This window comes from Micromonospora sicca (genome assembly GCF_003172935.1).
Classification (GTDB): Bacteria; Actinomycetota; Actinomycetes; order Mycobacteriales; family Micromonosporaceae; genus Micromonospora; species Micromonospora sicca.
Map to the genome: position 1 here is coordinate 1 of NZ_QGKS01000235.1, position 57671 is coordinate 57671.

Below are 57671 nucleotides of genomic sequence, written 5' to 3' on the forward strand. Positions count from 1 at the left end.
CCTAGGCCGCTCTAGAGGATGTGCGGGTGGGGCCGGCGGCGCGGGAGGGGGCGTGCGCGCTTCCGGAAGATCCTGCGCTAAGCTGAACCGGCTGTCGCGGGGGAAACCGCGCGGGGGCATCGGGACGTGGCGCAGCTTGGTAGCGCACTTGACTGGGGGTCAAGGGGTCGTCGGTTCGAATCCGGCCGTCCCGACAGAGAAGAAGCCCTGACCAGCGGAAACGCTGGTCAGGGCTTTAAGTTTGTCTATGGGGTTTTGAACCGCCCCCCGAAAACCCCCCATTTAACGGGGTCGTCAACCAGGTTTGTCATCCATGCGCGTCGTTAGGCGCCGCGGGTGCGGGACGTTGCCGCCTACCGCGGTCGGCGCCGAGTCGCTCGAGGATGTCCGAGACGTCCGGGGCTTGGGCGGGCTTGGCGATGTAGTACGTGGCGGTGACCTCCTCGCTGGAGTGCCCAAGCTGCGCTGCGGCGCTCTTCGTGTCGGTCTCTTCCTTGATGAGGGTGGCCACGGTCTTGCGGAAGGTGTGAGGGGTGACCCAGGCGAGGTCGGTGTCGGCGCGAGCCTCACGCCACTGACGGCGGACGTTGTTCGGCGACAGCCAGGTGCCGCGTCGGGAGGCGAAGATCGCGTCGTGGGAATTGTCGGCGGCGATGAGCTTGCGGGCCAGGATCATGCCGACGGCGAACCGGGGCAGGACGACCATCCGCCAGCCGGCGTCGCTCTTGGTCCAGGGTTGGCGGAAGAAGCCCTGGCCTTTGACGAAGACGAGCGTGCCGCAGATCGTCAGGGTGGGGCGTTCGGCGGCGAGGTCGAGGTCTTCCCAGCGCAGGGCGAGGATCTCGCCGATGCGGGCGCCGGTGGCGAGCATCAGGTCGACGATGTCCGCCAGATCGCCGCTGTGCCGTGGTCCGGGCTTGCCGGGGATGGGTCGCTGCCAGTCGCGGATTGCCGTACGGACGGCCTGGAGATTCTCGTCGGTGAGGGCGACGACGGTGCGGCGGGTTTGCGTAGCCGACCGGTGTCGCGTACGGGGTTGGTGGGGACCGCGTCGTGGCGCACGGCCAGAGCGAACATCTGGCTCAGGACGACTTTCGCGCCTTTGGCTGCCGAGGGACGGTCCTTGGCGATGTCACGCAGGAACCGATCCAGGCGGGGACGCTGGCTTCCCGGATCCGGAGGTTGCCCAGGGCAGGCAGGATCGCGTTGCGCGCGCTGGTCTCGTATCGCTGGATGGTCTGTGGTGCGATCCGTTCCTCGGTGGTGATCTCTTCGATCCACAGGTCGGCGAGTTTGCTGACGCGGGTCTCCCGGGTGATCTCGTCGTCGTTGGGGGTGGTGCGGTCACGTAGCTTGACCTTCAGCGCCCGTTCGGCGGCCGGGCCGGTGGTGTCGGTGGCCTCAATCTCGCGGGTCTTACCGTCGTAGTCGCGGAACCGCGCTCGTGCGCGGAACCGATTGGGTCCCAGCTTCTGAGTGCGGATCTTGCCCCAGGTGCCGAGGGGCAGTTCAGGACGGGCCATGGATCAACGCTCCGCATCGGTGTGGTCGTCGAGCCAGCGCTCGACCTCGCTGCGCCGGTAGCGCAGGGTGTTGCCGACGCGGATGGCGCGCGGTCCCTTGCCTCGGCTGTGCCAGGCGTAGAGGGTGTTCTTGGGCTTGCCCAGCCAGGCGGCGACGTCGTCGATGGTCAGTAGGGGGTCTGGCCGCCATTCGGTGGCGGCTGAGCCGTTCATCGCCGGCCTAACGTATTGGCCGAACCGGGCTGCCGGCGGCGTGTGGCGGGGCCGGCAGCTTGCCGCCGGCCGGTGGCATTCGATGATAGGGACGCGGAATTGGGGCGGGGATAGGGCGGGCATGGATCGGGTGTCCTTTCGGGATTCCAGCCTGGCAGGGGCCGGGAATCGACAGCGCTGCCGCTGCGATGCACGGTCGCGGGATGTGTTGGCCGTGGACGTCTATCGACCCGTTGCGGCCCTGAGACGTCAAGCCTGTCGCTGATCTTTGCAACGGTGGGACTCTGTGGAATCTGCCCTCCGTGTGAACAGGCATCCTTGCCTTGACCGCTCAGGGAGCAGGCCGGCGGATAGGAGACGCCTATGGGGCGTCCGCCTGGCGATTGGGAGATGTCGCGTGAATTCGTGCGGTTCTCGGGCGCACGGGGGCGTGTTGAAAAGGCTGGAATGCTCATCTTCTTGGTCCAATCGAGATCGACGAAGGTAGGAAAACTTGAAATCGTGGGCATAGTGGTTCCCTTTCAAGGAAGTTGGTTTACGCGAGGGGTCGGGATGTGCGATGTGCGAGAGCTCCGTGGTTCTGTGGACGGAGCTGTTTTAGGGGGTCTTGAAGCCGACGTGCTGGCCGGACCTGCCAGGGCGGGTAGGCAGGTCCGGCCAGCACGTCGGTCCGTGTTGTCGTGTGTCAGGCAGCGGGCAGGGCGTCTGGCTCAGCTGCGAACTAGGGGAATCTGGTCCACTGGGGCGAATGCCGTCCACCTTGGCCGTCCATGCGGAAGCGTCAGCCGAGATTGGGTTGGCCAAAGCGCAACGTAGATGACTTGATTCGCGTTCCCGGAATGTCGAGCGCCACGCGTTAGCAGCGGTGGATATTGAGTGGCCGCTGGGCGAGGTAAACCGACCACGTGGGCTTGAGGAAACCCGGTGCGGATTTCGCCGTCGGAGGCTGAACCGCCCCGGGCTTCAGGAGCGGCCCGAGCGTGAGTTATCTGGGAGAGCGCGCGGATGGGTCGCAGAGGCGCGGTCGAAGTGCGGGTCGGCGAGTGCAGCGATCAGCGCCCGTTCTCGCACGCTCGAAATCGGCACGGTGGTGGCAATATGACAAGTGGCTCGACGACGAATCCTCGAATCGAGCTGCCGTGTCCGGAGCGTCAGCCGCCTTGCCGCGATTTTCAGGAGCTGCCCGGCGATAGAAGCAGGACGCGATCTGGGGGTGCTTGCTCGCCTGCCACGTCCGGCTATTCAGCTGCCGGAGCGATCGACGAGGCGGTGCAGTGCTGCTCCTACGTCTGGGAGGGCGAGTCGCAGGGTGTGGGCGGTGAGTCGGAGTCCCCACCAGGTGAGTGCGATGAGGTAGCCGATGATCAGGGCGCTGTTGGTGTCGGAGGTGAAGACGAGGGCGTAGCCGATGGCCAGACCGGGTGTGGTGATGGTGCGGATTGTGCGGCTGCGGCTGATGGTCAGGGCGGTGGCCACTCCGACGAGGGCTGCGCCGAGGCTGCCGGCGAGGCCGGGCATTCCGGTCAGGTCGACGGGGACGGTGAGGGTGAGCGACGCGCGCATGAGGAAGATGCCGGCGGTGGCGATGATCGCGTGCGTCATGGCGGGGCGGCTCAGGGCGAGCCAGGTCGGCAGCGCGTCGGCGGGGATGCGGGGTGCGGCGGCGGCGGTGAGGGCGGCGCAGGCGGCGAGCGGCAGGGCCGCGCCGAGGGTCCATTTCAGGTAGGGGGTGTAGTCGAACTCGACGGCGGTGCCGGTGGCGAGTCCGTAGAGGGCGGCGGCGATGGCGCCGCCGACGGCGGCGGCGAGGTAGCCCCGCCGGATGAGGCTGCCCGTGGTGGGTTCGGTTGTTGACGCGGCGGGTGTTCCGGCGAGCCAGGTGGTGGGGGCGAGGTGCGCTACGGCGAAGGCGGTGAGCATGGCGAGCGCGCCGGCGGTGCCGAGCTGTGGGAGGGAGGTGCGGGCTCCGACGACGTAGGTGAGGACGGTGGTGACGTCGGCGGTGAGGACGGCTTGCAGGAGCAGGGTCAGGGAGCAGGCGCCGATGAGGAGGGTGCCGGTGAGGTCGCTGACGCGCAGCCGGACACGGGGTAGCCGTGCGGCGGCGGCACGGGGCCCGGGTTGGTGGCCGGTGGTGAGGGTCAGGGCGCCGTCAGCGAGGGCGTGCGGGTGGTCGACGAGTGCGGGAGTGGCGCCGGTGGCTTGCGCGAGCCGGTCGGTCAGCGCGGGCAGGGCGTGAGCTGGTCTCAGGATGACAGCGGCGAGGTGCTCCTTGTCGACGTCAGCCGCGTCGAGAAGTCCGTCGACTGCACCAGGGACCTGATCGAGGAGGGGCTGCGCGGCGATCGTGACGTCCTCGCGGGTGATGACCGCAGGCTGTCGGGGCGCGGGCAGCAGGATCGGTGCGCGGTCCTGTGCCGCGAGCAGATTCCTGGCGGTGCGGACGGACTCCAGCAGGGCGAGACGACCCTCCGCATTGACATCCGAGGGTTGGTTGATCGCTGCTCGGAGTGGGTCATCATCGGCGGTTGCCGTGTGAACGACCCGCCGGGTGATGAGGTGGTCGAGGTCGGGTGTGCCGTCGAGCTGCTGTGTTGCCAACTCGCGGTAGCCATCGCCGACGGCCTGTAGGACGGTGAGGGTTGCCGGATGGCGGTCCGCTTGACAGACGAGTACGCAGGAGCCCTCGGGCAGGGTGAGGCCGAGCGTCGTGGCGTAGGCGGCGAGGGCGGCGGGTGCGGTGACCAGGGCGGGGGACGGTAGTCCCGCTCGGCCTGCCGCCTCGCCCACTTGTCCGCGGCGGCGTGGTCCCCAACTCGGTGGGACCGTCACGGTGAGCTCAGTGATCGGCTGGCCGACCTGGTTGGCGGCATAGTGAGCGACATGCCGCAGGACGGCAGCGAGCAGATCCACGGGGTCGGGTTGTGCCGCACCGGACGCGTGGGCGGGCTTGCCGAGTAGGTCGGCTGGATCGTCGATGAACCGGTGGTCCGCCGGGAGGGACCTCGCGGCGGTGGTGTCGAGGCCGGCGTAGAGCTGACCGGCGGGGCCGATGGCGACGCCCGGTGGCACGACGAGGCGACCGTCGATGAGGATCGGGACCCGAGCGCCCTGCCGGCTGACGGTGGCGGCGATGGCCGAGGAACTGAGATCGATCGACGCCCTGGCGCCCCCGCTTGGCATGAGGGGCAGTCTCACCCGTGAGGGCGAGGCAACGTCAACCGTGATCCTCTCCGCGTGATCCTTTGTGTGCGGATGGTGAGAATCCTTCTCCGTGCGATAGCCGGAAACACTCATCCTCGTGTATCCGGGGAGATTGACGACCAGCCGCAGGGGGAGGGACAGGTGCCGCAGATGTCCCCGGACAGCGCCGACAGACTGGCCGAGTACGGTCCACGAGCCACGGTCCATCATCCCCACGACCCGCCCCCGCGCCGGCGATCCCTGTCCCGTTCCCTGGCCAGCACCGCTCGCGCAGTCATCGGCGCCAGCATCTTTCTGGCTGCGGTGCCGACGCTGCTGTGGCTCGCCGGCGGCGACCCCGTGCGACGCCTGCCGGCCTGGTCGCAGATCCCGGACTGGTTCGAACGCTCCACCGGACGATTCACCCCCGACGTCCTCATCGGCGCGGCGCTGTGGGCGATGTGGCTGCTGTGGGGCGTGTTCACGCTGCTCCTGCTCGCCGAGATCGTCGCGGCGCTGACCCGGCGGCGCATCCCCGTGCTCAGACTCCCGGCCCCGCTGCACCGGCTCGTCTTCGGCTTGGCGGGCACCGCCGCGCTCGCCGTCACCTCCGCCGGCTCGCTCGACCGCGCGACGAACCCGGACCAGCCGACTACGCCCGTCGCCGCCACCGAGCGCGCCGACATTCCTCGGCAGGCCGCCGCCCGCGGGCCCGCCATCATCCAGGTCGCCGACCAGCGCTACCTCTACACGGTCGAGCGACACGACACCCTGTCCAAGGTTGCCAAGGAGTGGCTCGGCGACGCGGACCGATGGCCGGAAATCTGCCACCTGAACAAGCACCGCCACTTCCCTGGCGTCGGCGGCACTCTGCGCGACTGCGACCTCATCTACCCCGGCTGGGAACTCCAACTACCCGCCGCCGCGCACCCGCCGAAGGCTGCTACACCCGCTAGGCCAGCCAAGCCACCTCCGGCGGCGACGCCCCGGCCGGTGCCGCCGCCCGCATCGCCGGGCGCCACCGCAAAGCCGCCAGGTCCCACCGTGCAGCCACCCGCGACCGCCAAGGAACCCGCCGCCATCCCGAGCACAACGCCATCGGCGGCCGCTAGCGCGTCCGCATCGACGCCTGCCTCCTCTAGCCCCGCCGTACCGCCGCCGGCCTCACCGACCGCCACCGACACACACAACCCGACCACCGCAGTGGACGACCATGGCGTGCAGCTAGCGCCCTTCGACTGGCTGCCGTGGTCAATCGCTGCCGCGATCAGCGCTGCCGCCGCATCGGTTTGGCTGCAGCGCCGCCGCCGCTATTCCGGCGAACCGGACGACGACCCGCCGACCGAACTTCCACCACCGGTGGTCGCGCTACGCCGTGCCGTGGCCCGCAATCCCGAACTCCCGCCCCCTGCCGCCGACGACGCCGAGCCACCCGCGCTGATGGCCGACCTCGCGCCGCTGCCGCCGGGTGGAACCGGCATCGTCGGCGACGGCGCGCCCGCTGCCGCCCGCGCCACGCTCGTCGCCGTGCTGGCCTCCGGCGGCCCGCACCACCCCGACGCACGCGGCGAGGTCGTCATCGACGCCGCCACCCTGGCCACGCTGCTCGGCCCGGACGTGGTGACCCTCGGCCCAATACCGCGCCTGCACGTGAGTACGAACATCGACGACGCGCTCACCGTGATCGAGTCCCGCCTGTTGCACCGCAGCCGCATCCTCGATGAACACGCCCTCACCGACCTGGACGAGCTGCGGCGGACAGTACCCGACGAGGAAGCGCAGCCGCAGGTCATGCTCATCACCGAGACCCCGCCCGCCGGTGCCCGCATGCGCGCCAAAACCGCCCTCGCACTGGGCGGGGGTCTGCACGTGTCCGCGCTCCTGCTCGGCGAATGGGCACACGGCGCCACCGTCGAGGTCGCCCCGGACGGACACACCACGCTCATCTCCGGGCAGCCGGCCGAACCGGTGCCGCCGCGCCTGCCCGTGCTGGAAGCGTCTACGGCGATCCAGATTCTGACCACGTTGCGGGAGGCGCAGACCGGCGAGCCGACCGCTGCCTCCTCACCAACGGTGCCCGTCACGATCGTGCCCCTGCACGCCAGCCGCACCGAGACCACGCCCACCGCCACGGATCCGCCTACCCCGATCACCGTCAAGCCCACCGTCGACATCGCGTCGGGACGGGCGCGGCTGCGCGTACTTGGCACGCCGCGCATCGAAGGCATGACCGCGGAAGGCCGGCCTCTACGAGCCAAGGCCCTGGAACTGGCGGTGTACCTCGCCGTGCATCCAGACGGCGCTGCTACCCGCGAGATCGGCGAATTCCTCGAACCCGACGCCCGCATCAGCCAGGCCGACCAACGCGTGCACACCAACGCCTCGAACCTGCGGCACGTACTCGGCCGCGCCGGCACCGCCGAGACGAAGAACGCCTACGTCATCAGATCCGCCGGACGGTACCGGCTCGACCCCGCGACCGTGGACGTCGACGTGTGGACCCTCCGCGACCTGATGCGCAACGCCACCATCGCCACCGAGCCCCGCCGCCGCGAACTGCTCACCGCCGCCTGCGACCTCTACACCGCGCCCCTCGCACACGGCCAGGACTACGAGTGGCTGCAGCCCCACCGCGAAACGGTCCGCCGATGGGGCACCGAAGCCCACCTACTGCTGGCCGACGACCTACTCGACACCAACCCGCAGGCCGCGTCCGACCTGCTCGACAAGGCCATCGGACTCGACCGCTACAACGAGGCCCTCTACACCAAGGCGATGCACGCCCGCCACGCCCTCGGCGACGCCGACGGCATCCGCACCCTGCTGCGCGCCCTGACCAAAGCCCTCGCCGACCTCGACGCCGAACCGCAGGAAGACACGATCACGCTGGCCACCCAGTTCCGCACCAGCCTGGATGAGAAGTGACCACCACCGCCGCGGCGCCCCGCGCACGCCTGCTACCCCTGCTGGCCATCGTGCCTGTACTACGCTGGGCCATCGCCGCGCACAGCGTGCCCCGCGACCAGCCATGGCGAGCCGCCTGCTCGTGCGGGCAACCGCTGTGGGCAAGCGCCATCCGCCCGTCCGGTCGCTGCACCGGCGGCATGCTGCGGATCGGCGCGCTCCCTTAACGGCGAGGGCCTGAGCCTTCTGCTCGTGGAGCAGAACGCCAAGCTCACCTTCGAGGCCACCGGAACCCGCCTGGTGGTCGAGAACGGCGAGGTGGCGATGACCGGCACGTCCGCACAACTGCGCCAGGACCCGCGGGTACGCCGCATCTACCTCGGCCTGTGACATACCGCGCCGGGCTGCCCGATGCCGGCCATGGGTATGGTATTGCTCTTGTACCCATCGTCGACGACTGATGGAGGACAACGTGCGGTGGCGTCCTTCGCCGGTCACCAGCGTCACGGTGGCGGCAGCCTTCGCGCTGGTGGCGAACCTGGCGACCGGGACCGTACGGGTCGAGGCCGTCTGGTGGCCGCCCGTGTTGTGGACCCTCGCCGGGCTGCTGTTGGTGGCCTCAGTGGTCACGGAGGTGTTCGGCCGGCGGAGCGAAGCCGGCCGCCAGGCGTTCTCGTCCGCCGCCGATCCGCTCGCCGCGGCCGCCGACCAACTGGCGACGGCCGTCGAACGGCAGTGGCAGGATGAGGCGGAACGTCGGCGCATCAACGACCAGAACGTGTTCCCGGTGCCCTGGCAGCCCGCAACCGCGTCGCTGGTCGAGCAGTGGTCCGATGTGGTCGATGCGGCGGTCGATTGGTCCAACCGGGACGGCTGGGCCGCGGCACCCGCCGATCTCGCGGCGTCGGGCGGGCACCTCGGTGCGACGCTGCGGCGGGTACCCAGCGGGCGGCTGATCGTGCTCGGCGGCCCCGGGTCGGGCAAGACGGCGCTGCTGATTCGCCTGGTGCTCGATCTGCTCGTCCACAGGCGAGCGGCGGCGCGCGAGCCGGTGCCGGTGCTAGTGCCGCTCGCCTCGTGGCATCCGGCAGAACAGGACCTGCGCACCTGGCTGTTGCGACGGCTGGCGATCGACCATCCCGCACTGGCCGCGCCGGCTCCGTTCGCGCTCGGGGGACTCGGCCTGGGTGAGGCGTTGCTGACCCAGCGCCTGCTGCTGCCGATCCTGGACGGGCTGGACGAGATGCCCACGGAGCAGCGCCGGCACGCGTTGGTCGGTATCAACGACGCTCTGTGTGCCGGCGACCAGCTGGTCGTCGCCTGCCGAACCGACGACTATCGGGAGGTTGTCGATCCGCCCGCCGGCATGCCGGTGAAGCTGCGGGGCGCGGCGGGCATCGTGCTGAGCGCGCCCGGCGCCGAGGCGGTGCGGAGCTACCTGCGCCGTGAAGCGGGCGGTTCGCCGGCGGCGGCCGAACGCTGGGCGCCGGTGCTGGCCGTCCTCGACGGCGGTTCGACGGTCGGCGTGGCCCTGCTCAGCCCGCTGCTGGTCAGCATGGCCAGCACCATCTACAACCCCCGTCCTGGCGAGGATGCCGGATCGCTGCCGGACCCGGCGCAACTGTGTGACGCCGGGCGGTTCCGCACCATCGAGCAGATCGAAGACCACCTGTTCGGGGCGTTCATCCCGGCCGCGTACCGGCGTAGCCGCCGGTGGGCGGCCGGTCCGGCCGAGCGCTACCTCGCTTTCCTGGCCCGGCATCTGCGGGACGATTGCGGCGGAACCACTGAACTCGCATGGTGGCAACTGCGCCGCTCTGCACCTCGCCGGCTGTTCCTCTTCCTGGCCACCGGCCTGTGGATCGTCGTGGTGGGCGTGGCTGCGCTGATCGCCGGGCTGCACGGGGTGGCTCTGGCCACGGCGCTGGCATTGGCGTTGGGCATCGGGCTGATGTTCGGTGACGCCATCGAGCGCCAGGCCCGGTCGGGACTCGGAAGCTATTCGCCTCGGCACGGATTGCGCTGGTCACTTGGCCGCCTTCGGCTCGGGTTGATCGCGGGAATACTCGCCGCCTTCGGCTGGGGGCTGCCGATCGGGCACGTCGCCGGCGCCTACCCCGGTTTGGGCGTGGGTCTTCTGTTCGGCTCGATAGCCTTGCTCTACTTCGGCGTCGAAGCCGTCGAGGGCGCACCGGCGAACCTCGCCCGTACGGCGGACCCGGACGCCGTACTCGCCGCCGACCGCCGCACCGGCCTGCTGCTCGCGGGGGGGTGGTGGCTGCTGATCCTCGTCCTGTCGATCCTGACCAGCCTGCCGGCCGGCGCGATGCGCGGGGGGCTCGGCTTTGGTCTGGCCATGGGGTTCGTGGCCGCTCATTTCGACGTCTCGGATTCGGCGTGGCCGGTGTACGCAGTGACCCGATGCTGGTTGGCGCTGCGGCACCACGCTCCCTGGCGGTTCGCCGGTTTCCTTGCCGACGCGCACCACCGCGGCGTCCTACGCCAGAGCGGCGCCGTCTACGAGTTCAGCCACGCACAACTGCAACAACGCCTCGCCGCCCGCTGAACTCCCTCTTTCACGACGTCACTACCAGTCGACGATTCGGCGGATCGCCGCGACCTGGTTGAGCCAGCTGCCCGACTTGATGATCTTCACTACGTCGCCTGTTTTCGGGGCCTGGATGATGAGCCCCTGGCCGAGGTACATGCCGACGTGCCGCGGGTTGGACATCGTGCCCTCGCTGCCGGGGATGAGGATGAGGTCGCCGGGCAGCAGCATCGCCGGGTCGGTGATGGCCTTCCCGGCGTTGACCTGGTCGGTGGTGACGCGTGGGATGGAGACCCCGGCGGCCCGGTACGCCGACTGCATCAGCGAGGAGCAGTCGCACTGCTGGTCGGGGTTGCCGGAATGTGGATCGGTGCACGACCCGCCGAAGTGGTACGGGGTGCCGAGCTGCCCGACTGCCCAGAAGATCGCGGTCATCACCTGCGGCGGGGTGTTGACCGGCAGGGTGAACCCGTCCGGCAGGGCGGCGAGCGCGTCGGTGGCGCAGTCGGCCAGGGTGTTGGTCAGCTGCTCGACGAGGTTGAGCGCGTCGTCGGACCACTTCGCGTAGGCGTCGGGGAAGGCCGAGATCTGGACCGCCTGGGCGGCCCGGGTCAGCGGCATCGTCTCCCACCCGCTAACGGTCAGGAGCTTGTCGAAGAATTTCCCAGCCTGGTAGTCCGGTTTGGCCAGTTGCTCGACGGTGCCCCAGCCCTGGCTGGGCCGCTGCTGGAACACCCCGATCGAGTCGCGGTCGTTGCGGTCGCCGAGAAAGGGCAGGTTGCGCAGCCCGGACTCCTGCAGGGCGGTCGCGATGCCGACGACCCAGCCCCAGCGGGGCACGTCTTTGGCGACGCCGACGTCGATGATGGTCGCGGCGATTTCGAGCTGTTCGGTGTCCCAGGTGCCGATGCCGGGCGGCTGGCCGGAGGGGCGCAGGGCGGGCGCGGCGGCGATGCCGCACCCGCCGGGGCCGCCGCCCATCACGGAGGACAGCAGCAGCATCGGTAGGCCGAAGCAGCCGACGATGACGACGGTAGCGATGCCGATGATGGCTTTGGTCATGGCGAACGCCTTTCGGTGAAAACAAAAAAGGGGGTCTTCGCGCGGGTGCGCGGCCGGCGGGGTCGAGACGGAACGAGGGCTGCGGGCGGGTGGATCAGCGGCAGTAGCCCCTCGTGGGTCTCGCGGAGGAAATCGGCGATCAGGTCGCCTGCGTCGAACAGCGGATGGCCGACGTCGACCGGGGTGGGGTAGCGCCAGTCCCAGTGGCCCGGTTGCAGGCCGGGCACGTGCCACAGCGTGCCGTGGTAGTTGAGGAACAGCGCCCCGCCGATCTGCGGGGCGAGCAGGGTCATGGGCTGGCTGGCGCAGTTGGCCAGACAGTGGCAGCCGGGGTCGTTGTAGATCGAGCGCGGCTGGCCCCGTGGGCTGGGCAGTTGCAGTCGCAGGCGCGTTCGTAGGAGCTGCGGTAGGTGCGGCGCCATAGCTGTCTGTCTGGTGTGGGTGGTGAAACACGAAAAGGCCGTGGGCCGCCCTCGCGGGGCGGCCCAACAGGCCCATGGATGTGGTGCGGGTTTCAGCGGCTACGCCGTGCGGCGCGGCTCGTGGGGGTTTTGCAGGATGGTGACGGTCTGACGCAGTTGCCGCTCGATGATCAGGCTGGCGTCGTAGAAGTCGTGGTGCTCGTGGATGTGGTCGGCGTTGGGCCAGTCCCACTGGCCGCCGGGGAGCCGGTTGACGAACCACAGGTCTGCGCCGTTGTCGAGGAACAGGGCGCAGTTCCAGTGCTCGGTGATCAGGGTGGTCGGCTGGGTGGCGCAGGTGATCGCGCACGCGCAGCCCTCGTCGTTGTAGGTCGTGCGGTGGTAGCCGTGGTGTTGCGGGCAGCGGCAGTCACAGAGCCGCTGCCACGGCGGCATATAGGCCATGCGGGTTTTCCCGGAAGGTGACATGGGTACGCCTCGGGGCCGCCGGCGTGGGCGGCTTGCCGAGGCGTACGAGGGTGGGTAGGTACGGCCGCGGTCAGTGCGGCGGGTTGAGCCAGGTCCGGTCGGGGCCGAGGCGCACGTCGCGGCGGACCTGGCGGGTCTCCGCGACGGTGAGCACGTGGGCGGGCAGCCGGGGCACGCCCTCGCGCCAGGCCCGGTAGAGCCGGTGGGTGCCGTCGATGAGCAGCGGGCCGGGCGGCTGGCCGGGGATGGGCAGCTGGGCGACGATGACCGGCGTGGCCAGGTCGGTGGACATGGCGTAGGCACGGTCGAAGCCGTCGCTGGCCGGACGATGACGCCGATCGTGTGCGACGACGGTTCGTCGAGGCTGGTCAGGCCGTACGCCTGCGCCCACGTGGCGACATCGAGGCGCCGGGTGGGGCGGGGTGCGGCGGCGATCAGCGCGATAGCCGCGTGGATGGAGAACACCCACGGGCCGAAGTGGAACCACTGGTGTGTCGGCTCGGTCACGTGCCCTCGCCGGAGGTGAGCCGGGTGTAGATCGCGACGCAGCGCAGGTTCAGCTCGTGCGACGGCAGGGTCAGCAGGCGCTGCCGGTGGTGGTCTTTGAGCCGGTCCCAGATGGTGATGGTGACGCCGGCCGACCACAGGTCGACCAGCACTCCGTCGATCTTGGCGTGCTGGCGTTCGGCGACGATGCGCCGCAGCGAGTCGATGAGCGTGGCGTCGCCGATCGGGTGCTGGTAGTCGTCGGGTCGGGCCGCGTCGGGCAGCAGGGTCAGGCAGTCCTCGCAGCTGTAGTCCGGGCGGGGCGGGTCCTCGGTCTCCCACCGGGTGACGTCGACGGCGGGCACGCCGCATACGGCTTGCCGTTCGTCGCGGGGATGGCGGATGTGGCCGATCATCGTGGCCTCCGATCTGACCGGCGCTCGGTGTTGTGGGTCATGGGATGGCTGGGTCCGTTCGTGACGGGCCGGGACGGCTGTCGCGGGTGACCGCCGCCCCGGCGAAGGGGCAGGGGCGGTCAGACCTTCAGCAGGTCGAAGGCGGCGATCTTGATGTCGGCGACGTTGCCGGTCAGGACCCGGTTGGCGCGGGTCCTGGCATCCTTGGCCTGCTGGTAGTGGTCGAGGTATTCGGTGATGGCCTGGTATCCGGCCCACCGGCTGCCCGCGATGGCCTTCTGCGTGTCGGCCTCGGTGATCAGGTACTTGAGGGTGCCCAGCCGCTCCTTGGCGTTGGCCTTTGTCTTGTCGGAGGCGTTGTCCTTGACCGGCCACACCTGAGCGACGATCCGCTCGAACTCGCGCGTGGTCAGCGCGGTCTGCAGCATCCGCTCGGCGGCCTTCTCGAACGCGCCCATGTAGCGCCACATCAGGCCCAGCGCCTCGCGGGCCTGGGCGATCTGCTGGCCGACGTTGGAGGTGTGCCGGAACGTGTAGTGCCCCACGGCGTGGGCGAAGGCCGCGCGCTGGGTGTTGGCGCAGACCACGCGGATGGGGCTGGCGTCCACGCGCAGCGCGGCGGTGCCGTCGTGGGAGGTGGTGCCGATCAGATAGAGGTCCATCCGGTCGATGCCGGCGATTTCCATCGCGGTCGGCAGCTTCATCGTGACGAACACGGACTTGCCGTTACGCAGGCTGCCCGCCGTCTCGAAGTGGGCGCCGCCGACCTGGTCCACGAGCTGGTCGAGCATGTCGGCGCACTGCTCGTTCTGGATGACCTCGTAGTCCGTCCCGACGATGCCCAGATACTGGGTGGCACCGGTCACCGGGTTGCGGCGTACGGTCATGCGCTTGTCGTCGGCCGGGATCTGAAGGCCACTCATGGGATCCAGGCCGAACACCTGGATGGTGCGGACGCCCCAGTTGCCGAGCAGGGCGGCGCCCATGATCTCGGTGGCGCTCATCGTGTTCTGGGTGACGGTGCCCAGCTGGTGCCAGGCCGACACACGGGCCGACGCGAAGGCCGTGCTTCCGTCAGCGAAGGTCTCAAGTTCGTGCGGCATAAGGGGGCTCTCCTTCTCGAACTGCCGCGGGGGCCGAGCCGGACGGCTCGGCCCCCGAAGGGATGGGTTGGGGCTACTGCGGTCCGGCGTCGCTGTCGGCTCGCGTGAGGTGCGCGAACGTCATGGGCGCCGGGTCGACCCGCACGAGGCGGCCTTGAGCGGCCTCGTACAGGCAGATGTTGGTGCCCGCCCCGACGCCGACGTGGCGTCCGTCGAGACGGGCACTGACGCCCTCGGCGATCTGCCAGGGCTTGAGTGCCTGGCCGGATTGCTGGGCCAGGTAGTCCCGGACGAGCCGGGACAGCGATGGTGTGTCGGGCATCGGTGACTTCGCTGGGTGATGCCGGGGCCGGGCATCGCCCGACCCCGGCATCACGCTCAGGACTGCTCGCCCATGGCGTCGTCGGCCGAGACCGCGTGGCCGTCCTCGGACGGGGCGTCGGCGGGGGCCGCGTTGCCGTCCTCGGCCGGGGCCGGGTACTGGAAGGCCCACGGCGACTCGGAGACCATGAGGATGCGGCCGGCGGCACCGAGCTTGCCGCAGTTGTTGCGCACCGCCCCGGAGCTGACCGCCCGGCCGCCGAGCTGGCCGCTGATCGCGGTGGCGATCTCCTGCGGCGTCATCGTGCGGCCCGGGTTGGCCTTGAGCGTGTCGAACGTCAGCCGCTCCAGCTCGCCCTTGCCGAACGGCTGGTTGCCGTCGGCGTTGACCGTGACGTCCGTGCGGCGGACCACCCCGGCCGTCGCGATGCCCGCCGTGCGGATCGGCATCCGCTTGGGCAGCGTCACCACGTGAGCGGTGCCGTCCTCGGCCACGACGTGCAGCGTCGCGTCCGGGCGGACCAGGGGCATCACCTGCGCGACCGCCTCCGGCGACTCGGACAGGCCCTTGACCACCTGGAAGCACAGCGGGCAGCGGGGCGGCTCCGGGTTCGGGTCGACGTCGCTGGCCTTGGTCGGTCCGGCGATCCACCGCCCCGGGGTGCCGGGCAGACGCCGGGCGGCGTCGGCCTGCTCCATCGCGGTCAGCAGCCGAGAGGCGGTCGGGTGCCCGATCCCGCTCTCGGCCACGATCTGGTCGAGGGTCGCTCCGTCCTCGCCGAACTCGGCCAGGACGCCCTTGATGGCCATGACCTTGCGGTCACCCGGACGGCTCGGCTGGACGATGGTGACCCGGCCCTTGCCCTGATCGTCCTCGTCGGCGTCGTCCTCGTCCTCCGGGTCGTCGTCGCTGTCGTCCTCGTCGCCGTCCTCGTCCTCCTCGGTGTCGTCCTCAGCGTCGTCGTCGTCCGCGTCGTCGTCGTCCGCGTCGTCGTCGTCCGCGTCGTCGTCGTCCGCGTCGTCGTCCGAGTCCTGGTCGGCGTCGGTACCGTCCGGCTCGTCGGCGGGCTGCTCGTCGCCGCCGTCGGCCGCGTCGGTGTCGGAGGCGTCGCCGTTGGAGAGGTCGGTGTCGTCCCCGTCGCCGCCGGCCTGGTCGTCGTCGCCGAGGTCGGCGTCGATGCTGAGGTCGGTGCCCTCGGTCAGGACGCCCTCGGCGATGGTCCACCGGGCGGGGGTGCCCTCGGCCGGGTCCGCGCCGGTGTCGACCTCGGTGATCAGACCGGCGCCGGCGAACGTCTTCAGCGCCTTGTGGACGGTGGAAACGGCCTTGCCGGACTTGTCGGCCAGCTCGTTGACGTTGCCCTCGCCGAGGTCGCGCAGAGCTTCGAGGACGGCCCGGGTGGCGGGCGTCATGGTGGACAGGTCGTACTGCATCGGTTCCCTCCTTGGGAACTAGGTGGTGAAAGCCCGGCACGGTGTTGTGCGGGCTGTGGTGCCGGGTCGCGGGCAGCAGTCATCGCGGCAGGCGCGTGGAGCTGTGCGCTGCCGTGCGGTGGTTGCTGAAGGTGCGGCCCGGTGGCCTTGGGGCGGCGAGACGCCGCCCAGGGGGTCAGTCGCCGGAGGCGGCGGACTCGTCGGCCGCGGGCGCAAGGACGTAGAGGCCGTGGGCCGGGTCGCGGTAGATCCCGGCGTCGGCGTGGGCCAGGCGCAGCTGTCCAGAGCCGACCATGAGGTCGAGCTCGGCATCGGTCCGGCCGACCCGCACACGGGTGGCCGGCCCGGCGAGCTGGCGCAGACGGCAGGAGTCGGTGTGCGGCAGGACGACGAGCACCCTGTCGCCGGGGTTGACGTAGCGCCGCCGTAGCGCCTGCCCGTTGTTGGCGTCGGCGTACTCGGTGCGGGCCTGGTCGCCGATCAGCATGTCGGCCCAGTTGCGGGCGTACCGGTACTCGCGGCCCAGCTTCTCCACGGCCGCGAGCGGCCCAGTGACGGCGGCGGTCGCGCCGGTCAGGTCGTCCTCGTTGATCAGGGCAGTCCGTAGCCGGTCGACGGTGAGCAGCAGCTCGGTTCGGGCGCGCCGCAGACGGCTCGCTGCCTGGGGCAGGTGCGCGGCGGCGGGAATGGAGTCGGTGGCGTGCTGGTCGAGGCTGCGGCCGGTGCGCCGGGTGATCCAGCGGCCGACCGAATCGAGGGTGAGCATGGCAGCCTCCTATGCGGCGAGCTGGTCCAGTTCGGACTCGGTGAGCTGGTCGGGGGTGCGGCTGCGCCAGGTGGCCGAGTGCCGTAGTTGCCACCAGCGCAGCAGCGACCGGCAGGCCGGGGCGAGGTCGTCGCAGACCGGTAGCCGGTAGGTGATCGCGGGCTGGGCCTGCAGGTGCTCCGGGTTGGTGTACGCGGTCGGCAGCCAGCCGTCGTCGGTCCAGGCGACCTGGCCGATGATGCGGCACCGGGAGGGCACGCCGAACGCCTCGGCGGCCTCGGCGTCGGGGAGCACCCGCCATGTGTGTGGCCCGTGTGCGCGCAGCACGGCCACGCCCCGCGACGGGTCGCCCGGCTGTAGCAGCAGGTGGCGCTCGTCGCGGTGCTGCTCGATCTGGCGGTGTCTGCGCCAGGCGCGGTAGGCGTCGATGAGCAGGTCGGCGAGGATGCCGTGGCGCTGCACGGCGGCGAGCACGTTGGGCAGGGCCTGGCCGTAGCCGGCCAGGCGGAGGTCTGGGCGGGCGGTCAACTCCTGCACCGCCTTGTCGAGGAAGGCCGTGGTGTTGTTGAACCCGAGCGCGGTCCTGTGCAGGATGCGGGCGAGGTCGCCCAGGGCGTCCTCGGTGGCGGTGTCGTAGCGCCACAGGTGCTCGGCAAGGACGTCGTTGGTGACGGCGGCGATGCGCCGCAGGGCGGGGTCGGTCAGGAAGGACATGGGTGCCTCCTATGGCGGATGGGCTGGGTGTGGGCATGGCGAAGGCCGGTCGCAGCGGGGCTGCGACCGGTCCTCGGGTGTTCGGGTATGGGGTGTTTAGGCGATGGTCACGGCGCACAGGTGTGCGCTGGACTTGAGGCTGCGCAGGTACTTGATCGCCTTGTTGAAGAAGCGGAGCCGGTCGGCGAGGCTGTCGCTGGCGGGTTTGAGGAGCTTGCCCTCGGCGGTGATCAGCAGATCGCCGACGATCGCGATGCGCCAGTGCAGTCCGGCGTAGGTTGCCTCTCCGGCCTGGTAGGCAGCCAGCTCGTAGGGGTCGAAGGTGTGGGCGCCGGCGTAGGCGAGCATCGCGAGGATGCGAGGCTGCTGCTCGAACCGGCGGCGGGCCTCGGCCAGGCTGAGCTTGGCCGGATCGGCGTGGTGCAGGGCTTGGAAGTCTTCCCAGGTGCGGGCGGGCCTGGTGGTGTTGTTGATGTGCTGGTTCCAGGCGTGCCAGCGCAGGCGGGCGTCGTTGGCGGCCTTGACGGCGCCACCGTTGAGGTCGAGGCGACCCTTACGGCCACCGGCGGCCATGGTGTGCGCGCCGAACGTGCGGACGGCGTCGAGCAGGTAGTACCCGAAGAATCGGGTGAGCCAACCGATGAATCGGCGGTGGCGTACGTGGTAGCGCCGAGCTGGGGTGCCGTTGACATTGAGAAGGTCGTCGACCTTTTCGCAGGCGCTGAACCAGTCGGCGTCTTCGCCGGGGGCGAAGCAGACGGTGACGACCTGGTCGGTGAGCGGGGTGGGCTTGGGCATGGCGGGGTGCTCCCTTCGCGAAGGAGTGATGGGGGTTGGTGATGCTGTGGTGTCACCGGATCGCGGCGTCTGGACCGGGAGTGCTGCCGTGCAAGGCGCGGGCGTGGATCACGAGCCGACCGGGAAGGTGGGCTGTGGGTGATCGGCGCGGGCGCGGGCAGGTCCGAGAGGGACAGACGGGCGGGGGGTGCGAGCAAAAAATGAAAGAGAAGAAGCTGCACCGTAGCCATGCGACCTGACAGCACAGCCTCTGTCAGGAACCGCCTGCATGCCGTTGACCAGCGCTGACAGGTTCGACGTCTGGGCTGCCAGGGTCTGTCAGAGTAGGAAGACCCCGTTTTCGTCGAAGTTGGCGTTGGCGGCCACCGCCCGGCCGTGGTCGCTGGGCAGCTCCACCAGCCGCACCCGCTGGGTGTCGCCCACGGGAAGCCACACCGCTTCAGCCGGATCGCTGGCGTGAGTGGCCGTGGCGCAGGCGACGACTTCGGGCCGCCGGCCGCGCAGGTGCGCGTGGAGGTGCTCTTCGCGGTCCTCGCTGTGCACCCAGAACAGCACCGGATAGCGGGGGCCGTCTTTGCGTACCAGCTGCGCGTACTTGTCGATCTTGGCGGCTGCCTTGCCCAGCGGCTCGCTGCCGGTGTCCACCTCCAGCCACCAGCCCACCGTGGTGTCGCCGACGCTCCACAGCCCGTGCCCGTCCGGGGTGATCGACAGGAAGCGGGCGGTCGTGGTCGCCTCCGACCACCACCGTTGAAGCTGGGCTGCAGGGTGGCGGCGGGCGTACGCGGACAGCCGGACGCCGAACTCGTTGGCGGTGAGCAGGTGTGTCAGGTGTGGGTTGGCCGACAGTCGCTGCACGGTCTGACGGCTCGTGCGGGCGGTGGGCTCGGGACGTTTGTGGGCGGCGGCCTGGAACCGGTGCCCGTTGTGGCCGAGCGTCCAGTGCCACGGCTGGCTGCCTCCGCCGTCGCGGGCGAACCGGAACCGGTCCAGCAGGCCCAGGGCTCGCAGCTCGGTGAGGCGGATCTGGCAGGTCCGCCGGGCGTGGAAGAGCAGGTGATGGATCTGGTCGGTGGTGAGGACCTGGTGATCGTCGAGAAGCTGGAGCAGTTGACGGTCACGGGATGTGATGTGCGGGTAGATGGCCAGCAGGCCATCAGAGCGCGACTGCGGCATAGGTGGATACCCCTGGAGAGAGAGACCCGTTAGGGAGTCTGGATAGGTTGATCTTGCTGTCTGGCCGGCGGCGGGCCGGGTTCGGGCAGCTCAGGCACCTGACAGGCCAGTGCGAGGGGGCTCGCTTGAGGTCTCGTGTCGCAGACACCCCCAAGCGAGCCCCCAATGCCGCATCCGGCCGAGGCCCGAAACGAGCGGCCTTGATCAGCGTTCGCGGGCTTCCATGCGCCGTTTCATCGCCGTGCGGGCCAGTCGTTCCATCGGTGGTTCCTCGGTGTCGCGGCTGTGGGCGGCGGCGACCTCTTGGCGGATCGCGGTCGCCTCACCCACGATCTCGGCTGGTGGGTTCGTGGTGAACGTGAACGCCGGCAGTTCCCGGTTGCCGACCAGCAGGCGGGCGGCAGCGGTGTAGACGTCGAGATGGGCCAGATCGTGCTCGTCCAACTCCGGTTTGGTGTGCCGGGACAACTCCCGGGCGTCGGCCGGGTCGACGTTGAAGTACAGCTTCGAGCGGGCGTTGGCCGATACCGCCGCAGCGACGTCCTTCGGCAGTTGCGCCAGGTCCTGGTGAGCCAGGACCAGACCCAACCTGAAACCCCGCGCCTCGGCGAGCATGTCCCCGACGCTGCCGGGCAGTGTCAGGAAGTTCTGGCACTCATCCACAAACATTGTGGCGTCTTTGCGCTGGTCTTCGGGGATGCTGGCCCGTGCGATGGCGGCCTGCCAGACGCGGGCGACGATGAGCGAGCCGAGGATGCGGCTGGTCTCCTCGCCGAGGATGCCTTTGGGTAGCCGGCACAGCAGCACTCCACCGTCGAGGATCTTGCCCATGTCGAACGAGCTGTGGGCCTGGCCGATCACGTTCTTGACGAAGTCCCGCAACAGGAACGCCCGCAACCTTGCCAGGACCGGCGCGATGACCTGGCCCCGGAACTGCTCGTTGATGCCGTCGTACCAGACCCAGAACCCGCCGAGCCCGTCCGGGTCGTTCAGGCCGTGGGTGAACCTGGCCCGGAACTCCTTGTCCTGCAACAGTGACGGGACCAGGCTCAAGGTCGGTTTGGCATGCCGCATCAGCGTCAGGCACGCCACCCGCATGGTGTCGTCCATACGCGGACCCCACTGGCCCTGGAAGATCTTCGCGAAGATCCCGACCAGGTTGTCGACGGCCAGGTGCGGGTCCCCGTTGTCGTCGAGGGGGTTGAAGCAGCCGGGGTTCTCCTGGTCGGGGTCGATGATGACGATCTTCTTGGCGTAGGAGGCGGGGAGCCGGTCGAGGATGTCGGTGACCAGGTCCCCGCGCGGGTCGATGACCACCGTCCCGCGCCCGGCCCGGATGTCGCCCAGGATCATGTTCAACAGGAGCGTGGACTTGCCGACGCCGGTCTTGCCGACCACATGGATGTGCTGGCGGGCATCGGTCACATTCAGGCCCACCGAATGGTGGCCGATCTGCGAGCGTCCGATCACCTTCACCCCGCGCCCGCCGGAGGGCACGGCCACCGGCGCCGGCACCGCCTTGGCCCGAGCCCGGTCCAGGCCCGGCACGGCGAGGTCTTGCGGCAGCGCGGCGAGGGCCGCGAGCTCGGGTACGGTGGCCAGGAACCCGCGCCGCAGCCTGCGTCCGGCGACGGTGGCCACCGGGGCGGGCATCTTCATGCGCCGCAGCCGGTTCGGGCCGGTGTAGGCGGCGGCGGCCGAGGCGATGGTGTGCCTCAACCCGACGAGCCGCTCGCGGATCTGTTTGGCCCGCTGCTTGTCCGGCGGGGACTTGTCTGCGTCAGCCGCGACGGCGAACCGGACCGCGATCTCGTAGTGCGGCACCCGCACGGCCTTGTCCACGACGGTGCGGGCGTCGGCGGTGGCCACGGGGTCACGGTCGGCCGACCGTGCCGCCGTACCCGCGTGCGCGGGGGTTCGTGGCCGGGACGGGCCGGGCGTGAACACCTCCAGAATCCACAGCACTGGTTCGATGGCCAGCCGTGCTATCCCGGAAACGGCGCGGGCGGCCACATCGGGCCGCCCGTGGGGATGGGTGGCGCTGGTCGCCGCCGCCCGTCTGGCGGCGCGTACGCGGCGGGCCGTGGCGGGCCGGGCGAGGATCTGCACTACCGCGTGTTCGCGGTGGCGGACCTCGGCCCCGGCCGACAGCAGTGCCCGCAGCGGGTCGGCGTCGTGCTCGGTGCGCAGCGGCAGCGCGTCGGTCGACTGCGGCCAGTGCGCCCCACCGACCTGCTCACCCACCCTCGATGGGATCGGCGCGGCGGCGTCGGCGGTGGTGAGCGTGGCGGCGGGCCAGGCCGCCCGGACGGCGGCCTCGACCGCGCCGGGCGGCACCGTGCCCGGCACCCACACCCGGATCGTCAGGGCTCGGCCGGTCCAGGTGTACTCCCAGCCGACGTGCGGGATGCCGTACACCCGCCGCCGCCACACCGAAGGCGTCAGGACGCCGACGAGGGTCGTCCAGAACGCCGGCGCCGATTCCGGGGTGACCTCCGGCGGCGCGGCGATGGTCAGCCACCGCGCCCCGGCGGCGTACCGCTGGTGCCGCCAGGCGAGCAGCCGATCGTGGCCGAACACCGCCGCGACGATCGCGGCGGCGGCGATGAAACCCAGCCACGGCCGCGCGACGATCCACTGCCAGACCTCGCCCGGATTGGTGAGGATGTCGGCGTTCATTCGGCCTCACCGATCCCCGTCACGGCGATCTTGTGCTCTGCCGACGACCCGACGCTGCGGAACGGGATTCGCGAACGGCCCGCGACGAGCAGACCTTCGCCCCTGGGTGCCGACAGCAGCAGCCGCGACTCCCCGGCGGTGAGGCTGAACGCCTCAGCCACCGCGTCGATGGACTGCGTGCTCTGACGCATCAACACCTGGGTAGCGGCGTTGGACACCACGGCCAGGCCGAGGTCGGTGGACAGCACGTCGGCCGCGTCCTGGGTGATGACGCACAGCCCGGCCGAGCGCTTGCGGGCGGCCTTGGCCATCCGGAACAAGAACCGCGCGCCCTCGCCGTCGCGCATCAGCAGCCACGCTTCGTCCACGACGACGAGTTGCCGCCGCCGGCGGGCGCCGGTGGACGCAGTGTCGATGCCCGACCAGATCGAGTCCAAGGCGAGGAGCGTCCCGACGGTGCGCAGCTCGTCGGGCAGGTGCCGCAGGCTCCAGACCACCAGGTGTCCGCGCGGGGTGGTGGTGGTCGGCCCGTCGAACAGGGCGCTGAAGTTGCCGCTCGTCCAGGGGGCGAGCCGGGCGGCGAGCTGCCCGGCGGCCGGGTCGTCGTCGGCGGCCAATGTGTCGGCCAGGTCGCGCAGCAGTGGGGCGGGCTGGGTCCAGGTGGCCGGGTCGCCGTTGATCCCTGCCGCCGCGTAGGTGGCGGTGATGGCCCGGTCGAGGGCGGCGCGTTCGGTGGGCGGCGGTGGTGCGCCGAGCATGACCGCGATCAGCGTGTGCAAGTACAGGCCGCGCCGGGTCAAGGTGTCGGCCCGGTCGTCGGCGGGCAGATCGAGGGGGTTGACCCGCACGCCGGGCACGCCCAGCTGCACGACGGTGCCGCCGACGTGCTCGGCCAGGGGCGTGTACTCGTCCTCGGGATCGATGGCGCTGACGCTGGTGCCCTGGTACAGGTTCCGCAGCACGTCGAGCTTGACGAAGTACGACTTGCCCGCGCCCGAGCGTGCCAGGACCACGCTGTTGTGGTTGTCCTGCGCCCACCGGTTCCAGATCAGGACTCCGTTGCTGGTGGTGTTGACCCCGTAGAGCACGCCTTCGGGCGGGGCGAGGATGCCCGGTGCCGGGGCGGCGAGGTCGGCCGACGCCAGCGGGAACGCCGCCGCGAGGGCGGTGGTGTCGAGGATGCGGCGCATCCGCAGCGGGTCAACCCCGATCGGCAGCGTGGAGATCCAGCCCTGCTGGTGGCGGAACGTCGCGGGCTGCAAGTCCAGCAACACACTGGCGGCAGCCGACTTGACGCCCGCGGTGACGGTCCGCAGCTCGTCGAGGGTACGGGCATGGAGGGTGACGTAGATGCCGGTGTCGAACAGCTTCGCCGCGCCCCGGGCGACCCGCTCGGCGAGGTCGGCGGCGTCGGCCGCCGCCGCGTCGACCATCGGGTCACCGAGCTTGCCCTGGTCGGAGTCGAGCCGCCGCGACGATTCGAGGCGGGCGCGCTGGCGTTTGAGCATCGGCGCGGCCAGCTGCGGCGCGACGGGGTCGATGTGCACGGCGACGTCCACGCGGCCGGGGTAGGACAGCAGCGGGTCGAGCCAGGCCGGACCCACTTCGGCCGGGTATCCGCACACGGCGTAGGTGGCGGCGTAACCGTCGCCGACCTGCACGTGCCACGGGGTGACCGACACAGCGGCCGGGGAGGGCATGCCCTCCCCGGCCGCAACAATCTTGTTCTTGGACTTCACCAGGTTCATGTGCTGCTCCGAAGGGTGATGGGGGCGCCGGGGACCGCTCGCGGGCCGGGCACCGGTGGACAGAAGGGATCGACCGCGTTGGCCAGGGCCGAGGCGACCGCCGGCCCGTCCAAGGCGGCGGCTTCGACACCGAGCCCGGACAGGGCGCGTACGGCGGTGTCGGCGACGTGTTCGCCGGTGACGACCGCGATCACCTGACGGCGCAGCGGATCGCGCTCGGCGTCGAGGTCGAGGAGAAACTCGGCGTAGTCGTCGGCGGCGGCCTGCAACGCCGGATGCGGCAGGCGCGGTGCGTGGTCGACGATCGCCTGCGCGTGGGCGGTCAGGTCGTGCCGCTGGGCGGCGACGACGATCTGCGCGGGGCCGGTCAGCGAGTTGAGGAACCGGCCGAAGCCGTCCAGCAGCGCGCCTTGCTCACCGCCACTGCGCAGGTGGATGTTGGTGGTGCCGCAGGCGATGAGCACCTTGGCGCGGCCCTCGCTGGTGAGGACTCCGGTCGGGCTGACCGCCGTGACCGGCGAGCGTAGCGGCGCCGGAACGCTCGTCGTGCCGGCCACGGCCGCGACCGAGGTGGCCCGCGCCTTGCCCGGTGTCAGCTGGCGCGGGCTGCGGGACAGGGCGAAACAGTGCCGCATCCACACGTCCAGCGGTAGGCCGTCGCGGCGGCCGAGGGCCACCACGATCGCGATGGCGAACACGATGAACCCGGCCACGATCCAGACGACCGGCGGCAGTAGGTGCCCGAAGGTCTGGTACAGGCCGAATCCGCCCAGGCCGACGCCACCGACGATGCCGAGCTGCCGGAACGTCAACCCGAACGCGATACGGTCGGGCTCGTTGACGTTGGCCGGGACCACGGCGCGGGGTGTGGTGTCGTCGTGGGTCATCGCCCACCTCGCACCGCGCGGCCGAACGGAATCTGGCGGGTGACGGTCTGGATCAGGACCGCCCGCAGCAGGATGCCGCCCAAGTTGGCCCCGCCCTTGCGGGTCACGAACCGGCTCATCATGCTCGGGATCTTGATGGTGACCCAGAGCAGCACGGCGACGAGCAGGAGGTTCAGGATGTCGGAGCCGGGCAGGCCCAGCAGGACCGGCAGGCTGGCGTCCGGGTCGGTCAGCAGCTGGATGCCGGTCGAGAACGCGATGGCCTGCAGGGTGGCGGTGCCGAGGCAGCCCAGCAGGGTCCCGGATCGGCGTCAACGCCGGCATGATCCTGGGACGTCGAGGAACTGCGGCGGCTACGTACCCAGCAGGTGCCCGTGCTGCTGTACCCGCCCGGCACCGGCAAGACGGCCATGGTCGAGGCCGCGTTCCCCGACCTGCTCGCCGTCGCCGGCACCGGCGACACCGTCGTCGGCGACTTCCTCGGCTCCTACAACCCGATCCCCTGCGGCGGCTACGAGTTCGTCCACGGACCTTTCGTCACCGCCATGCGCGAAGGGCGGGTGCTGCTGGTTGACGACGCCACCCTCATCCCGCCCCGCGTCCTCGCCGTGCTGTACCCGGCCATGGACGGCCGCGGCGTCATCACCATCCCCGCCAACGGCAACGAGACCGTGGAGGCCGTCGACGGGTTCTACATCGTCGCCGGCCACAACCCGGGCGTGCACGGCGCGGTGCTCACCGAAGCCCTGGCCTCCGGTTCACCGTCCACCTGCACGTCACCACCGACTGGGACCTCGCCCGCCAACTCGGCGTACCCAAGCCCGTCGTCAACGCGGCGATCGACCTCAACGCCGACCTCGCCGCAGGCAAACCGTGTGGGCGCCCCAGCTGCGCGAACTGCTCGGCTTCGCCAAAGTCCGCGACCACCTGGGCATGACCGCCGCCCTGGCCAACCTGGCCGGCATCGCCCCGGAGGACGCCCGCGACGACGTCACCGCCGCCCTGTCCCGGCACACCGGCACCCCCATCACCGCGCTCGCCCTCGGCAAGCGCTGACCCCATCCACCCCCCTCTGGAAGGAGCCAATCCGTGTCACACCCCAACACCCACCTGCGCACCGGCACACCGCCGGCCCGGGCCGGCGCCCGCGACTGGCAGGCCTGGTCCGCAGCGTGGACCCGGCACGTCCCGCTGCTGACCGGCCGCACCGACCTCACCGTCCTCGTCGCCCCCGGCGCCGCCGGCACCGCACGCGAATGCTTCTACCCCGACCTCAACCGCATCGAGGTCGACGCCACCTACATCGCCGACAGCCCCGACATCACCGACCCGGCCAAAGCCCGGCACAAGCGCCTCGTGCCCACCGGCTACGGGCTGCTCGTGCACGGCGCCGCGCACGCCGCGCAAAGCCGCTGGACCACCCCGCCGATCCTCGCCGACGTCGCCGACATGCTGGAGGATTCCCGGGCCGAAGGCCGCCAACGCGAGCGCCGCCGAGGTGACCGCCGCTGGCTGCGCCACGTCGTGAAAACCCTCCTCGACCCCGACGACGCGGCCGTCGACGACCCGTGGCACGCCGGGCAACTCGCCGGCCTGCTCCTCGCCCGGGTCGACGTCCGCATCGTCACCAGCAAGGACGTCCGCGCGGTCCGCGCCGCGGTTTCCGGCGTCCTCGGACGCAAACGCCTGCGGCAGCTACGCGACATCTGGCGGGAAGCCCACACCTGCGACGACACCGACGCCGACACCATGATCAGCCTCGCCCGGCGGTGGTGCCAGGTCCTCGGCATCGACCCCGACCAGCAGTACGACACCCCGGAGCCGGACGCCGGGCAGTTCGCCGGCCGCCTCGCCGCGGCCCTCGTCGACTACCTCGCCGTCGCCTCTGGCCTCACCCCGGCCGAGTACGCCGCATCGCTGCTGGCCCGCCGGCACAGCCCACCGTCGGAGTGGGACCGCCGGGACCCGACCGAGCAGGAACACCGCGCGGCCCGCGACCTCGCCAACCGGCTGCGGCAGGCCCGCACCCAGCACCCCGAACCCGGCCGGCGGCCCTCCGCGATCCCACCCGGCCGGCTCCGCACCCGGCAGGCCATCACCGCCGAAGCACAAACCGCCGCCGGGCAACTGCCAACTGCTGCCCCGTGGCAGCAACGCGCCCAACTGCCACCCGAGAAACCACGTCTGCACCTGGCGATCCTGGTCGACCTGTCCGGCTCGATGGACCGCCACACCGAGGCGATGTCGTCCGCGGCGTGGATCTTCGCCCACGCCGCCCGCCGCGCCGAGGCAACGACCACCACCATCGGCTTCGGCGACCGCACCACCGTCCTGGTACCTCCACGCACATACCCGAAGCAGATGCTGCACATGCGCACCGACTTCGCCACCGCCACGTTCCCAGAAGCGGTCAAGGTCGCCGACCAACTCCTCGACCTGCGCCACGGCCACGCCCTACGGATGCTCGCCGTCGTCTCCGACGGCTACCTCGACGACATCCCCGCCGGCCAACGCCTAGTCACCACCCTCCACCGGGCAGGCTGCGCCGTGCTGTGGCTGCACCCCGCCGACCCGCCCGCCGCCGGCGAGCCGACCGACCCGGACCAGGTCTGGGGGAAACACCTTCACGCACGCCACCACCCTGACCCTCACCGACTCGGTCGAGGCCATCGCCGCGATCGCCGACGCCGCCGTCACCGCGCTCAGCCAGGCCTAGAACCGACCCGGGCCGGACCCGTCCGGCAGCCAACCAGTCCCACCCCACGCCGCGGCGCTGCAACGGCTGCGGCCGGGCAGCGCCGCGCGGGGCGACCCACGACGTACCCAAACCCCGGGAATCACGGGGCTGCCGCCGGCTATCCGCCCGCGTCTCGCGAGGCCGGCAGGGGACGGCCTCCGCCGGCGGTCCGCGACTTGACCATCCCGCGCCATCGAAGCGTGCATGCATCGCGTCCCCAACTGGCCCTGGCAGGCCGGGCCCGGACGCGAGACGACGCTGCGCCATGACAAGGAGTTCATCCCATGCGCTACGGCACCGACAGCGAACACCCCTTCGACACCGACAACCGGGCCTGGCGACGCCTCGGCGACGTCACCAGCGAACACTTCGACGCGATCACCGGACCCGTGACCCGGACGAGCGGCCGGTCCTGCTCACCCTGCGCGACATGCAGACCGGGGACACGGTCACCCTCGCCGTCCTCGACTCCCTGGAAATCCGCGACCCGCACGCGCGGTCTTGCCGAGCCCGGCGACTTACCCCCGGGGCCGGTGGCTCCCACCCGGCAAGCAGGCGGTAATACTCGCCAGCGACCTGGCCGGGCTGCCGCCCGCCACCTACGACGACCCGACGACGGCAGCGCCGCAGATTTCACCCGCCGACGACGGGCGCCGGTGTACCACCTGTACGTCGAGCGAGACCACCGACAAGATCAACGCTGTCGAGGCCACCTGCAGCCGCAGAGACAGCGCCGTGCCCCTCGGCCGCTGGGTTGGCAGATCGTCCAAGACGCCTCATGAGGGCTCCTTTGACCGAGCGGCGGACCGTCGGCCGCCGACGCCCCGATGGAGGGCCGGCGGCCGACCTGGCGCTAGGCGGGCCGAGCCGCCGCTCGGGCGGCGTCCACCGCCCGGTTGCACCGTGATGCGCTCAGCTTCGCGGCCCGCATGGCCGCCTCCCGCCGCTCGCCGTCCGGACTCTCCACCTCCTGGTACGCGGTCCGGTAGAGCTGGAGCCCGGGAACCGGGCCGTCGAGGACCGTCACGGCCTCGTGTGGCTCCGCCATGTTGCTGGCCTCCTGCTCCGCAGACAGCCCCACCGTGTGCAGCGGTGGCCCCGCGACGACCTCCAGCCCGGCCGACAGCGGGTCGGCCGAGACACTGGCCAGCACCGCAGCGGGCGGCCACCGCTTCGGTGCTCTTCGGTCGTGCTCGTAGCGGAGCTGCCATACCCAGACCTGACCTGGCTGCCACTGCCAGCAGACCAGGTCCGGTCCGCCCGCTCGTTGTACGTCGGCTGTCACCAGCAGCTCGGGGCGGGCGGTTATGAGCAGGTGGGCTCGCAACGCCAGGGCGGTGCCCTCGGCGAGCGGGTTCGGACCCGCGTCCGTGTCGTCCAAGAGAGCCTCCTTCCTTCGGGAGTGGGGCCGCCCGGACCCGGTCGCGTCCGACCGGGCCCGGGCGGCACTGGCTAGAACCAGTGGGACAGCGCTCGCCCGGCGGAGTTCGCGTAATGCTCCAGCTTCGCGATACCGGAGCTGACGTACTCCTCGGAAGCCGCCGCACCCGCTCCCGCTTCGCCGGCGAACCAACCGGCACCTATCACCACTGCACCTCGGATCAGTACGTACCCGGCGACGATCGCACCGGTGAACAGGGCCACGTCGCCCCAGAAGCTGCCGCCGACCACGGCGCCGTCGTCCAGCATCGCCCGGCTGTGTGAGCCACGCGAGTGACCGTGGGAATGCTTCCTCGGGCGCGGGTTGCGTGACGTACGTCCTGGCCGGTTCTTCTTGGTTCCCTTGGTGCGCGCCTCCTTGGTTCTGCGCTTCGGAGGTACGTACCCCGCCGCTTTCGCCTTCTTCTTCTCCTTGGAGGCCGCCAACTTGGCGGCGTCGCTCTTCTCATGGTGCTCCTGAGCGGCGGGGCTGTCCTCGTCCTGCTGGTCGGTCCGGTAGAGCTGAAGACCGGCTACGTTTGCCGCGTCGTGCACCGTTACCAACTCTGCGGGCTCCGCCACATTGGTGGCCGTCTGCTCGTAGGGCTTGCCGATCGACGCGAACGACGGTCCGGCCTCCACCTCCAACCCGGCTGAGAGAGGGCTCTTCCTGGCCTGCTCGATGTGCTCCTGCAACTCCGTCGCCAGAGATCCGGCACCGTCCCGGTTGTTCTCTGACTTGAATTCCCAGACCCACACCTTGCCAGGCTCGCATTCCCAGCAGATCAGATCCGGGCCCTGCTCGTTGAGGGTGGAACCCCAGATGATGGCCTGCCCGTCATTCATGCCGACCAGAACCTGCATGCGAAGCATGATGGCCGTCATGTGAGCGGGCGTGTTTCCCGCGTCCAGCCCGGTCGGGTCGCTGCTCGACGTCGGGTTGTTGTCGGCATACGCGTACCCGTTGCTCTGCTGCGGGTCGGCGACGTTAAGCAGGTGGTCCGGGCTGATGAAGCGTCCGGTGTCCGGGTCGTACATCCGGGCGCCGAGGTGGACCAGGCCGCCGGGTTCGGTGGTGCCACCCACGAATCCGTGCGGGTCGGGCCAGGTCGGGGTGGCGCCCCTGGCGTTGCCGAACGGATCCTGCTTGCGGATCGTCGTCTGCAGCGTGGTGGAGTCGACCACGATCTGCGCGGTGCCCTGTTGGTCGGTGGCGTGCCACATGACCGGGCCGGTGTTGGTGCGGGTCGCCACGACCGCACCGTTGGCCAGGTAGTACCTGGTGACCCCGGTCAGGGCGCCGTTGGCGTCACTGGTCAGTTCGGTGCCGCCGAGGTAGAGCGTGCTGCCCTGCGGTCCGCGCTGGATGAGCTCCGTGCCTGCGGCGTCGTAGAGGTAGCTGGTCTGCTGGTCTCCCGTCGTCGCATGGATGGTGGCGGTGTCGACCTGGCCGCCGTCGGTCCAGGTGTAGTCGGTGGACAAGCCGCCCACCGTTCGGTTGGTCGTCAGCCCGGCCGCGTTGTAGGTGTAGCTGGCGGTCGTGCTGCCGTTCGGCCCGGTGGTCGCCACACTCGAGAGCGCGTGCGGCTGGCTGCCGCCGGCTGCCGGGAATGAATACGTGGAGACCGTGTCCGCCGCCCCGTCCAGCCCGTGGCGGGTCAACCCGGTGCGGTTTCCGACCGAGTCGTAGCGGTAGCTGTTCCAGTAGGCGTCGGGCCCGCCTACGGTGCTGGTGGATGGTGCCGCGACGCAGCCACCGGCCGCGGGCGTGGTGGTCCACGCCTCGGTCAACTCCTGCAGGTTGTCGTAGCCGAAGCAGTGTGAGTCCGTGGTGGCCCCCGCCTGCTGGCTGTCAACGGAGGTGAGGTTGCCGGCCGGATCCCAGTTGAACTGCTGGCTGAGTCGCTCGTCGAAGGTGCCCGGCGTGGTCTGGTTCTCCGTGGCGACCTGGACGCTGCGCGCCCGGTGTGTGTCGTTCCAGGCGTCGGTGGTGACCTGGACCCGCTTGCCGCCGGAGCCCAGCGTCATCTGGTACACCGAGCCCCACGACGTGAAGGACGTGGCGGAGACGTAGGTGTCCTGTCCCGACGCCGTCAACTGGTAGCCGTTGGCGTCGTAGCCGTAGGTCACGGTCTCCGCGCCTAGGGCGCCCGCCGCCGGGTAGGTGAGGGAAGCGGGTGAGCCGTCCGCGTTGTACGCCGCCGTGGTGGTCCAGGTGCCGGCGAGGTCCTTCTCGCTGGTCGGCACGGTGACCGAGGTGCCGAGCCGCCGGTATGCGTCGTCGTACCCGGTCGCTGCGGTCACGTACTGGTCGGTGCCGTGCCAGCGCGTCGTGGAGCCCACCTGACCGTTGACCACCGTGCCGTCGGACAGGGTGTCGTACCTCCAGGTCGCCAGGACGTATCCGGGCGCGCTGGTGCTGCCGTGCCACTCCCCGGTCTCCCGACCCAGGGCGTCGTAGGTGTAGGCGAGCGTGACGCCGCGCGAATCGGTCGCCGTCAACCGCTGCCCGGCGTCATCGTAGGTGTAGGTGCTGGTGCCGGAGTCCGGGTCGGTCTCCGAGATCAGCCGGCCGCGCAGGTCCGAGGAGCGGGACCAGGTGTTGCCGTCCGGATCGGTCACCGACACCAGGTCGTTGAGCCGGTCGTAGGTGTAGGTGCTGTGGGTGTACGAGCCCGACAGGTTGCTGCTGCTGTAGTGCCGTACCTGGGTGATGTTGCCGCGGACGTCGAAGATCGACTGAGTGGTGATTCCGCCAGTCGGCGCGATCTCCGCAGAGCGGTCACCCTGGTACGAATAGGTGGTCTGCCATTTGGCCGTGTTGGCCGAGTAGAAGGCGTCGACGACCTTGCGCTCCAGGTTGTCGTAGGTGAGGCGGTGCTGGGTCGGCACGTCGGTGTCGGCAAAGCTGACCAGCGTGCCCGACGGCCCGGAGGCGTTGTTCCAGAAGCTCGAAACCTTGGCGGTCAGAGCGCGACCGTCGTACGTAGTGTCGGTGATCATCCGGCCGCCGACCGAGACCGGCGCAGGTTCCTGGGTCTGGCGGGTCCGCATCATCCCGTCATAGATGGTGTACGAGGTGATTTGATTGCCCGACGGCCCGAGGAGCTGTGTCCGGACCCAGTTCGGCGCAGTCGCCGACAGGTTGTAGGTGTACTGCTTGTCCGGGTTTCCCGAGGTGGCCCGGTTGTTCAGCCACACCTTCGTCAGCCGGCCCAACGCGTCGTACTGGGCGGTGGTGACCTTGCCGTTCGCGTCGATCACCGAGGTCGGCGTGGCCTTCCCCGGGTCCACTGTGGTGGTGCTGGTCCAGCCCAGCGGGTTGGTGGTCGTCGCGCTGGTCACCGGACCGCCGGCCGCGGGTGTGTAGGTGACGGAGGTCTTGTGGTCCAGCGCGTCGTAGGTCGCCTTGGCCCGGCCGTAGCCGTCGTAGTCGGTGCGGTCCGACTGCTTCCAGGTGCGGGTCCCCGAGCTGACCGAGGCGAGGTCGTTCGAGGTGGTTGGCAACCCCTTTGTCGGTGCCTGCCCGTTCGCCAGGCCGTCGTAGTTGGTCTGGCTACCGCCTAGGTAGTCACCATCCCCAGGATTGGTCGCGCAGTTGGTGGTCAGCGTCTGGGAGGGAAAATCGACCAGGTAGTTCGTTCCCGTGGTGTTGCGAACGTAGTCGGTGTGCTCGCAGACGTCGTCGCCGTTGGTGGAGATGTCGGCGAGGTCCTTGACGTCGGTCGGCAGCCCGTAGCTGTCGTAGCTGGTGAGGCTGTCGGTCCAGCGGTACGACGACGAGGTGGGCAGCCAGGTCCGGGTCTGCTCCTCGGTGTCGGTGACCATGTACGCGTTGATGTCCTGCCCACCCGTGGCCGGGGTGGCCCGGGTGGCGGTCAGCGTCACCGTCGGTGTGTTGATGGTGGACCCGACGACCGTCGAGCCGTCGACGGAGTCAGTCTGCCGTTCGAAGCCCTGACTGCCGTCGGCGTCGAGCAGGCGCGCCTGCCACTTCTCCGTGACCAGCGTGCCGCAGTCGTCGATCTCGAGCTGGGTGCCGTTCGCGGCGGTGTTCGAGCCGGCGGTGTTGAGGCACCGGCCGGCGTGCGGGTTCTTCAGCGTGCCGTCGGACTGCGGCACCCAGACCTGTCCGACACCGCCGGAGCAGTCGTACAACTGCACCTTGGTGCCGTTGGCGGTGCCGGCCCCGACCACGTCGAGACACCGCCCGGAGACCGGGTTCAGCAGAGTGCCGTCGGCGCGCAGCTGCCACGCCTGGTTGGCGGCTCCCGTGCATCCCCAGCTCTGCACCTTCGTGCCGTTGGCCGTGCCGTAGGCGGAGAGGTCGACACAGCGATTGGCTTGGGCGACCGCGAGGGCTCCGCTGTTGCGGGGCTGCCACAGCTGGGCGAACCCGCCGGAGCAGTCGTAGAGCTGCACGTTGGTGCCGTCGACCGTGCCGGACAGGTTGGTGTCGAGGCACCGGCCCGAGACGGGGTTCTTGAGCGTGCCGTTCGGCTGGCGTTCCCACACCTGGTTGGTGGCGCCCGTGCAGGTCCAGAGCTGCACGTTGGTGCCGTTGGTGGTGCCGTAGGCGCTCAGGTCGAGGCACTTGCCGGTGGCGGGGTTGACCATGATCGGCCGGCCGTTCGCATCGAACTGCCGCTGCCACACCTGGTTCGTGGCGCCGGTGCATGACCAGACCTGGATGTTGGTGCCGTCCGCGGTTGCGTTGCGTGAGATGTCCAGGCACTTGAACCCGATGCCGGAGATGGCGGTCGTGGCGCCCGGCGTGCCCAGCGGTGTGAGGAGCCCGACCCGCCGGCTGTTCCAGACGACGGACTGGTTGTCGGCGCTGGCGATGCCGTCACCGTCCATGCCCCGGTAGTACAGATTGGTGGTGACGGTCTGCGGACCGCCGGACGCTCCGTGGGTGACCGTGACGGTGGAGTAGCCCCGCCATTGCGACCACGACCGGTATGCCAGGGTGCTCGTCTCGTTGTAATCGTGGCGCCAGAGCGCCTCGTCGGAGGAGCCGGCTGTCGAGTACGTGTACGAGGAAACCTCGTCCGGCGAGCCGCCGGTGAGGTCCCGGTTGGTGACCGAGGTGACGACGTACTTGTTGAACCAGCCCCAGCCGGCGGGCGCCTGCTTCGGCTCGAAGTACACCGGGAAACACCGGTACGGGTTGGCGTACGGCACCGGCGGGTAGGCGCGGGTGCAGTCGGAGGTCGAGTAGCTGATCAGGGTCTGGCCGCCGGTGCCGTTCACGATCGACGTCAGCCGGTAGTGCACGTACGGCGGTACGCCCACGTCGTTGCCCCAGTCGACCCGGTTGTACATCTGGGTGCCGCCGAAGGTCACCGCCGGCTCGGCCAGACTGGTGCCGTCCGGCGCGTAGCCGGTGTGGGTGACGCTCTGCAGCCAGAGGTTGGGCGACGTGTCGGCCCCGGCCGGGGAGATGTTGTCCCCGCTCGACGGGTACGTGTAGGTCAGGTCCCACTGGTCGACCTTGTGGTACGCCGCGGCCGCGCTGTCCCACACCTGCGTGTAGACGGATGACAGCTTGTACCGGGTGAAGAACGCCGGGCTCAGCAGACTCGGACACGACGTGGTGGACGAGCAGTACAGGTCCCACGGGGTATCCGGGTAGTCGGTGGTGTTCTGGCCGCAGGAGTTCAGGCACCGGTTGGTACGGGTGAACCACGCCTGCATGGGCGCACTTCCCGTGGCCTCGGAGCCGGCCCTGGTGCCGTAGTCGATGTGGTCGAGCGTCCCGGCGAGGTCGTACGGGGCCACGCCGGTGTTGTTGTTGTGGCCGTAGTAGCCGGAGAACTTGTTGTAGAAGTACGTCATCGAGTTCCCGGTCGGGTCGATGACGTAGTCCAGGTTCCAGCGGTAACCCTGCTGGCAGGAAGCGTTGGCGAAGGTCGCGTTGTAGCAAGGCTCACCGGACTGATTGCCGTACACCGGCTCGGTGAGGACCGAGTTCGTCGCCGCGGTGTCCGTGCTGTAGCGCTTGTTGACGCCGAAGTAGTACTGCGTCCCGTCCTGAGTGGTGACCCGCCAGTACTCGCCGTCGTTGTCGCCGTTGCCCTTGGAGGTGTCGAAGACCTGCTCGACTTTCAGCGCCGAGTCGTCCTGGCCGTGCCAGACGCCCGTCGTATTGTCCCGCACGAGCATGGTCGCCTGCCCGTTGAACACGAGCGTGGCGTTGTACGGGGAGAACCAGCACATATCAGGGGTGGTGCCGCCGTCGAGGTTGCACGATCGGTAGGAGCGTTCCACGTACCCGGTCTGCAGGTCCCATCCCTCGCCCGCCCAGGAGGTCTGGCCGTTCTGCGCCCAGGTCTGGGCGTCGACGGCGCCGCTGTCGTAGCTCAGCGCCAGGTCGGGGGCGGGGCCGCCGAGCGCGGTGGGCACCTTGATCGGGTAGCCGAACCCGAAGGAACCGCTCTGGTTGCCCGCCGACCAAGAATAAGACGGCGACAACGACGTCGCCGAGTAGTCGGACCCCGACGATGACGTTGCCGCCGTCAGTGCGAGCGCGGTCACCCCGACCGGGTCTGAGGAGGAGGAGACCGGGACGCCGCCCTTGCCGGTAAGGCGGACGTCGGCGGAGACCGCGCCGGAGGCGTTGACGGATCCCACCTCGATCTCCCGCTGGCACGCCGGCTTCGCCGGAGTGGTCAGCGCGCAGGCAGGCAGCTGCACCAGGCGTAGCCGGTTGCCGTAGTCACCGCCGTACGCGTTGGCGAACGAGGTGTAGTCGAAGCGCAGGTGCACCTGACCGGCCGCAGCGGAGCCATCGGCGCGGGACACGCCCATGAGCACACCGCGGATGCCCGCCGCCTCGGCGCGCGCCCGATCAGCGACGTCGACCCGGACGGACGCGGGTCCGGCCGTGAGCCCGGCTAGGTGCTGGCTGGTCTCGCGGTCCTCCTCGAGCGGCAGGGCGGTCGCGACGACCGGCATGCCGCCAACCCCCACCGCGCCCTTGGCCACCCGGACGACGGCCGAGGCCTTCGCCGGCAGGGTCGTCCGGGTCTGCCGGGTCAGTCCCGGACCGTCGGTCTGCGACCGGGTAGCGTGCCGCGAGCGGGTCTTGCCCACCCGCACCGACACGTTGGCACGGGCCAGCGCGGCGTGCTTGAGGCCGGCGGTCGCGGGCGTGGCCACCGCAAGCGACAGCACAAGGCTCAGCGCCAGGCTAAACGAGAGGGCCCACCGGCCGGGCCCGCTCAGGGACAGTAAGGATCCGTGTAGGCGGTGCCACCACCGCGAGCGATGACGCATGGGATCTCCTAGATCGGCTGATCGGTTGTGGACGGAACCGTAGGGTCTTGCGCATCCCGCCGCAAGACCCTGTTTGTGAGACCGATTGGCCAGATCAACCACAGCGCAACGGCTGAGAGCCGGGGCGCTCGCTCGCGATGGTTTGCCATCTGCGCGCTTGTGGACCATTCGCTTCCACACCACGGTCGCCGCATCGGAAATGTTGACTCTCCGATACTTCCGACACATGCCGATACGCCCCTTACCGGTCTCCGGTCGTCAACTACCCCGGGGCCGACCCGCCGGGCCTCCGCCACGGTCCGGTACCTCGACGGACGCCTTACTGGGCCGCGCGAGCCATTTCCGGCTGCTCCGCCGTCGCCACGCTGAAGTCCTCCTGCCACACGTAGCGGCTAAGGTTGCCCGCGTCGCGGCCATTGACATGCGCCGCGGCGCGGCGCTGTCAGCGGGCGGCGGCCAGTACCGGCGTACCGTCCGCTCCGACCGGCCGATCCGAGCGGCGATCGTCGCGGGATGCAGGCTGGGGTCGCGTCGGTACCAGTAGGCGACAGCGGCAGCGGTTTCCGCCGGCACCTCTTCGCCCGGCGCCTCGCCCGTGGCATCCGGCGGCTGCGCCGCAAAGCCCTCACTACGGCCTACGAGCGTTGGCGGTGCCTCGTTGGTTGTCCCGTCGTCCTCTTGCGGCGGTGTCACTTTGTCGATCTTTTCGCCGTACCGACCGCCGCTGTGGGTGACACCATGCCGAGGGTCTCGATCCAGGACCGGCACGATGATCGCCCGGGACTGGGACGTGCCTGCCTCGGGCGTCGGCTACGTCACCCGGTTCGAGATCGACCGCGAGTTCGCCTCCCGGTACCCGGTCCGGCAGGTCGGCGGGCGCGACATCCTCGAGCTGTGGGTGCCGGCCGAGGAACTCGACGAGTTCTACCAGCACATCGTCGGGCTGATTGAGGTCGTCCACGAGTTCCGGTCCGGCAGTGGGGTCACAGGGTGAGCGGGGTTGGACTCCTCATGAGCGGCTGGCGAGGCTTTAGCATCTGCTGGCCGGCCTGCCAGGACCCTACGGTAACGAGCACCTGTGGACCTTCATCCGCCTCGCAGGTAGCGAGAACCCGATCGCGGACGTGTTCACATTCCTGATCGACTGCGGTGTCATCGACTCAGCCAGCTCATTCGACGGTCCGCCCCAGGCACCTCAGGGTGTCGACCAGTTGGCGGCGTGCCTGGCCGAGGTGGATCAGGACATGGCGCTTGCCGTCCTCGTGGAGATGACGACGCGGACTCTCGCCTACCATGCGCAAGGCCGCTACCCGGTCGACAAGGCCCAGGACGTCTTCAAGAAGCTGATCACCCTGCTGGGGCACGGAACACGCTGGTGGACCAACACCGATCTGGGCTCCTGGAATCCGGTCACGCGGCACACCATGGACGCTCTCGTTGTCGGCACCGGCGGCGGGGTGCTCGTCGCGGTGCTGGCGGCGGACGAAGACTAGGAGATGGGTAAGCGCGGGCGCGAACATCAGCAACAGCTGCGTGACCGGTTCCTCGCTGCCCTCATCATGCCCGTACCATCGCCGTGGGCTCGAACTGCCCACGCCGCACAATTACATACCTATGCGCGGGCTGCTGCGTGTCGGCTTCGCGGCTGAGCCGACCAGCGGCGGCGACCTCCTCATGGTCGTCTCCCACGACGGTCGCGGCCTGTTCGATCCGGTCACGGGCGCGAAGATCGCAAGCGATCGTGAACCCGATCCGGACCTTTGCATTTCGACGGGTGCGGACCTTTCCTGCCCGGGATTCGGTCCGCTGGTCGACACGCGAGTCTGCATCGCCGGGCTCTTCGGCGGTGGCCTCCACACCACCACCGACGCAGACTGGACCGTCGATGTCGTCGCACCCGACTGGCCGGTCAGTGTGCGGGCGTGGCGTGGCAGCCGGGTGGGGGTGTGCAGCAGCCGGTGGAGGAGGGCGGTCAGGTGGGCGCGGCTGGTGCCGTCTCGTACGCCTGGTGGTTCGGGTGTTGAGGCCGGCTCGCTGTGTGATCGGTGCCTTCGGCTCTATCCTTGCGCGGTGCCGTACGCCGATCTCAGCTTCGAGCAGTGGAACGACCTGTCTGACGGCGTTGCCCGCCGGATGGCCTGCGAGATCGCGGATCGACACGACCTGACCGTCGTGGGCCTAAAGCACACGGCGTACGCGGAGCGGTCGCACCGGGTGGCGCTGTTCGACCGTGACGGGATGCGGTTCGCTCTCGTACCCGGCGGACGGCCGGCTCTCGGCTACGACGCGGCCCGATTCCAGCCCGTTCCGGACCAGGCCGCCAGCTACGCCGACAGCGCCAGCGAGTACGGCCTTCCTCCGCTGGCCGAGTACGTCGACGCGATGACCTCGCCGGTACGCAGCGCCGAGATGGCGGCGATACTGATCGCGGTGGAAGCGTTCGACCCGTGCGAGATTCCGCTGGCGCCGGACAACCCTCGGGTACTCGAACTCGTCGCGTCGACCGGGGATCGGCTCGACGGGGTGAGCACACTCCGATCTGGTGGTGGGCTGACGGTGGAGTTCGACCGCACTGGGCAGGTAGCGCGGGCCCGAGCGACCCGGGAGGTCGCCTACGACGAGGCCATGGCCGGGCTCGCAAGCATCGGCTTGCGGACGACCACTGAGGATCAGTGGGAGTGGGCGCGTGGAGCTGGCGCGACAACCCTGTTCCGCTGGGGCGATGACTGCCCCAACGACGGTTACCCGTTCGACTACAAGACTGGTCCGCACCGGCAGAAGAACCTGTGGGGTTTGGCGATCGGGCAGGATCCCTACCGGCACGAGGCGACGACCGACCGCACCATTGTGTGCGGCGGCGATGGCGGCGGCGCCACGTGTGGCGGCAGCGGCTTCTTCCTGGGCTGGCTCACCCTGGCGACCGCCTACCGGGACAAGGATTTCGGCCATTGGCTGGCCTCTGACGACGGGTACGCCGACGAGATCCTGACCCGGCCCGTCATCGAGCTGAATTGAGGAGCGCCGCACAGTGGACGACCGGACCCGCGGGCTCCTCGACGCTGCCGTACGGGAACAGTTCGATGCCCATGGGCGGGTCCTGCCGCCGTGGCGGGCGTACCCGCAGATCGAGCGGTTCAGCATCGGCTGGCGCATGGGTGACGGCGAGTGGCATCTGATGGTGTGGTGGCATTGGTGGGAGTCTGCGCCCATGGACGAGGGGGAGAGGATTGCGTACTTCCAGGTCGATGATCCGCCGCGCGAGTGGCTGGACTGGGCCGCGCACCAGCTATGGCCGGATGTGGACTTCGGCGAGGCGGGCGTACGCCGCCTGGCCGAGCACGGGATCGGCGCTGCATGCTGACTGATCGTCCGCTGCTGTTCCTCGACGTGGACGGGACGCTTCTGCCCTTCGGCGGCGCCGCGAGCCCGATGGGCGATGACGCCAACCCTCTGTTGGCAGGTCTCGACGCCGAGCACGGCCCTCGGCTTGCTGCGTTGCCTTGTGATCTCGTGTGGGCTACGACCTGGATGCACGACGCGAACGAGGTGCTCGCACCACGGCTCGGCCTACCCCAGCTGCCGGTCGTCGACTGGCCAGACGACGAAGACGACGGCGGTCGGCTGCACTGGAAAACGCGCCGCCTCGTCGAGTGGGCCACAGGACGCCGGTTCGCCTGGGTGGACGACGAGATCACCGACGCCGACCGGACGTGGGTAGCAGTGAACCACAGCGCTTCCGCTCTCCTGCACCGCGTAGACCCACGTCGCGGCCTCACCGGCGCGGACTACCAAGCCGTCGCGCAATGGCTGAACGAGGAGGATCTATAACGCAATCCCGATTCGATGACCGAATGGACACTGCGGACAGGGCATCCAACGGTCAGCACAATTGCAGGTCGGCAGCGACTCTGGGCATGTAGTTGGGGTTCAACTCGGGCCACCGACACGAACTCCCATGCCTACGGTGGGCGGGCCGCGATGGGTAGGCGCACGTCGTTCTCTTGGTGCCGGGAAGTCCCGACGGTGGGGGAGCGGGGCGCGGTGAGACCCTGGCGACGTCGGCATGCCCCCGTTTACCCCCCGAAAACCCCCGCCTGCGGCTGACAAACAGTGACAAGAAACGATCATTGCCTGGTCGTGTCTGTGCAGCTCGGCGCCAATTCCCGACAGTCAATGACAAGGTCGAGGTGGCTACGGTTGGTAACAAGGGGTCTTGACAACCAATGACAAGCCCTGAACGGCGATGCTCGACAAGAGGTTCTCCTGGGTTCAAATCTCCTCGTTCCCCACGAGAACCTAATGCTGAAACGGCGGATACGTCGGTCGAGGAGTCTACTACGAGCGAGCCCTCCCGCCGACTACGCTTTAGCCGGCCGCATCATGCTCCTCTATCCACGGCCGGGGGAGCCCTGTACCTGCCGAGAATGCCATCTGGGCAGCTCAGGCGGCGTGCTCGTATTCGTGAAGGACACCACCGAGGCGGTCACGCCGGTGGATGTTCAGCCGGACGAGTTGGTCCGGGTCGGTGATCGGTTCGGGCAGCGGCTTCAGCGGCCGGACATTCGCGATCCCCTGATGCGGGCGGTGTAGGTTGTAGAACCGCTCGTACTCCCGCAGCGCATGCAGTAGATGCCGCTGGTTCCAGATCAGTGTGCGGTTCAGCAGTTCGCGGCGGCAGGTCCGCACCCAGCGTTCCATGATCGCGTTCATGCGGGGCACTTGGATACCGCTGGGCACGACCGTGATGCCGGCGTCGGACAGGATCGCGTCGAACGTGCCCGGATACTTGCCGTCCCGGTCCCGGATCAAGTACTTGACCTTGCAGCCGGCGTCTTCGAGATCCATCACGAGGTTGCGTGCCGCCTGGCAGACCCAGGCGGCGGTCGGGTGCGCCGTGACGCCCAGGACCCGGATCCGGCGGCTGGCGTGTTCGATCACCGTCAGGATGTACATCCGCGCTCCGGTCAGCGTCACGGTCTCGATGAAGTCGGCGGCCAGCAGCGCTTCGGCTTGGGAACGCAGGAAGTCCGTCCAGGTGGTGGCGGCCCGATCGGGTGCGGGGTCGATCCCGGCCTCGCGCAGGATCTCCCAGACGGTGGACGGGGCGACCTTGATCCCGAGCGTGAGCAGCTCCCCATGCACCCTCAGATACCCCCAGCTACCGTTCTCCCTCGCCAGGCGCAGTACCAGGGCCCGGATCGACCGCAGCGTGCGGGGCCGGCCGCGTCGCCTGGGCCGCGACACCGCGGCGTGGCGGCGCGCGATCAGGTCACGGTGCCACTTGAGGACTGTGTCGGGCCGGACCAGCAGTCGCAGGCGCCGCAGGGTCGGCCTCGGCAGCGGGTGCAGCAACGCGGAAAGCCACGCCCGATCGACCGGCTCGAACCGGACCTGCTGCCCGTCGAGTTGGCGCTGCAACACCGCGAGCTGGTGGCGCAACGACAGGATCTCGATGTCCTTATCGTGGTCGCCGCAAGGCAGCAGTCGCAGCAACGTCAACGCGTTCGTGATACCCAGGTACGCCAGTCGCAGCAGCATGAGTCGGCATCATCGCGTAGTCATCGGTGACGATGGGCAGGGGTGACGCCCTCGATCAGGCCAAGGTCGGGCCCGGACTCCTGCGACCCGCACGGATGCCTTTCTCGACAGGTACAGGGTCGGTCACCAGCGCGGTCAGCTCGCTCGCGCTCGGTGGTGTGTCGCCGAACGGCGAGGGCACCCATCCCCACAATCCCACAATGCCCGCGACGGTGAGTAGGAGCAGGCCGCTCCGCAGCAGCAGGAGCGGCTTCGCTGACAGTACCTGCAAAGGGTAGACGGGCGAATCCTGAACTCGGCGGCCTCGGGGCCGCTGGCGTCAGCCGGTGGCCGCCGTCGCGGTGAACAACAGTTCGGCGACGCTGCCAGCGAAGTCGGGCAGCATGTGGGCAGCTAGCACCCAGGCTTCCGGGTTGTCGTCCACCGTGGACTCTATTGCGAGCCTTAGTGCGGCCAGCCCTTCCTGCTGGCCCTCGTCCTTAACGAGTGTCAGCATCGTTAGCGCCTGGGCCGCCGGACGCCCGTGGGCGAACACGTCCGACCAGCTCAACTGGCCGGCCGCGATGAGCTTTGGCACCGCCTCGCGGTCGACCGGGATCTGGGCGAGCAGATCGGCTGGCGGCTCGCCGCGGTTCAGCCCGGCCTCGAGCGTTGTGGCGAACGCAGTACGGAACCACTGCGGGCATCCCGGCCTGGTACACAGGGCCGCGAGAATGTCGTCGGGGAACGGCCGCTCGGCGTGCTCGTCGCGGATGGCCTTCCAGTTCCAGTCGTGGGTCTCCCGCAGGGAAGCCGAGCTCGGGCTCGTTACGCCGTGCAGGAGGGCGAGCTGCGCGGCGACCGTCTCGCCGCGTGTCACCTCGTCTTCCAGCCGGCTGAGCATCTCGGGCTCCGGTCCGGCGACGCGCTTGATCACGGCCGCGGACAGCAACCGGCCCTGGAAGGTGGCCGGCCCGTTGGTGACGGCGAGCAGCTTGTCGACTGCGGCGCGGCCGTGCCGCCGCCAGAGGTTCACCACCAGCCGCAGCTGCGGGATCTCGCCGTAGACTAGCCGGTATCGCGGGATGTGTAGCTGCAGGTCGAGGTCGACACAGTCGATCGCGTCGCGGGCGTGGTACGGCGACAGTCCGCTGCCGCCCCGGTACGCCAGGAGGTGTTCACGCAACGCCGGATCGAGGGGGAGCGACCCGGTGTTTCCGAAGGGTCGCTGTGACAGGATCCGCTTCCGCAGGTGCCAGCTGAGGTTGGTGGCCCGGAACAGCTGGTTGTTGACCACCGGGTCGTCGCAGGTGGCGAGCCGGTCAATGGCGGCCGCGTCGAGGTCGCGCCGGGTGGACAGGGACCGGCGCAGGGCGGGGTTGGGGCTGGCGAGCGCCGCGTCGAGCCACTCGTCGCGCCACTGGCCGCGGCTGAGCAGGTCGAAGATCGTGTGGTCGTCGACGTGGTCGAACAGGGCGAGGTGGGTGTCGGTCGGTGCGGCGTCGAGGAGGGCGAGGAACGCCGCCCGTATCCCGTTGACCGTCTTGCGCTCGCAGACATCGGGGATCGGCTTCGCGTCGGGCCACGCCGTCGGCGGCCGTCCGGTGGGCTCCTCGGTCAGGAGGTCCACGCTGGACCCTCGGTGGCCCTTCAACCGGGCACGTAGCACCCGCCATCGGTCCGCATCGGCACCGAGCCGGTCGGCCACCAGCGTCCGCAGCTCCTCGAGAACAACCCGGTGCCGGTGCAGCGCCTCGAGCACCACAGGTGCGGGGGAAGCCCGGAGCAGTGCGTCGGCAGGCAGCCCGGCCTTGACCGCCTCGTCGGCCCGCCGTTTTGCGACCGCGGTGGTGTGCCGGGCCGGCAGCGGTGCCGCGAGCAGAAGAACACTGTGACGGGCGGCCGTGACGACAGCGAGCGGATGGGTGGCGAACAGCGCTAGATGCACGTCTTCCGGGCAGTCCGGCCGCCGCGCTAGCAGGATCGTCGCCTCCTCTCTGAATGGCTCGGAACCGTGGGCGGCGAGGATCTGGTCCCAGTCAAGCTCCGACCTCAGGCCCAGCTGGTCGACGTCCGCCTGGTCGCGCAGCTCCTCGATCGCACCGGCCGTTCCCTCGGCCTCGGCGACCAGCCGCGCCAGCGACGCACGGTCGATACCCAACGACGTCCCGGCCCGCTCGGCAATGGAAAGCAGCACCGGATCGTCGAGCGATGCGCCCGCGTCTACAACGGACAGCAAGCCGCGGAGCAGCTCGGCCCGCGTCAGCTCCTTGCCCGAAACCGCGAACGCGTGGGTGATCAGGCCAGGGAACGGGCTGACCACCGTCGCCCGCACCTGGTCGGGTTTCGTCACGGTGAGCATCGTGGTGACAAGGCCGGCCCAGGCGGGATCGTCGGGCCGCCCGGCGGCGAACACCGCGCGCCGGTCGCGCAGTCCCCAGAAGGAGATCGCGCGGCTGGCCACCTCGGCGTTGCCGGTCGCGGCGAGCCGCTGACGCAGGTCGGCGTGCCGGTCGGCGGTCGGATCGACAGAGCGGGCCATGGCCTCGATCAACTGCGGCCGCCCCGACGCCAGCATCGCGTCGAACAGTTCGGCCGGAAGCTGGGGAGCGGACCGGGCGACCTCGTCGAGCCGGTCGCCCAGCGCCGACACCAGGCGCTGCCACGGCTGCTGCCCCGCCGCGCGCAGCAGCCAGACGAGCGGTGCGGCCATCAGCCGGCCTGCAATCGGGCCATGCGCGCCACGGCCTCGACCCACACCTGTTGCTTCTCGGGCACCTGCCCGACCAGGTAGGTGGCCCGCAGCTTCGGGGGCAGGTACCGCAGCAGGCGGGCCACGACGTCGAGGTGTTCGCGCAGCTGCGACGCCTCGGCGTTGGCGAGGATCTGGTGCACCAGGTCGGAGTCGCCGGTACCCTCGGTACTCTGCTCCGCTGCCGCGCGCAGGCGCTTCTCCCACAGGTCGACCTCGGCTGCGAGGTCACCCAGGCCGGTGGACGGCCGCCCCTCCAGCCGAGCCTCCAGGCCGGTCAGCGGCACCGGGGCGAACTCGCCGTCGCCGAGGTAGATCAGCGCCGACTGCAGCGGCAGCTTCTGGCAGTGCAGCTTGATCAGCCGCTCCAGGGTGCGCTTGCTGACCCAGGCCCGGCCCTCATCGTCGATGTCGTTCTTCCACCACTCCAGGACCACCTCGGCGGTAGGCCCGTAGGTGTCGACCAGCCACTGGTTGGCGGGGATGTCGTCGGGCGCGACCTCGTAGCTGATCGTGAACCGGCTGGCCTGGGCCAGGTTGTTACTGGCCACGAGGAGCTTGCGGCCGAGGTGGTACGGCGGGTTCTGCAACGCCACCTGGGCGCGCAGGCCGTCGATGGGCCGCCCGGCCAGCGTCCACTCCTGGGTCACCTCCATCAACTTCGCGAAGGTCGCCTTGTCTTTCGGCCGGTTGTACTCGTCCCACACCAGCACCTTCGGCTCGTCGCCGAGCAAGCTGCGGGTGAGCAGCGAGCTCAGGGTGCCGTCGGCCACCGGAACCGGGACGCACAGATCCTCGATGTTCGTGACCGGCAGGGAGAAATATACCGGCTCGCGGCCGATCTCCTCCCGCACTACGTGCCGGGTGATTTCCGTCTTGCCGCAGCCGGGCGGGCCCTGCAGCAGCACCGCCCACCGGCGCCGGATCGCCGCGCGGAGGATGCGCCGCACCGGGTCGGCGACGCTGGCCCGGTTGGGCACGCCGAGCGCCCGGGCGAACTGGTCGAGGATGTCGTCAGTGCGGTCGGGCCCGGGGGAGCCGTCGGCGCGCTGATCGGCGAGCACCAGCCGAGTGCCGTTGACCAGCGGCAGCCCCCACCGCACCGGAAAGTCCTCGATGGCGCAGTCGATGATGTGCTGAACCGTGCGCGGCGACAGCAGGCGCCGCAGGTGCGGGCTCAGCCGCGCCCAGGCCAGGAACAAGTCGGACAGGTCACGGCCGGGGTACCGCTCGGACAGGTGCCGCCGCCACGACGTGTCGTTGGCGCCGACGCGGATGGTGGCCATCCGGTCGAGTACGGCCAGGTCGTTGCGGCGGGTGCCGACCTCCGAGGCCGACTCGTTGTCGGTGAGGAAGACGCCCACGCAGCCGAGCGCGCGCAGGTCGTGCTCACCGAGCGTCCAATTGCAGGCGACCTGCATGAGCTGCGATTGGATCGTGTCGCCCGCCTGCAGCGAGTCGTCGATCACCAGCACGAACTTCCGCGGGTGCGACAGCTGGTCCAGAATTAGCTGTTGCAGCGCCAGCTCACCGGTGCGCGGGTCGCGCACGGGTGCGTTCACCAGTAGGTCGTCGGGCGTGAGGTTGGCCGCGGGAACCAGCACCACGTCGATGCCTGGGTACCGCTTCGGGATGTAGCTCAGGAACGTCGACGTCTTCCCGATGCCGTGGTCGCCGAACACCTGCCCGGTCTGCCCGGCCGCGATCATTCCGTCGATGAACCGCTCCAGAGCTGAAGGTTCATCGGGCGCGGCCTTCGTGCGTGGCTCACGCTTGTCGCGCGGCTCAATCTGGACGCGCGTGCGCCGGGCCGCCGCCATCAGCGCTCTCCCGTCTGGACGCGGTGGCAGGCCATCGGCGGATCGGCCCGCTCCGGCCAGGTGTCGCCGCCATCCGTGATCAGCCAGATCCACTTTTCCGGCTCACGGGGTTTCACCGGCGCCGCGTGCCCGTCGGTCACCATGATCACGGCGTCGGGGCTCCCCTCCACCTCCCGGTCGCCGACCTTGAGCCGCCCTTCGGCGTAGTCGACGACGTTCTGGAAGTTGGTTCCGCCGCCGCCCAGCACGCGTTCGCCCGGCTTGAACGGCATCACCTCGCCGTCGAAGCTCAGCCACTGCGCGTTGACCCCGTCGGTCTGCCCGACGAGCCTGGTCAACCACTCGACCACGTGGTCGGGCATCGACCCGGAGGTGTCGAACGCCACCAACACGAGCTTCTCCCGCTCCATTCCCCGCCGCAGCAGCATCGGCTCGTGACCCAGCGACAACAGCACCGCGCCGAGCTTCTTCGGGTAGACCAGCCGCTCGCCGTCGCGTAGTCGCGACGCGAGCACGTCGACCAGCCAGCGCTTCCACCAGTCGACCCGGCGGGTCTTCGGCGTCTCGCCGCGCAGCGCGGCCAGCCCGAGTAACCCCCAGATCGCCTCTAGCCGGTCGTCGGCGCCGCCGCACCGGGCGGCCAGGTCGAGTAGTTCCTGCCGGGCCGCCGCGTTTCCCGCGTGCGCGCGCCGGGCCACCTCGGCCAGGACCTCGGCGACGACCTTCGCCACCGTGTCGTCGTCGAGCGGGATCTCACCGTCGGCGCCGAGGCCCAGGCTCAGCAGCAGGTGCAGGCACGGCACCGGACGCACGATCGGCTCGGCCATCCGCCGCAGCTCGCTGTAGACGCCGAAGTCGGTCTCTACGAACTGGTTGTAGTTGAGCGGATCGAGGCCCTGCCCGGCCAGGTCGTCCCGGTACCGCTCGTACACCTCGCGCGGATCGATCCCGACCGGCTCACCGGCCCGCGTCGGCAGCCGCTGGACACCCAACCGCCGCATCGCGACGTGGTTGACGGTGACCTCGGTGGCGATGGTGAACACCGGATCGGCGCGCAGTTCCGGCTCGGTGTGCAGGTGCCGCTGGATGAGGTGCCGCGCCTCGTGGAACAGGACGAACTTGACCCCGTCGAGCCCGATGTCGACGAAGAACTCCGGGTTGAACAGGAGTGAGCATACGCCGTCACCCGTGGCCGTGACCGCCGCGGTCTCGACCGCGGTGGTGGGAATGTGGTGGTGACACTTCGTGTAGAGCCATGACCCGATGACGCTGTTGCCCACGCCGAAGTCGAACAGAGCGGCCTCCTTGAGCCGCGCCGCCTCCGCCGTCGTCTCCTCGTCGGCGTCGTTGAGCGCCCGCAGCCGCCGCCGGTCGGCCAGGTCGACGAAGAAGGCTCTCACGTCGGGAACCCTACTACTCCAACATCACTTTTCCTTCCGCCGGCCGCCATGCACAAACGATCCGGTCCGCAACCGTCCTCATGCGACAGCGACGTATATAGGTAATGTCCACACCCTGCTAACCGAAGCCATTCAACGACGTGCCACCGCCATGAACCCAAAGGCGCACCGTTGTGCACCTGGCCCGCGTTGAGCGTGCTGCCGTGGTTGCCGCCGTGGTGATGAGCCCGCGATGGCCCCGGCGAACGGCCCTCCGGTCGGGTCGTCATGTCGCCGTTGGGGTGGTCCGCGCCGGACCGCAGTGGCGGGGTGCGGTGGGGCGTAGACGTACCCCGAGGTCCCTCGTTTACCCCCCGAAAACCCTGGCGTGACGCTGACAGTCAGTGACAAGAGGAGACCAGTCCTACCGGTATCTGCGCAGCTCAACGCCAACTTGCGGCAAGCAATGACAAGGCCGGGATGACTGCGGTCCGTAACAAGGGGTTTTGGCAAGCAATGACAAACGCTGAAGGAGGCTTGACAAGCGGTTCTTCTGGGTTCAAGTCTCCTCGTTCCCCATAAGGGCTGCCCGGGCAACGACCCTGCAGTCACGGTAGCCGATACGTGCAGGAGGAGTGAAACAGGAGTTTGGAGCCTGGGCACCTCGCCGGGCTGTGCGGGGTGGCCCAAAGCCTTCAAGCTGCCGGGGGATCCTCACAAGCCCTCGGAACGGTGACACGGTCTTGCTGCAGGCGAGGTGTCTGTCGTACGCACGCCGTAGCGTCAGTTCGTCCATCGGCTCGTCGATGGTCTCCGGTCGCGTCGCACCGACGTCTTGGCCCCCCGAACCGTGTCAATCAGGAAGATCGAGGCAGGAAAGCAGTGGAACCAACCGTCTCCGCCGGGCTGATCAAGGCACTCGGCTCTGCAGCCGCGCCCGTCTCCCGCCTGATCAGCCGACGCACGGTGCGCTTGCGGGTCGCATGGACGGTGGGACGGCAGGCCCGGAAGAAGGGCATTTGCGTGAAGACTCGTGAGCTGCGCAAGTGGATGGTCTTGCCGGAGGTGCAGAGCCAGTTGGCCCGGGGTGGCGCCGCGGTAGCCGACGAGGTCCTCGACGGTCTGGCCGCTCTGCTGGGCGGCAGCGGCGACCAGCGGCGATCCGATGCCGAGCAGGTCCTCGTTCTTGTTCTGGCCGCCTTCGTACGCGCACACGACCCGGCCACCGCGTCCGCCATCGCCGGGGAGTGGCAGGCAGAACACACCCGTGCCGCGGCGTCGTCTACTCGTGCTGCGGTGGAGGACAACACCCGCTCTATCCTGAGCCGGATGTCGGCCACCAACGTGTTCGGCGACCAGGTCACCATGCTCCAGCCGTGGCGCCGCGATCGGGCGATCGAGATCCGCGACTTCTGGCCGGACGTGGAGAAGCTGGTACAGGTCATCGTCACGGCCGATGACCGCGGCGCCGTCCTGCGGCAGTGGTGCGAGCAGCCCCCGGACTGGTTCGCTGATGCACCCGTGGAGGTGATCTGCTGGCTGGCCGAACTCGCCTCGGACTACAGCCAGAACCCGACGGCGGCCCGCCTGTTCGGGATCGCCGTGGAGCGTGGAGCTTACCCGGCCGGCTACTGGAAGGCCCGGCAGGCGATGTGCCTGCCGGAAGACGCCTCCGCGGACGCCGGCGAGATCCTCGTCGGTGCAGCCCGGGAACACACGCTCGCGCAAGGGCTGCTGTTCGTCCACCGCGAGGACTGGGATCAGGCCATCGACGTCCTGTCCGCGTGGCTGACGTCGTCGCACGCCGATGAGGCGATGCGGCTGCAACTGCTGGCGCGGCTTCACGCTCGAGCCGGCGACATCAACCGGGGAGTCAAGTTCGCGCTCGCCGCTGCCGACATCGAGGGCGCGAGCGGATCAGCGCTGTACGCCGCTGAGTTGCTGCTGTACCGGGCGCGGTACGGGGAGACCGTGAACAGGCTGGCCGACACCGAACGGGCTGCCGCGCTGGCGATCAAGGCCCGTAACGTCCGTCGGTCGTGGCACGGCGACAGCGTCGCGGCGATCCGAGTCGCGGTCAAGGCGTACGTGCTCGGCGGCAAGGTGGCGCAGGCACGGACGCTCATTGAGCAGCAGCCGGACGGTGACGCCTGGCCGCAGGAGGTCACGGACCCCCGGCTGCGGCGAGAGCAGGCAGAACTGCTCGCCGCCACCGGCGAGTACGACCGGGCCCGGGCATTGGCCGCCGAACTGGACATCCCATTCGTTGTCGCGGAGATCGAAGCCGTGGAGCTGACCGGCACCGCCGAGAACGCGGTCGCCGCTGCGGCGTGGCAGTCGGCGCTGGCGGCCGCGGAGTCCAGCGCCGACTTTCTGGTAGCGGTCCGAGGGCTGGCCCAGGTCGGTGGCGAGCTTCCGGATCTTGCCGAGGTCGAGCAGGAACATCCCGAGCTCGTCCGCGAAATCCGGACTGTTCAGCGCGCCATGGGCGCGCAGGGGGGCACCATTGAGGCTCTGCGGGCCGGCGCCACCGACTACTTCGCACTCGCGGTGTTGCTCGCGGAGCGGTACGGGCAGGACGGGGAGCACCTGCTGGCCGCCGAGGTGCTCCAGGAAGCCGCGTACCGGTGGAACGACCCCGGCCTGATGCTGACCTCGGCGCGTCATCTGCGGGCCGCCGGTGATCCGGAAGCCGCGAAACGGGCTGCCGAACGCGCGCTGACCATGGGCGGAGCCGAGTGGGCCGGACAGTTCGATACGCGGGCGTTGATATTCGAAATCCACACCGACGAGGGCTCGTGGGACCTGGCGATCGAGCAGGCCCGCAACCTGGTGACGCTCGACCCCGACGCCGCGAACGCCCGCTGGGCGCTCGTGCACGCGTTGGTTCGGCGCGGCGACAGCGACGGTGCGTGGAACGCCCTCACCCCCGACGGCGATCCGGTCGCCCCCCGGGACCGTCACGACGCCATGACCTGGATCGGCCTGTTGGCCCGCCGCGACACCAGCACACAGTTCGTGCCTCGCGCACTATCCACCATGGCCCGATGGCCGGACGACGAGCAGCTGCTGGGCGTCTTCATCGCCCAGATTTTCTTCGGCCTGCGACAGCAGGAGCTCTCGACGACCGACGAGGACATCGCCGCGCTGCATACGGCCATGTTCGACTACACCGAACGCTTCCCCGAAAGCACGGTGTTCCGCCGGATGCCGGTCTCGGAGGACGACCCGCTCGGATCCCTCGCGCCCGACCTTCGCGCACGTTACGAGTCACTCAGCGAAGCCATCGAGGAACTCGACAAGGCGAAGCTGCCGCTAGGCATGCTGGCCACCGTCTTCGATTCCTCCTACACGGAGGCGTCGCTGAAGCGCGGCACGGGCTTCGTCAATGCCCATGCCCCGGCAGGAGAGATGCACGGCAGGGCCGCGGCTGCAGCGGCCTGGAACAAGGTGGCCGTAATCGATGTCACTGCAGCTCACACTTTGGCCCTGCTCGACCCGCACCTGCGTTCGCAGCTCATCTCGGGTTTCGCCCAGCTTCGCGCAACCGATGAGACCTACCGCGATGCGGTCCGGGGGCAGGAGTCCCTCGGCTTGCGTTCGACCATGTCCACGGGATGGGATCCTGACGCTGGGCGGCCGACCGTCACGGTGATCGAGCAGTCCGTCGCCGACTCGCTCGCCGAGCAGGCCACGACGGTATGCTCGATTCTGCACCAGGCAGCACGCCGTCCGTGGACCAGGTTCACGACGTTCCCCGACGCCGACCGGAAGTTCGAGTGGCTGTCGTCGCTCGACATGGCGGCTGCTGAACACATCCCGTTCTGGTGCGACGATCACCGTCTGCGATTGATCGCCGCTGGCATGGGCGTCGCGACCTTCGGCACGGTCGACCTTATCCGTCACCTGCAGACCCAAGGGCAGATTTCACGCGAGATCCGTGCGGCGGCCGAGGCTGTCCTGCTCACCAACTACTTCACCGACCTCGGATTCGATCGGGCAACGTTTGACCTCGCCGCGGCGATGGACGGCCGAGTACCGCGCGGGGTGGCGTTCGCGCTCACCCGGCCCGCGACCTGGACCCACCCGGCCGCGGTAATCGATTTCGTGCTCGCCATGCTGGCCCACGCAGCGACCGCCGGACCGGACCAGGTTGAGGGCTGGGTCTCCGCCACCGCGATCGGACTGGTCCGGATCACCACCGACGATGGCAGCGCCGGTGCAAACCTGCGTGTCCTACTGAGCCGGTGCATGGCGGAGCCGTGGATGAACGCCGACCGGCTGCCCGCGGTGCTGCGGGGTGTACGCGCGGGGATCGCGGAGCGCCGACTGGTGACCGATCCGTTCGAGGCGGTGGCCACCAGCGTCTACCGCAACCTGGTCACTGGCCACGGACACGCGTTCGCCATGTCGATGATGATGGCGCTGGTCGCCTTGTCGTCGGAGTCCGACAAGGCGACGACGTCGCGAGTGGTGCTGACCTACCGCGACTAGCAGCTGGGTAACAAAGGTGGCCACGAGCCTCTGGCAAGGAACTGCGCAGCGGCAGTCCGACCCCGGGTCAACGCGGCCGCCGCACCGTAGGGGTACGGGCACGTGGGCCCTGCCCGATCCGCCCCCTCCCTGAGCTACGCCTTCGACACCTGCCGGGTTCGGGTCGCCCCGCGACTTCCGAGGCGGGTGACAATGGAGTCAGTTGCGTGCAGATCAACACGATCGGCGGTGTCGGTGAGTCTGATCCAAGCGTGTGTCACCGCGACGACGACGATGCTGGCGGTTCTGATCGGCGGGTGGCTCACCGTCCGGGCTCAGGACCGGCTGTGGCGGCGCGACCATGACCGACAGTGGCGTGACATCCGGCTGAACGCGTACACCGACTTCATTGGCGCGGCCCGAGAGTACGTGGCCTTCGTCCTCAACCCGGCCGCCCGTATTACCGCGGTGCCGCGCCCGCGTGATCCGGGTGACCTCATGCCGTTCTTCGACGACGAGGGCACCCGCTACCGGGAGCGGCTGGAGAGCACCAAGACCGCCCTCCGGCTGGTGGCCGGGCAACCCGAGGTGGTGAGCGGCTCGTCGGAGCTGGTGCGCCAGGCCCGGCTCCTGGCGGCCATGCGGGCGGATAGCGGCGTCGAGGTGTTGCCGGTCAACCGGTTCGACGCGCTGTGGGAGGCCGAGCGCCGGTTCATCGAGGCGGCCCGGGCCGAACTCGGCCTGCCCTCCGCGCTCGCGCCATAACCGGTCAGCGCCCGCCGTCGCACGCGCGCAGGACGTGTCACTGTTCGCTGTCGAAGGCGCTGATGACGTGAGCGGGAGTTCGAGTCATTCCGGCGTTGCCGTGTCGGCTAGCTGACCGGTTCTGGCGGTGGCGGGGACCGGGCGGCAGGATGCGCGGATGGCCGTGAATTTTCAGCTCTCCCGCGCCCGTGAACTGCCGGCGGACGATCCGCTCGGGCGCGCCTGGGTGGGCTGGCGGGAGACCTCGACGGACGACGAGTTGTGGGAACTCAACCGGGGACGGTGGGCCCTCGCCGACCGCGTCGACAACGAGCGTTTTGCCACACTGTCGTTCGACGGCCTTGTTCAGGTGGTCGCGGAGATCAGCGGGCGGCATCGTTGCGACGATGACGGCAGGGTGAAGTGGAGGTTATCCGGCACCGTGCTGCGCCCGGGCGACCCAGTGCACGACGCGCTGAAGGGCAGGACGGTCCCACGGCACCGCAACCCGGTCGGTTACTTCGACACCTCGGATCTGGACGCGCTGTCCGCGGCGAAGCGGGCCGGATTCGTGCGGCGGAAGCCCGTCACGATGGTGGTCACCTGGAACCCGGAGAAGTGGAACCCGGACGGCACCTGGGCAGACCAGACGTACCCGCAGGAGGTCCGGGCCGTCGCCGGCGGCGGGCTGTTGCGCGGGCAGTGGGCCACCGGCGGCCGGACAGGCGGGATCGAGCCGGGCGACCGGGTCTTCTTCCTGCGCCAAGGCAGGGTGTCGCGCGGCGTCATCGGCAGCGGCACCACCACCAGCCGCATCTTCAGCGACGGCCACTGGGACGACGACCGGGCCGACGGGATCGCCAACTACGTGTTGATCGACTGGGACACGCTCCTACTCCCGGAGGACGGCCTGCCCCACGAGGCGCTGGTCGACCGTATCCCCGAGGGCGGCATGTGGCGTCCGCAGGCCAGCGGCTGGGTACCGCCCCCGGCTGCCGCCGCCAAGCTCGAGGCACTTTGGGCCGAGCACCTGGGTCTCGCCACGCCCTCGCCGCCGCGCACCACACCCCGGCAGGGCTGGCAGATGGACCCGGCGCGCCGCAAGGAGGTCGAGGACGCCGCGCAGAGGCTGCTCATGGAGCACTTCCGCAAGGACGGCTGGACCGTGCAGGATGTGCGCTTCGGCAACCCCTACGACGCCGTCGCGACCAAAGACGGGCGGATGCTCTGGCTGGAAGCCAAGGGCACGGAGACCAGCGGCGCCTCCATCATCGTCACCCGCAACGAGGTCGCGTGGGCCCGGGCGCACCCCGGCGACTGCGTTCTCGGCATCCTCTCCGACGTCACCCTCCTCCCGAACGGCGAGGTCGACGCGTCGAGCGGAACCTTCCGGGTGTTCACCTGGGACCCGGATGCGGGTGCGTTGGCACCCCGCGCCTACGACTTCACGCCGCGTACTGGTGATCGGCTCGACTGAGCGGGCACGCCATGGTCGTGCGCTTTCGGATCGACCGCGCCTACCACGCTCGGTGCGCCGCCTGAAGCGTGGTCGTGGGCGAAGTCCGTCGTCGTCACCCCTACAATCTTCCGCATCGCACAAGCCCGAGCTGGTCACACACCTAGCCTGCGGTGCGCACTCATCGACATGAGGCGGCACGTTGTCGGTGTCCTCTGGCAGGATGGCATCTAGTCCCTTCGTGGTCGAGTGGGAGTGGCACCGGTGAAGGCAGACGCGCTGAGTCCTCGTCAGTTGTTCGACGGCAAGATGCACTACGAGATCCCGCCGTTCCAGCGGCCGTATGTCTGGAACGAAGAAGATCAGTGGGCGCCTCTGTGGGCCGACGTCGTTCGGGTTGCAGAGAGTCGTGTAGTCGCCGCTGGCGCTGAGCCGACTGTGCCACACCACTTCTTGGGGGCGGTCGTCTACGAGTCGAAGCCCCCGGTCGTCGGGGATGTCACTCGACACATGGTGATCGACGGCCAGCAGCGCATGACGACGCTCCAACTCATGATCGATGCCGTCCAGGCGGCAGTCGCCGAGCGTGGGCACGATCTACTCGCTGAAGACCTCGAAGAGCTCATCCTCAACCGCTCGTCGGCCTTCCGGGGCAAGCCGGAGCGATTCAAGCTTTCGCCGTCCAAGCACGACCGGCCTGCATTTGCTCAGGCTATGGATCCCAAGCCCGATTGGGTGGGAGAGCACCGAATCGTCTCTGCGCACGAATTCTTCTCAAATGAGGCTCGCGCGTGGCTCACGGGAACACCTGACGCTGATGGCAATGCCCCACCGGGGACCGAGAAGGCGCGTGCGGCGGCGCTCTCGGCAGCGTTGCGGGATGGGCTTTACATCGTCGCGATAAATCTGACGGGCCACGACGACTCTCAACTCATTTTCGAGACACTTAACGACCGCGGTACACCGCTTCTCAAGGCTGATTTGATCAAGAATTGGGTGTTCCAGCAGGGCGCGAAGGTCAGCGCCGACGTCGAGGACTGGTCGGAGACACATTGGGTCGACTTCGACGATGACTGGTGGCGCGCCGAGATTGTCCAGGGTCGTCACCAGCGCTCCCGCATCGATATCTTCGTGCAGTACTGGCTCACGATGCGTTTGAGCGACGAGGTGAAGACCGAGCAAGTCTTCCGCGTTTTCACTGAGTACGCCGCGCCCTGCATGCGCAGCCTGGAAGGCGCGAACCAGCTCCTGAGTGAATTCCGCAGGGACGCTGACACCTATCGGGCCTTGGCGAATCTGCCCGAGGACACGGCCCAAGGGTCGTTCTACTCCCGAGTCATCGAAACGATGGGGCTCGCAGCGACCAGCCCGCTGCTGCTGTGGCTGCTTTCGGACAAGCACAAGGTGCCCGAGAAGCAGATAGAGACCGCCCTCGGGGCGCTGGAGAGCTGGGTCATGCGTCGGACGCTGCTTCGGATGACCATGAAGGACGTCAACAAGACCATGGTCTCCATCCTCAAGCTTCTCGAGCGATCCCCAATCGAGACGGCGGGCGACACGGTCCGGAGCTTCCTCTCGGCTCAGCGGGCAGATGCGCGCTTGTGGCCTACGGACGACACGATGAAGGCCGAGCTTCCCTCCCTGAAGCTCTACGGATACCTCCGCCAAACGCGTCTCCGCGTCGTCCTAGAGGCGATCGAAAGGAAGCTTCGTACCGAGTTCCACGAGAACGTCGCTCTTCCGGCCAAGCTCGAGATCGAACACGTCATGCCGCAGTCGTGGCAGACCCATTGGAACCCTGAGCCGCGGCTGCCGCCCGAGCAGGCGGCGGACCGTGACCGACGCATTCAGACCCTTGGCAACCTCACCCTGGTTTCAAAGAGCCTTAACGGCGCCCTGTCGAATCGGCCTTGGACTGACACAGCCGCTGCGGGCATGACCTCCGGCGGTGAGGTTGGCTTGGGCAAGCGCAGCCTATTGGAGAAGTACAGCCTGCTGGTGCTGTCGAAGGACTTGATCAAGGAACATCCCGATGCTTGGAGCGATGGCGATATCGAGGCGCGGGCAGCGGAACTGACTGGTCACATCTGCGAGGTTTGGATCGGTCCGCCCGCCGACGCGCAGGCACTGGAAACGATTCGGCAAGACGGCTCTTCCATACCTTCCCAGCAGACGTGGAGTAGAGCGCCAACGAACGCGTCCCACGACTTGGTCTGACTCCGCCCGGGGCTGTTCCCATCGGCACGCGGCCGGTCACCGCCTTCCGCACGACATCAGCCTTCGTGGCGCTCGAACAGAACGTCGGCGTCCTTCCAGCACTCGTGCGCCTTGGGGGCGTGAGAGCCCGCTGCCCTTGCCGAAAACCTCGTCCGCGCAGGTCACGCGGCATGCTCGTACTCGTGGAGGATGCCGCCGAGGCGCTCGCGTCTTCGTATGTTGAGGTAGGCCATCTTGTCCGGGTCGACGATCGGCTCCGGCAAGGGGTGTAGGGGGCGGGCGTTGGCTATGCCCTGGTGAGGCCGGTGGAAGTTGTAGAAGTCTTCGAACTCCCGTAGGGCGTGGAGGAGATGGTGCTGGTTCCAGATCAAGGTGCGGTCCAGGAGCTCACGGCGGCAGGTCTGCACCCACCTCTCCGTGATCGAGTTCATGCGGGGCATCCGGACGCCCTGAGCACGACTTCGATGCCCGCATCCTTGAGGATTGCGTCGAACAACTCGGGGAACTTCCCGTCCCGGTCTCGGATCAGGAACCGCGCCCGGCAGCCGGCGTCCTCGAGGTCCACGACGAGGTTCTTGGCGGCTTGCGCCACCCAGGATGCGGTCGGGTGCGCGGTGGCGCCCAGGATTCGGATCCGCCGGTTGGCGTGCTCGATCACCGCGAACACGTACATCCGCGCCCCGGACAGGGTGACCGTTTCCAGGAAGTCGCAGGCCAGCAGGGCGTCGGCCTGGGAGCGCAGGAAGTCGGCCCAGGTGCTGGAAGGCCGCTCGGGTGCCGGGTTGATCCCGGCCTCCTTCAAGATCTCCCACACGGTCGACGCGGCCACCTTCACCCCTAGAACCAGCAGTTCGCCGTGCAGGCGCCTGTACCCCCAGCTGGGATTTTCCCGCGCCAGGCGCAGCACCAGGGCGCGGACGGAACGCACGGTCCGCGGCCGGCCCGGGCGCTTAGGCCGGGACATGTGCGCGTGGCGGCGGGCGACCAGGTTGCGGTGCCAGCGCAGCACCGTGTCGGGGCGCACCAGC

At 69.5% G+C, this 57671-nt stretch carries 39 protein-coding genes, 1 tRNA gene and 3 pseudogenes (1 of these 43 running past the window's edge); 16 read left to right on the top strand and 27 right to left on the bottom strand.

The features are described 5' to 3' along the window. Positions 1-120 precede the first annotated feature (120 nt). A tRNA-Pro gene (locus tag DKT69_RS16420) sits at positions 121-194 on the top strand. A gap of 113 nt (positions 195-307) precedes the next feature. Here DKT69_RS16420 and DKT69_RS39830 read toward each other — a convergent pair. The 3 genes and pseudogenes from DKT69_RS39830 to DKT69_RS37780 all read right to left on the bottom strand — a co-directional run bounded on the left by DKT69_RS39830 (position 308) and on the right by DKT69_RS37780 (position 4919). After that, positions 308-1523, bottom strand: a pseudogene (locus tag DKT69_RS39830) (tyrosine-type recombinase/integrase). A 3-nt stretch (positions 1524-1526) separates the two neighbouring features. Continuing rightward, positions 1527-1736: a helix-turn-helix transcriptional regulator gene (locus DKT69_RS16430; protein ID WP_109802420.1), complete on the bottom strand. Its 210-nt coding sequence runs from the start codon at positions 1734-1736 to the stop codon at positions 1527-1529. 1242 nt (positions 1737-2978) lie between these two features. Beyond that, the gene (locus DKT69_RS37780; RefSeq protein ID WP_161557859.1) at positions 2979-4919 is read right to left on the bottom strand and encodes an Hsp70 family protein; all 1941 of its coding nucleotides are present in this window, start codon (positions 4917-4919) and stop codon (positions 2979-2981) included. A gap of 54 nt (positions 4920-4973) precedes the next feature. Between DKT69_RS37780 and DKT69_RS16450 the strand changes: the two genes are divergently transcribed. The 3 genes from DKT69_RS16450 to DKT69_RS16460 all read left to right on the top strand — a co-directional run bounded on the left by DKT69_RS16450 (position 4974) and on the right by DKT69_RS16460 (position 10389). Then, positions 4974-7844, top strand: coding sequence for a transcriptional regulator (locus tag DKT69_RS16450; protein WP_236647957.1), 2871 nt, complete (start codon positions 4974-4976; stop codon positions 7842-7844). A gap of 231 nt (positions 7845-8075) precedes the next feature. Continuing rightward, positions 8076-8213 (top strand): hypothetical protein, encoded by a 138-nt coding sequence (locus DKT69_RS16455; protein ID WP_109802424.1) that lies wholly within the window; start codon positions 8076-8078, stop codon positions 8211-8213. A 70-nt stretch (positions 8214-8283) separates the two neighbouring features. Next, on the top strand, positions 8284-10389 hold the full coding sequence (locus tag DKT69_RS16460; protein ID WP_109802425.1) for an NACHT domain-containing protein: 2106 nt from the start codon (positions 8284-8286) through the stop codon (positions 10387-10389). A 21-nt stretch (positions 10390-10410) separates the two neighbouring features. On the opposite strand, the gene DKT69_RS16465 is transcribed toward DKT69_RS16460, so the two are convergent. From DKT69_RS16465 to DKT69_RS38355, 16 genes are all read right to left on the bottom strand, one after another. Continuing rightward, the gene (locus DKT69_RS16465; RefSeq protein WP_109802426.1) at positions 10411-11433 is read right to left on the bottom strand and encodes a C40 family peptidase; all 1023 of its coding nucleotides are present in this window, start codon (positions 11431-11433) and stop codon (positions 10411-10413) included. Continuing rightward, entirely contained in the window at positions 11430-11726 is a 297-nt protein-coding gene (locus DKT69_RS16470; RefSeq protein ID WP_109802427.1) for a hypothetical protein, read from the bottom strand. Before DKT69_RS16470 ends, DKT69_RS16465 begins: the two co-directional genes overlap by 4 nt. 228 nt (positions 11727-11954) lie before the next feature. After that, a complete protein-coding gene (locus DKT69_RS16475; RefSeq protein WP_146231106.1) occupies positions 11955-12299 on the bottom strand; it encodes a hypothetical protein in 345 nt (114 codons plus the stop codon). A 94-nt stretch (positions 12300-12393) separates the two neighbouring features. Then, positions 12394-12615 (bottom strand): hypothetical protein, encoded by a 222-nt coding sequence (locus tag DKT69_RS16480; protein WP_109802429.1) that lies wholly within the window; start codon positions 12613-12615, stop codon positions 12394-12396. Positions 12616-12826: 211 nt separating this feature from the next. Then, a complete protein-coding gene (locus DKT69_RS16485; RefSeq protein ID WP_109802430.1) occupies positions 12827-13225 on the bottom strand; it encodes a hypothetical protein in 399 nt (132 codons plus the stop codon). 119 nt (positions 13226-13344) lie between these two features. Continuing rightward, positions 13345-14328, bottom strand: coding sequence for a DUF932 domain-containing protein (locus tag DKT69_RS16490; protein ID WP_109802431.1), 984 nt, complete (start codon positions 14326-14328; stop codon positions 13345-13347). Positions 14329-14401: 73 nt separating this feature from the next. Then, entirely contained in the window at positions 14402-14650 is a 249-nt protein-coding gene (locus tag DKT69_RS16495) for a hypothetical protein (RefSeq protein WP_109802432.1), read from the bottom strand. A 56-nt stretch (positions 14651-14706) separates the two neighbouring features. Continuing rightward, positions 14707-16083 carry a helix-turn-helix domain-containing protein gene (locus DKT69_RS16500; protein WP_109802433.1) on the bottom strand — a complete coding sequence of 459 codons (1377 nt, stop codon included), beginning with the start codon at positions 16081-16083 and terminating at the stop codon, positions 14707-14709. 175 nt (positions 16084-16258) lie between these two features. Then, positions 16259-16849: a hypothetical protein gene (locus DKT69_RS16505; RefSeq protein ID WP_109802434.1), complete on the bottom strand. Its 591-nt coding sequence runs from the start codon at positions 16847-16849 to the stop codon at positions 16259-16261. 9 nt (positions 16850-16858) lie between these two features. Continuing rightward, positions 16859-17563 carry a hypothetical protein gene (locus DKT69_RS16510; protein WP_109802435.1) on the bottom strand — a complete coding sequence of 235 codons (705 nt, stop codon included), beginning with the start codon at positions 17561-17563 and terminating at the stop codon, positions 16859-16861. A 96-nt stretch (positions 17564-17659) separates the two neighbouring features. Continuing rightward, positions 17660-18361 (bottom strand): hypothetical protein, encoded by a 702-nt coding sequence (locus DKT69_RS16515; RefSeq protein ID WP_109802436.1) that lies wholly within the window; start codon positions 18359-18361, stop codon positions 17660-17662. A 318-nt stretch (positions 18362-18679) separates the two neighbouring features. Next, complete coding sequence (locus DKT69_RS16520; RefSeq protein ID WP_109802437.1) at positions 18680-19537, bottom strand: replication-relaxation family protein; 858 nt, start codon at positions 19535-19537, stop codon at positions 18680-18682. Between the two features lie 204 nt (positions 19538-19741). Beyond that, positions 19742-22216, bottom strand: a complete 2475-nt coding sequence (locus tag DKT69_RS16525) for a type IV secretory system conjugative DNA transfer family protein (RefSeq protein ID WP_109802438.1) — start codon at positions 22214-22216, stop codon at positions 19742-19744. Beyond that, positions 22213-23964: a VirB4 family type IV secretion system protein gene (locus DKT69_RS16530; protein WP_236647958.1), complete on the bottom strand. Its 1752-nt coding sequence runs from the start codon at positions 23962-23964 to the stop codon at positions 22213-22215. The genes DKT69_RS16525 and DKT69_RS16530 overlap by 4 nt, the downstream gene beginning before the upstream one ends. Further along, entirely contained in the window at positions 23961-24851 is an 891-nt protein-coding gene (locus tag DKT69_RS16535) for a PrgI family protein (protein WP_109802439.1), read from the bottom strand. Before DKT69_RS16535 ends, DKT69_RS16530 begins: the two co-directional genes overlap by 4 nt. After that, on the bottom strand, positions 24848-25006 hold the full coding sequence (locus tag DKT69_RS38355) for a hypothetical protein (protein WP_161557860.1): 159 nt from the start codon (positions 25004-25006) through the stop codon (positions 24848-24850). The genes DKT69_RS16535 and DKT69_RS38355 overlap by 4 nt, the downstream gene beginning before the upstream one ends. Positions 25007-25261: 255 nt before the next feature. On the opposite strand from DKT69_RS38355, the pseudogene DKT69_RS39835 reads away from it, so the two are divergent. The 3 genes and pseudogenes from DKT69_RS39835 to DKT69_RS16545 all read left to right on the top strand — a co-directional run. After that, positions 25262-25543 (top strand): annotated as a pseudogene (locus tag DKT69_RS39835) (AAA family ATPase); the annotation flags it as partial. A gap of 181 nt (positions 25544-25724) precedes the next feature. Beyond that, on the top strand, positions 25725-25907 hold the full coding sequence (locus tag DKT69_RS39840; RefSeq protein WP_236647959.1) for a hypothetical protein: 183 nt from the start codon (positions 25725-25727) through the stop codon (positions 25905-25907). A gap of 33 nt (positions 25908-25940) precedes the next feature. Further along, positions 25941-27857 (top strand): VWA domain-containing protein, encoded by a 1917-nt coding sequence (locus DKT69_RS16545; protein ID WP_236647960.1) that lies wholly within the window; start codon positions 25941-25943, stop codon positions 27855-27857. A 584-nt stretch (positions 27858-28441) separates the two neighbouring features. On the opposite strand, the gene DKT69_RS16555 is transcribed toward DKT69_RS16545, so the two are convergent. Then, positions 28442-28969: a hypothetical protein gene (locus tag DKT69_RS16555; RefSeq protein WP_109802440.1), complete on the bottom strand. Its 528-nt coding sequence runs from the start codon at positions 28967-28969 to the stop codon at positions 28442-28444. A gap of 71 nt (positions 28970-29040) precedes the next feature. Continuing rightward, entirely contained in the window at positions 29041-36168 is a 7128-nt protein-coding gene (locus DKT69_RS16560) for a ricin-type beta-trefoil lectin domain protein (RefSeq protein ID WP_146231107.1), read from the bottom strand. 886 nt (positions 36169-37054) lie between these two features. Between DKT69_RS16560 and DKT69_RS16565 the strand changes: the two are divergent. The 5 genes and pseudogenes from DKT69_RS16565 to DKT69_RS39850 form a co-directional block, all read left to right on the top strand. After that, positions 37055-37279: pseudogene (locus DKT69_RS16565) on the top strand (ADP-ribosylation/crystallin J1); the annotation flags it as partial. Between the two features lie 130 nt (positions 37280-37409). Further along, positions 37410-37778 (top strand): hypothetical protein, encoded by a 369-nt coding sequence (locus tag DKT69_RS16570; protein ID WP_109802442.1) that lies wholly within the window; start codon positions 37410-37412, stop codon positions 37776-37778. A gap of 121 nt (positions 37779-37899) precedes the next feature. Continuing rightward, positions 37900-39300: a hypothetical protein gene (locus tag DKT69_RS16580; protein WP_236647961.1), complete on the top strand. Its 1401-nt coding sequence runs from the start codon at positions 37900-37902 to the stop codon at positions 39298-39300. 13 nt (positions 39301-39313) lie between these two features. Beyond that, on the top strand, positions 39314-39646 hold the full coding sequence (locus DKT69_RS39845; RefSeq protein WP_236647962.1) for a hypothetical protein: 333 nt from the start codon (positions 39314-39316) through the stop codon (positions 39644-39646). Next, positions 39640-40113 (top strand): HAD domain-containing protein, encoded by a 474-nt coding sequence (locus tag DKT69_RS39850; protein ID WP_236647963.1) that lies wholly within the window; start codon positions 39640-39642, stop codon positions 40111-40113. The genes DKT69_RS39845 and DKT69_RS39850 overlap by 7 nt, the downstream gene beginning before the upstream one ends. Before the next feature lie 612 nt (positions 40114-40725). Here DKT69_RS39850 and DKT69_RS16590 read toward each other — a convergent pair. The 4 genes from DKT69_RS16590 to DKT69_RS16605 all read right to left on the bottom strand — a co-directional run bounded on the left by DKT69_RS16590 (position 40726) and on the right by DKT69_RS16605 (position 47774). Then, on the bottom strand, positions 40726-41823 hold the full coding sequence (locus DKT69_RS16590) for an integrase core domain-containing protein (RefSeq protein ID WP_109802445.1): 1098 nt from the start codon (positions 41821-41823) through the stop codon (positions 40726-40728). A gap of 319 nt (positions 41824-42142) precedes the next feature. Next, positions 42143-44515, bottom strand: coding sequence for a hypothetical protein (locus tag DKT69_RS16595; RefSeq protein ID WP_109802446.1), 2373 nt, complete (start codon positions 44513-44515; stop codon positions 42143-42145). Continuing rightward, the gene (locus tag DKT69_RS16600) at positions 44515-46374 is read right to left on the bottom strand and encodes an AAA family ATPase (protein WP_109802447.1); all 1860 of its coding nucleotides are present in this window, start codon (positions 46372-46374) and stop codon (positions 44515-44517) included. Before DKT69_RS16600 ends, DKT69_RS16595 begins: the two co-directional genes overlap by 1 nt. Then, positions 46374-47774 carry a hypothetical protein gene (locus DKT69_RS16605; protein WP_109802448.1) on the bottom strand — a complete coding sequence of 467 codons (1401 nt, stop codon included), beginning with the start codon at positions 47772-47774 and terminating at the stop codon, positions 46374-46376. Before DKT69_RS16605 ends, DKT69_RS16600 begins: the two co-directional genes overlap by 1 nt. 861 nt (positions 47775-48635) lie before the next feature. Here DKT69_RS16605 and DKT69_RS16610 point away from each other — a divergent pair. The 4 genes from DKT69_RS16610 (at position 48636) to DKT69_RS16625 (ending at position 56643) form a co-directional block, all read left to right on the top strand. Continuing rightward, positions 48636-52247 carry a PIN domain-containing protein gene (locus tag DKT69_RS16610; RefSeq protein ID WP_109802449.1) on the top strand — a complete coding sequence of 1204 codons (3612 nt, stop codon included), beginning with the start codon at positions 48636-48638 and terminating at the stop codon, positions 52245-52247. Positions 52248-52481: 234 nt separating this feature from the next. Continuing rightward, positions 52482-52991, top strand: a complete 510-nt coding sequence (locus DKT69_RS16615; protein WP_146231108.1) for a hypothetical protein — start codon at positions 52482-52484, stop codon at positions 52989-52991. 157 nt (positions 52992-53148) lie between these two features. Next, positions 53149-54447, top strand: a complete 1299-nt coding sequence (locus DKT69_RS16620) for a protein NO VEIN domain-containing protein (RefSeq protein WP_109802451.1) — start codon at positions 53149-53151, stop codon at positions 54445-54447. Between the two features lie 243 nt (positions 54448-54690). Beyond that, positions 54691-56643, top strand: a complete 1953-nt coding sequence (locus DKT69_RS16625; RefSeq protein ID WP_146231109.1) for a DUF262 domain-containing protein — start codon at positions 54691-54693, stop codon at positions 56641-56643. A gap of 161 nt (positions 56644-56804) precedes the next feature. Here the strand turns inward: DKT69_RS16625 and DKT69_RS39855 are convergent, their stop codons facing one another. Beyond that, positions 56805-57074, bottom strand: coding sequence for an integrase core domain-containing protein (locus tag DKT69_RS39855; protein ID WP_236647964.1), 270 nt, complete (start codon positions 57072-57074; stop codon positions 56805-56807). Next, positions 57071-57671: the 3' portion of a helix-turn-helix domain-containing protein gene (locus DKT69_RS16630; protein WP_236647965.1), read on the bottom strand. 230 nt of this gene lie beyond the right edge of the window; the window shows 601 of its 831 coding nt (coding positions 231-831); its start codon lies beyond the right edge, outside the window; its stop codon occupies positions 57071-57073. Before DKT69_RS16630 ends, DKT69_RS39855 begins: the two co-directional genes overlap by 4 nt.

What these genes read in the sequence shown, in the direction of transcription:
- DKT69_RS16430 (WP_109802420.1), bottom strand. Translation starts at nt 1,736, where the DNA reads ATGAACGGCTCAGCCGCCACCGAATGGCGGCCAGACCCCCTACTGACC.
- DKT69_RS37780 (WP_161557859.1), bottom strand. Translation starts at nt 4,919, where the DNA reads ATGCCAAGCGGGGGCGCCAGGGCGTCGATCGATCTCAGTTCCTCGGCC.
- DKT69_RS16460 (WP_109802425.1), top strand. Translation starts at nt 8,284, where the DNA reads ATGGAGGACAACGTGCGGTGGCGTCCTTCGCCGGTCACCAGCGTCACG.
- DKT69_RS16465 (WP_109802426.1), bottom strand. Translation starts at nt 11,433, where the DNA reads ATGACCAAAGCCATCATCGGCATCGCTACCGTCGTCATCGTCGGCTGC.
- DKT69_RS16470 (WP_109802427.1), bottom strand. Translation starts at nt 11,726, where the DNA reads ATGACCCTGCTCGCCCCGCAGATCGGCGGGGCGCTGTTCCTCAACTAC.
- DKT69_RS16475 (WP_146231106.1), bottom strand. Translation starts at nt 12,299, where the DNA reads ATGGCCTATATGCCGCCGTGGCAGCGGCTCTGTGACTGCCGCTGCCCG.
- DKT69_RS16480 (WP_109802429.1), bottom strand. Translation starts at nt 12,615, where the DNA reads ATGTCCACCGACCTGGCCACGCCGGTCATCGTCGCCCAGCTGCCCATC.
- DKT69_RS16485 (WP_109802430.1), bottom strand. Translation starts at nt 13,225, where the DNA reads ATGATCGGCCACATCCGCCATCCCCGCGACGAACGGCAAGCCGTATGC.
- DKT69_RS16490 (WP_109802431.1), bottom strand. Translation starts at nt 14,328, where the DNA reads ATGCCGCACGAACTTGAGACCTTCGCTGACGGAAGCACGGCCTTCGCG.
- DKT69_RS16495 (WP_109802432.1), bottom strand. Translation starts at nt 14,650, where the DNA reads ATGCCCGACACACCATCGCTGTCCCGGCTCGTCCGGGACTACCTGGCC.
- DKT69_RS16500 (WP_109802433.1), bottom strand. Translation starts at nt 16,083, where the DNA reads ATGCAGTACGACCTGTCCACCATGACGCCCGCCACCCGGGCCGTCCTC.
- DKT69_RS16505 (WP_109802434.1), bottom strand. Translation starts at nt 16,849, where the DNA reads ATGCTCACCCTCGATTCGGTCGGCCGCTGGATCACCCGGCGCACCGGC.
- DKT69_RS16510 (WP_109802435.1), bottom strand. Translation starts at nt 17,563, where the DNA reads ATGTCCTTCCTGACCGACCCCGCCCTGCGGCGCATCGCCGCCGTCACC.
- DKT69_RS16515 (WP_109802436.1), bottom strand. Translation starts at nt 18,361, where the DNA reads ATGCCCAAGCCCACCCCGCTCACCGACCAGGTCGTCACCGTCTGCTTC.
- DKT69_RS16520 (WP_109802437.1), bottom strand. Translation starts at nt 19,537, where the DNA reads ATGCCGCAGTCGCGCTCTGATGGCCTGCTGGCCATCTACCCGCACATC.
- DKT69_RS16525 (WP_109802438.1), bottom strand. Translation starts at nt 22,216, where the DNA reads ATGAACGCCGACATCCTCACCAATCCGGGCGAGGTCTGGCAGTGGATC.
- DKT69_RS16530 (WP_236647958.1), bottom strand. Translation starts at nt 23,964, where the DNA reads ATGAACCTGGTGAAGTCCAAGAACAAGATTGTTGCGGCCGGGGAGGGC.
- DKT69_RS16535 (WP_109802439.1), bottom strand. Translation starts at nt 24,851, where the DNA reads ATGACCCACGACGACACCACACCCCGCGCCGTGGTCCCGGCCAACGTC.
- DKT69_RS16580 (WP_236647961.1), top strand. Translation starts at nt 37,900, where the DNA reads ATGCGCGGGCTGCTGCGTGTCGGCTTCGCGGCTGAGCCGACCAGCGGC.
- DKT69_RS39850 (WP_236647963.1), top strand. Translation starts at nt 39,640, where the DNA reads ATGCTGACTGATCGTCCGCTGCTGTTCCTCGACGTGGACGGGACGCTT.
- DKT69_RS16590 (WP_109802445.1), bottom strand. Translation starts at nt 41,823, where the DNA reads ATGCTGCTGCGACTGGCGTACCTGGGTATCACGAACGCGTTGACGTTG.
- DKT69_RS16595 (WP_109802446.1), bottom strand. Translation starts at nt 44,515, where the DNA reads ATGGCCGCACCGCTCGTCTGGCTGCTGCGCGCGGCGGGGCAGCAGCCG.
- DKT69_RS16600 (WP_109802447.1), bottom strand. Translation starts at nt 46,374, where the DNA reads ATGGCGGCGGCCCGGCGCACGCGCGTCCAGATTGAGCCGCGCGACAAG.
- DKT69_RS16620 (WP_109802451.1), top strand. Translation starts at nt 53,149, where the DNA reads ATGGCCGTGAATTTTCAGCTCTCCCGCGCCCGTGAACTGCCGGCGGAC.
- DKT69_RS39855 (WP_236647964.1), bottom strand. Translation starts at nt 57,074, where the DNA reads ATGAACTCGATCACGGAGAGGTGGGTGCAGACCTGCCGCCGTGAGCTC.